Source organism: Pseudomonas sp. EA_65y_Pfl1_P113 (assembly GCF_963970525.1).
GTDB lineage: Bacteria > Pseudomonadota > Gammaproteobacteria > Pseudomonadales > Pseudomonadaceae > Aquipseudomonas > Aquipseudomonas tritici.
Genome location: NZ_CAXAQM010000034.1, coordinates 1 through 53536, shown reverse-complemented (window position 1 = coordinate 53536; position 53536 = coordinate 1). Strand labels below are relative to the sequence as shown.

General features: G+C 60.3%; 50 protein-coding genes and 1 pseudogene. 13 read left to right on the top strand and 38 right to left on the bottom strand.

Annotation, left to right across the window (positions count from 1 at the left end):
* Window positions 1–138: 138 nt before the first annotated feature.
* On the bottom strand, window positions 139–651 hold the full coding sequence (locus AACY52_RS23405) for a dihydrofolate reductase (protein WP_339415234.1): 513 nt from the start codon (window positions 649–651) through the stop codon (window positions 139–141).
* A 69-nt stretch (window positions 652–720) separates the two neighbouring features.
* Here AACY52_RS23405 and AACY52_RS23400 point away from each other — a divergent pair, with 69 nt between their 5' ends.
* Window positions 721–2100, top strand: a complete 1380-nt coding sequence (locus AACY52_RS23400) for a DUF2868 domain-containing protein (protein WP_339415233.1) — start codon at window positions 721–723, stop codon at window positions 2098–2100.
* Window positions 2093–3460 (top strand): DUF3482 domain-containing protein, encoded by a 1368-nt coding sequence (locus AACY52_RS23395; RefSeq protein ID WP_339415232.1) that lies wholly within the window; start codon window positions 2093–2095, stop codon window positions 3458–3460. The genes AACY52_RS23400 and AACY52_RS23395 overlap by 8 nt, the downstream gene beginning before the upstream one ends.
* On the opposite strand, the gene AACY52_RS23390 is transcribed toward AACY52_RS23395, so the two are convergent.
* The 7 genes from AACY52_RS23390 to AACY52_RS23360 form a co-directional block, all read right to left on the bottom strand.
* On the bottom strand, window positions 3457–4011 hold the full coding sequence (locus tag AACY52_RS23390; protein WP_339427637.1) for a phosphonate degradation HD-domain oxygenase: 555 nt from the start codon (window positions 4009–4011) through the stop codon (window positions 3457–3459). The genes AACY52_RS23395 and AACY52_RS23390 overlap by 4 nt on opposite strands.
* A complete protein-coding gene (locus AACY52_RS23385; RefSeq protein WP_339427636.1) occupies window positions 4011–5144 on the bottom strand; it encodes a TIGR03364 family FAD-dependent oxidoreductase in 1134 nt (377 codons plus the stop codon). Before AACY52_RS23385 ends, AACY52_RS23390 begins: the two co-directional genes overlap by 1 nt.
* A gap of 73 nt (window positions 5145–5217) precedes the next feature.
* Entirely contained in the window at window positions 5218–6240 is a 1023-nt protein-coding gene (locus AACY52_RS23380) for a putative 2-aminoethylphosphonate ABC transporter substrate-binding protein (protein WP_339415229.1), read from the bottom strand.
* A gap of 22 nt (window positions 6241–6262) precedes the next feature.
* Window positions 6263–7975, bottom strand: a complete 1713-nt coding sequence (locus AACY52_RS23375) for a putative 2-aminoethylphosphonate ABC transporter permease subunit (protein ID WP_339436162.1) — start codon at window positions 7973–7975, stop codon at window positions 6263–6265.
* Between the two features lies 1 nt (window position 7976).
* Window positions 7977–9041, bottom strand: a complete 1065-nt coding sequence (locus tag AACY52_RS23370; RefSeq protein ID WP_339436163.1) for a putative 2-aminoethylphosphonate ABC transporter ATP-binding protein — start codon at window positions 9039–9041, stop codon at window positions 7977–7979.
* Window positions 9042–9280: 239 nt separating this feature from the next.
* Complete coding sequence (locus AACY52_RS23365) at window positions 9281–10144, bottom strand: LysR family transcriptional regulator (RefSeq protein ID WP_339427635.1); 864 nt, start codon at window positions 10142–10144, stop codon at window positions 9281–9283.
* Window positions 10145–10160: 16 nt separating this feature from the next.
* Window positions 10161–12413 (bottom strand): heavy metal translocating P-type ATPase, encoded by a 2253-nt coding sequence (locus AACY52_RS23360; protein WP_339496767.1) that lies wholly within the window; start codon window positions 12411–12413, stop codon window positions 10161–10163.
* Between the two features lie 85 nt (window positions 12414–12498).
* Between AACY52_RS23360 and cadR the strand changes: the two genes are divergently transcribed.
* Window positions 12499–12939 carry a Cd(II)/Pb(II)-responsive transcriptional regulator gene (gene cadR / locus AACY52_RS23355; RefSeq protein WP_339427634.1) on the top strand — a complete coding sequence of 147 codons (441 nt, stop codon included), beginning with the start codon at window positions 12499–12501 and terminating at the stop codon, window positions 12937–12939.
* A 67-nt stretch (window positions 12940–13006) separates the two neighbouring features.
* Here the strand turns inward: cadR and AACY52_RS23350 are convergent, their stop codons facing one another.
* From AACY52_RS23350 to AACY52_RS23340, 3 genes are all read right to left on the bottom strand, one after another.
* Entirely contained in the window at window positions 13007–13840 is an 834-nt protein-coding gene (locus AACY52_RS23350) for a thymidylate synthase (protein ID WP_339427633.1), read from the bottom strand.
* A gap of 51 nt (window positions 13841–13891) precedes the next feature.
* Window positions 13892–14704 (bottom strand): prolipoprotein diacylglyceryl transferase, encoded by an 813-nt coding sequence (gene lgt, locus AACY52_RS23345; RefSeq protein ID WP_339415222.1) that lies wholly within the window; start codon window positions 14702–14704, stop codon window positions 13892–13894.
* Window positions 14705–14769: 65 nt separating this feature from the next.
* Window positions 14770–15552, bottom strand: a complete 783-nt coding sequence (locus AACY52_RS23340) for a sulfite exporter TauE/SafE family protein (protein ID WP_339469621.1) — start codon at window positions 15550–15552, stop codon at window positions 14770–14772.
* Window positions 15553–15673: 121 nt separating this feature from the next.
* Between AACY52_RS23340 and AACY52_RS23335 the strand changes: the two genes are divergently transcribed.
* A complete protein-coding gene (locus tag AACY52_RS23335) occupies window positions 15674–16420 on the top strand; it encodes an NRDE family protein (RefSeq protein WP_339415220.1) in 747 nt (248 codons plus the stop codon).
* 117 nt (window positions 16421–16537) lie between these two features.
* Here AACY52_RS23335 and ptsP read toward each other — a convergent pair whose 3' ends face one another.
* Both ptsP and AACY52_RS23325 read right to left on the bottom strand, forming a co-directional pair.
* Window positions 16538–18817: a phosphoenolpyruvate--protein phosphotransferase gene (gene ptsP / locus AACY52_RS23330; RefSeq protein WP_339415219.1), complete on the bottom strand. Its 2280-nt coding sequence runs from the start codon at window positions 18815–18817 to the stop codon at window positions 16538–16540.
* A gap of 22 nt (window positions 18818–18839) precedes the next feature.
* The gene (locus tag AACY52_RS23325; protein WP_049713461.1) at window positions 18840–19319 is read right to left on the bottom strand and encodes an RNA pyrophosphohydrolase; all 480 of its coding nucleotides are present in this window, start codon (window positions 19317–19319) and stop codon (window positions 18840–18842) included.
* A 143-nt stretch (window positions 19320–19462) separates the two neighbouring features.
* Between AACY52_RS23325 and AACY52_RS23320 the strand changes: the two genes are divergently transcribed.
* Window positions 19463–20119: an HAD family hydrolase gene (locus AACY52_RS23320; protein WP_339560821.1), complete on the top strand. Its 657-nt coding sequence runs from the start codon at window positions 19463–19465 to the stop codon at window positions 20117–20119.
* Between the two features lie 26 nt (window positions 20120–20145).
* Here AACY52_RS23320 and AACY52_RS23315 read toward each other — a convergent pair whose 3' ends face one another.
* From AACY52_RS23315 to ilvA, 3 genes are read right to left on the bottom strand one after another with little or no spacing between them, the layout of a single operon-like run.
* Entirely contained in the window at window positions 20146–20613 is a 468-nt protein-coding gene (locus AACY52_RS23315; protein ID WP_339427632.1) for a DUF2269 domain-containing protein, read from the bottom strand.
* Window positions 20614–21027, bottom strand: coding sequence for a DUF2269 family protein (locus AACY52_RS23310; protein ID WP_339415216.1), 414 nt, complete (start codon window positions 21025–21027; stop codon window positions 20614–20616). It abuts the gene before it with no gap.
* A 40-nt stretch (window positions 21028–21067) separates the two neighbouring features.
* Window positions 21068–22582: a threonine ammonia-lyase, biosynthetic gene (ilvA, locus tag AACY52_RS23305; RefSeq protein WP_339415215.1), complete on the bottom strand. Its 1515-nt coding sequence runs from the start codon at window positions 22580–22582 to the stop codon at window positions 21068–21070.
* Window positions 22583–22718: 136 nt separating this feature from the next.
* Between ilvA and rpiA the strand changes: the two genes are divergently transcribed.
* A complete protein-coding gene (rpiA, locus tag AACY52_RS23300) occupies window positions 22719–23390 on the top strand; it encodes a ribose-5-phosphate isomerase RpiA (RefSeq protein ID WP_339415214.1) in 672 nt (223 codons plus the stop codon).
* 25 nt (window positions 23391–23415) lie between these two features.
* Here rpiA and AACY52_RS23295 read toward each other — a convergent pair whose 3' ends face one another.
* The 4 genes from AACY52_RS23295 to AACY52_RS23280 all read right to left on the bottom strand — a co-directional run bounded on the left by AACY52_RS23295 (window position 23416) and on the right by AACY52_RS23280 (window position 27645).
* A complete protein-coding gene (locus AACY52_RS23295; protein ID WP_339415213.1) occupies window positions 23416–24330 on the bottom strand; it encodes an SdiA-regulated domain-containing protein in 915 nt (304 codons plus the stop codon).
* A 120-nt stretch (window positions 24331–24450) separates the two neighbouring features.
* Window positions 24451–25377 (bottom strand): SdiA-regulated domain-containing protein, encoded by a 927-nt coding sequence (locus AACY52_RS23290; protein ID WP_339415212.1) that lies wholly within the window; start codon window positions 25375–25377, stop codon window positions 24451–24453.
* A 185-nt stretch (window positions 25378–25562) separates the two neighbouring features.
* Window positions 25563–26228, bottom strand: coding sequence for a fumarylacetoacetate hydrolase family protein (locus tag AACY52_RS23285; RefSeq protein ID WP_049711056.1), 666 nt, complete (start codon window positions 26226–26228; stop codon window positions 25563–25565).
* 22 nt (window positions 26229–26250) lie between these two features.
* The gene (locus AACY52_RS23280; protein ID WP_339415211.1) at window positions 26251–27645 is read right to left on the bottom strand and encodes an FAD-binding oxidoreductase; all 1395 of its coding nucleotides are present in this window, start codon (window positions 27643–27645) and stop codon (window positions 26251–26253) included.
* Between the two features lie 205 nt (window positions 27646–27850).
* Between AACY52_RS23280 and serA the strand changes: the two genes are divergently transcribed.
* The gene (gene serA / locus AACY52_RS23275; RefSeq protein WP_339415210.1) at window positions 27851–29080 is read left to right on the top strand and encodes a phosphoglycerate dehydrogenase; all 1230 of its coding nucleotides are present in this window, start codon (window positions 27851–27853) and stop codon (window positions 29078–29080) included.
* 126 nt (window positions 29081–29206) lie between these two features.
* On the opposite strand, the gene AACY52_RS23270 is transcribed toward serA, so the two are convergent.
* Window positions 29207–29647: a DUF4399 domain-containing protein gene (locus AACY52_RS23270; RefSeq protein WP_339560820.1), complete on the bottom strand. Its 441-nt coding sequence runs from the start codon at window positions 29645–29647 to the stop codon at window positions 29207–29209.
* Between the two features lie 134 nt (window positions 29648–29781).
* On the opposite strand from AACY52_RS23270, the gene AACY52_RS23265 reads away from it, so the two are divergent.
* Window positions 29782–30276, top strand: a complete 495-nt coding sequence (locus AACY52_RS23265; RefSeq protein ID WP_339560819.1) for a transporter substrate-binding domain-containing protein — start codon at window positions 29782–29784, stop codon at window positions 30274–30276.
* Between the two features lie 30 nt (window positions 30277–30306).
* Here AACY52_RS23265 and AACY52_RS23260 read toward each other — a convergent pair whose 3' ends face one another.
* Together AACY52_RS23260 and AACY52_RS23255 are read right to left on the bottom strand one after the other, a co-directional pair.
* A complete protein-coding gene (locus AACY52_RS23260; protein ID WP_339427630.1) occupies window positions 30307–30801 on the bottom strand; it encodes a DUF523 domain-containing protein in 495 nt (164 codons plus the stop codon).
* A gap of 2 nt (window positions 30802–30803) precedes the next feature.
* Window positions 30804–31436 (bottom strand): 2OG-Fe(II) oxygenase, encoded by a 633-nt coding sequence (locus tag AACY52_RS23255; RefSeq protein ID WP_339415454.1) that lies wholly within the window; start codon window positions 31434–31436, stop codon window positions 30804–30806.
* A 131-nt stretch (window positions 31437–31567) separates the two neighbouring features.
* Here AACY52_RS23255 and AACY52_RS23250 point away from each other — a divergent pair, with 131 nt between their 5' ends.
* The gene (locus AACY52_RS23250; protein WP_339415206.1) at window positions 31568–32320 is read left to right on the top strand and encodes a hypothetical protein; all 753 of its coding nucleotides are present in this window, start codon (window positions 31568–31570) and stop codon (window positions 32318–32320) included.
* Window positions 32321–32359: 39 nt separating this feature from the next.
* On the opposite strand, the gene AACY52_RS23245 is transcribed toward AACY52_RS23250, so the two are convergent.
* Window positions 32360–33301 carry an alpha/beta hydrolase gene (locus AACY52_RS23245; protein WP_339415205.1) on the bottom strand — a complete coding sequence of 314 codons (942 nt, stop codon included), beginning with the start codon at window positions 33299–33301 and terminating at the stop codon, window positions 32360–32362.
* 99 nt (window positions 33302–33400) lie between these two features.
* On the opposite strand from AACY52_RS23245, the gene AACY52_RS23240 reads away from it, so the two are divergent.
* Window positions 33401–33976 (top strand): DUF6436 domain-containing protein, encoded by a 576-nt coding sequence (locus AACY52_RS23240; protein ID WP_339427629.1) that lies wholly within the window; start codon window positions 33401–33403, stop codon window positions 33974–33976.
* A 31-nt stretch (window positions 33977–34007) separates the two neighbouring features.
* The gene (locus AACY52_RS23235) at window positions 34008–36362 is read left to right on the top strand and encodes a penicillin acylase family protein (RefSeq protein WP_339560818.1); all 2355 of its coding nucleotides are present in this window, start codon (window positions 34008–34010) and stop codon (window positions 36360–36362) included.
* Window positions 36363–36433: 71 nt separating this feature from the next.
* Here AACY52_RS23235 and AACY52_RS23230 read toward each other — a convergent pair whose 3' ends face one another.
* The 7 genes from AACY52_RS23230 to AACY52_RS23200 form a co-directional block, all read right to left on the bottom strand.
* Window positions 36434–37318, bottom strand: a complete 885-nt coding sequence (locus tag AACY52_RS23230; protein WP_339415202.1) for an ABC transporter permease subunit — start codon at window positions 37316–37318, stop codon at window positions 36434–36436.
* Window positions 37315–38235 (bottom strand): ABC transporter permease subunit, encoded by a 921-nt coding sequence (locus AACY52_RS23225; protein ID WP_370467850.1) that lies wholly within the window; start codon window positions 38233–38235, stop codon window positions 37315–37317. The genes AACY52_RS23230 and AACY52_RS23225 overlap by 4 nt, the downstream gene beginning before the upstream one ends.
* Window positions 38232–39374 (bottom strand): polyamine ABC transporter ATP-binding protein, encoded by a 1143-nt coding sequence (locus AACY52_RS23220; protein ID WP_339415201.1) that lies wholly within the window; start codon window positions 39372–39374, stop codon window positions 38232–38234. Before AACY52_RS23220 ends, AACY52_RS23225 begins: the two co-directional genes overlap by 4 nt.
* A gap of 64 nt (window positions 39375–39438) precedes the next feature.
* Window positions 39439–40533: a polyamine ABC transporter substrate-binding protein gene (locus AACY52_RS23215; protein WP_339415200.1), complete on the bottom strand. Its 1095-nt coding sequence runs from the start codon at window positions 40531–40533 to the stop codon at window positions 39439–39441.
* A 180-nt stretch (window positions 40534–40713) separates the two neighbouring features.
* Entirely contained in the window at window positions 40714–41808 is a 1095-nt protein-coding gene (locus tag AACY52_RS23210) for a polyamine ABC transporter substrate-binding protein (RefSeq protein ID WP_339415452.1), read from the bottom strand.
* Window positions 41809–42004: 196 nt separating this feature from the next.
* Window positions 42005–43369: an aspartate aminotransferase family protein gene (locus AACY52_RS23205; protein ID WP_339415199.1), complete on the bottom strand. Its 1365-nt coding sequence runs from the start codon at window positions 43367–43369 to the stop codon at window positions 42005–42007.
* A 58-nt stretch (window positions 43370–43427) separates the two neighbouring features.
* Complete coding sequence (locus AACY52_RS23200; RefSeq protein WP_339415198.1) at window positions 43428–44786, bottom strand: glutamine synthetase family protein; 1359 nt, start codon at window positions 44784–44786, stop codon at window positions 43428–43430.
* 608 nt (window positions 44787–45394) lie between these two features.
* Between AACY52_RS23200 and AACY52_RS23195 the strand changes: the two genes are divergently transcribed.
* Together AACY52_RS23195 and AACY52_RS23190 are read left to right on the top strand one after the other, a co-directional pair.
* Window positions 45395–46771, top strand: coding sequence for a glutamine synthetase family protein (locus AACY52_RS23195; RefSeq protein WP_065874419.1), 1377 nt, complete (start codon window positions 45395–45397; stop codon window positions 46769–46771).
* 247 nt (window positions 46772–47018) lie between these two features.
* Window positions 47019–47660: a TetR/AcrR family transcriptional regulator gene (locus AACY52_RS23190; RefSeq protein ID WP_339415197.1), complete on the top strand. Its 642-nt coding sequence runs from the start codon at window positions 47019–47021 to the stop codon at window positions 47658–47660.
* Window positions 47661–47735: 75 nt separating this feature from the next.
* On the opposite strand, the gene AACY52_RS23185 is transcribed toward AACY52_RS23190, so the two are convergent.
* The 7 genes and pseudogenes from AACY52_RS23185 to AACY52_RS23155 form a co-directional block, all read right to left on the bottom strand.
* Window positions 47736–47951, bottom strand: coding sequence for a molybdopterin-binding protein (locus AACY52_RS23185; protein WP_003213899.1), 216 nt, complete (start codon window positions 47949–47951; stop codon window positions 47736–47738).
* A 111-nt stretch (window positions 47952–48062) separates the two neighbouring features.
* Complete coding sequence (gene ssuB, locus AACY52_RS23180; protein WP_339415196.1) at window positions 48063–48869, bottom strand: aliphatic sulfonates ABC transporter ATP-binding protein; 807 nt, start codon at window positions 48867–48869, stop codon at window positions 48063–48065.
* Entirely contained in the window at window positions 48866–49654 is a 789-nt protein-coding gene (gene ssuC, locus AACY52_RS23175) for an aliphatic sulfonate ABC transporter permease SsuC (protein ID WP_339415195.1), read from the bottom strand. The genes ssuB and ssuC overlap by 4 nt, the downstream gene beginning before the upstream one ends.
* Window positions 49655–49663: 9 nt before the next feature.
* Window positions 49664–50812, bottom strand: a complete 1149-nt coding sequence (gene ssuD, locus AACY52_RS23170) for an FMNH2-dependent alkanesulfonate monooxygenase (protein WP_339415194.1) — start codon at window positions 50810–50812, stop codon at window positions 49664–49666.
* A gap of 24 nt (window positions 50813–50836) precedes the next feature.
* Window positions 50837–51805 carry a sulfonate ABC transporter substrate-binding protein gene (locus AACY52_RS23165; protein WP_339427626.1) on the bottom strand — a complete coding sequence of 323 codons (969 nt, stop codon included), beginning with the start codon at window positions 51803–51805 and terminating at the stop codon, window positions 50837–50839.
* Window positions 51806–51900: 95 nt separating this feature from the next.
* Window positions 51901–52494: an NADPH-dependent FMN reductase gene (gene ssuE / locus AACY52_RS23160; protein ID WP_339415192.1), complete on the bottom strand. Its 594-nt coding sequence runs from the start codon at window positions 52492–52494 to the stop codon at window positions 51901–51903.
* Between the two features lie 232 nt (window positions 52495–52726).
* Window positions 52727–53123: pseudogene (locus AACY52_RS23155) on the bottom strand (redoxin domain-containing protein).
* Window positions 53124–53536: the final 413 nt, after the last annotated feature.

Here is a 53536-nt window from a genome sequence, read left to right as displayed (position 1 = left end):
GCCGTGATCGGCAGATGCGCGCCTTGGAACGCAAGGCACGCAAACTTGGATTGCAGCTGGTTAAAGCGGCTTAAATTTTAAGAGCAAAAACAATGAGTTATTTTTTGTTTGATAAGAGTGGGCTTGCCCGCGAAGCGCTTAGGCTTTTTCCCAGACTTCGAAGTTATACGCCGGCTTATCATCCTCAGCCGCGTTCTCGACATTCGACACCAGCTTCCACTTACCCGCATCAAACGCCGGAAACCAAGCATCCCCTTCCGGGCTCAACGCCACCCGCGTCAGATAAAGACGATCCGCCTGCTCCAGCCCCTGCGCATACAACTGCGCACCGCCGATCAGCATCAGTTCATCCACGCCCTGCGCCAGCGCCCACGCCTCAGCGCGCTCCACCGCAGCCTCCAGTGACGGAAAAACTTCCGCACCTTCAAGCACCAGATCGGTCTGACGGCTAACCACCAGGTTCAAGCGCCCCGGCAACGGTCGGCCCAGGGAGTCCCAGGTCTTGCGCCCCATGATGATCGGCTTGCCCAAGGTGGTGGCCTTGAAATATTTGAAATCCCCCGGCAAATGCCAGGGCATGCTGTTGTCGACGCCGATCACGCGGTTTTCACCGAGGGCTGCGATCAGGCTTAAAGGGAGAGTTTTTTTCATGGCGATGAGAATACCAGAGGCGCAGGCCAGCGGTTATGCTCCACGTTCACTTGCTCAACAGGAAGGCGCGTGACTGCACTGACTCCCCTGCACACACTCTGGCTGACAGAAACCGTGCGCCTGCGCGAAGAACACGCAGGCAACCTGGAAGACCTGGAAGCCAACCGCTTGGCCCGCACGGCAGGTGGCGACTTGCCGACGCGCATCCAACAGCGCGCCCTGCACCTGGCCGAGCGTGATGGCCTGACCGCCGCTCTCACGCGCTGGCTGCAAGGTGCGCGTCTGGCGTTGGTGCTGCTCGCGATCGTCGCCGTGATCAGTGGCGCCGGCCTGGCCTTGGCGGCCATGGGCAACGGCCTGACCCCGGTGAATGTGTTCTGGGCCTTGGGCAGCCTGCTTGGTTTGAACCTCATCCTGTTGCTCAGTTGGGCCCTGGGCCTGCTGTTTGCTGGCGAACACAGCGCCAGCCTTGGGCGCCTGTGGTTGTGGCTCAGCGAAAAGCTCGCGCGTGATGCCAAGGCGGCACAGCTGGCGCCAGCGCTGTTGCTGCTGCTGCAGCGCCAGAAACTCAATCGCTGGGCCGTCGGTGTGCTGGTCAACAGCCTGTGGTTGTTGGCGTTGCTCAGCGCCATGGTGATTCTTCTTACGCTACTTGCCACCCGCCGTTACGGCTTCGTGTGGGAAACCACCATTCTTGGCGCCGACACCTTCGTCGCCGTCACCCAGGCCCTCGGCACCTTGCCGGCTATGCTGGGCTTCAACGTACCGACCGTCGACATGATCCGCGCCAGCGGCGATGCTGCGCTGAATATCGAAAGCGCCCGCCAAGCCTGGGCCGCCTGGCTGGTGGGCGTGCTGCTGGTGTATGGCCTGCTGCCGCGCTTGGTCCTCGCCCTGCTGTGCCTGTGGCGCTGGAAACGCGGGCGTGCCACCCTGCGCCTGGACCTCAACCTGCCCGGCTACAGCCAACTGCGCGAACGCCTGATGCCGAGCAGCGAGCGCCTGGGGGTCAACGATGCCGCGCCGGAACAACTGCACCACGTCACGGGCGGCGTCAGCGAACTGGAAAGCGACGGCGCCCTGCTGGTGGCCATCGAACTGGACGATCAACAGCCGTGGCCACCCAAACTGCCGGTCAGCGTGAAAAACGCCGGCATTCTGGACAGCCGCGAATCGCGTAACAAGCTGCTGGAGCAGCTCACGCGCTTCCCTCCTGCACGCCTGGCCATCGCTTGCGACCCTCGCCGCTCGCCGGACCGTGGCAGCCTCGCGCTGATCGCCGAACTCGCGCGCAGCGCCACCGCCACCCGCGTCTGGCTGCTGCAAGCACCGCCCGGCCAGGCGCTGGACGCCGAGCGCCTGGGCGACTGGCACGCCGCACTGCAACAACTTGAACTGCCCTTCGCCGACTGCGCGCCGCTGAACTGGCTGGAGACCGGTCATGACTAAACCGCTGAAACTCGCTGTGGTCGGCCACACCAACGTCGGCAAGACCTCGCTGCTGCGCACCCTGACCCGTGATGTCGGCTTCGGCGAAGTCTCCCATCGCCCCAGCACCACGCGGCATGTCGAAGGGGCGCGCTTGTCGGTGAATGGCGAAGCCTTGCTGGAGCTGTACGACACGCCCGGCCTGGAAGATGCCATCGCACTGCTCGACTACCTGGAGCGGCTGGATCGCCCCGGTGAACGCCTCGACGGCCCGGCGCGTCTGGCACGGTTTCTCGAAGGCAGCGAAGCCCGCCAGCGTTTCGAACAGGAAGCCAAGGTGCTGCGCCAATTGTTGGCGTCTGACGCGGGCCTGTATGTGATCGACGCCCGCGAGCCGGTCCTGGCCAAGTACCGCGACGAACTGCAAGTGCTAGCCCGTTGCGGAAAACCATTGCTACCGGTACTCAACTTCGTCAGCAGCAGCGACCACCGCGAGCCGGACTGGCGTGACGCCCTGGCGCGCCTCGGCCTGCATGCGCTGGTGCGTTTCGACAGCGTCGCGCCACCGGAAGACGGCGAACGGCGGCTGTATGAAAGCCTCGCGCTGCTAATGGAAAGTGCGCGGCCGCAACTGGAGCGGTTGATTCTTGATCAACAGGCGCAACGCCAGGCACGCCAGCAAAGCGCCGCGCGATTGATCGCCGAGCTGCTGATCGACTGTGCGGCGTGCCGACGCAGCGTGGTGACTGAAGATGAGCCGCAAGCCATCGGTGATCTGCGCAAAGCCGTGCGTCAACGTGAGCAAAAATGCGTGGAAGCGTTGCTCAGGCTGTTCGGCTTCCGCCCCCAGGACGCCGCCGCCAGCGACTTGCCGCTGCTGGATGGGCGCTGGGGCGATGACCTGTTCAACCCGGAAACCCTCAAGCAGCTCGGCGTGCGCGTCGGCGGCGGGATCGCCGCAGGCGCGGCGGCGGGTGCAGGCGTGGATTTACTGGTCGGTGGGTTAACACTAGGCGCCGCCGCACTGGCCGGTGCAATTGCTGGTGGTGCACTGCAAACCGCACGCAGCTATGGCAGCCGCCTGCTGGGCAAGATCAAGGGCCAGCGTGAGCTGACCGTCGACGACGCCGTGCTGCGCCTGCTCGCCCTGCGCCAACGCCAATTGCTCAAGGCCCTGAACCTGCGTGGCCATGCGGCGATGCACAGCATCAAGGTCGACACGCCCCAGGACAAAACCTGGCGCGAGGGAAAACTGCCGGACGCGTTGCATAAGGCCCGCGCGCACCCGCAATGGTCGTCCCTCAACCCTCATGCCAGGTTGAGCCAGGCCGAGCGCCAGGAACAGGTCGAAGCCCTGGCCCAGCGCCTCGACGAGACCTAAGCCGCCAGCACCTTGCGCGCCTTGGCCCTGAGCACGTCAAGGTCGAGTATCGGCACGTGCATTTCCTTTGCCTGTTCGTCCCAATAGCGCATGCGCAGACTCACCGCACAGAGCGGGTCTTGCTCGAAAACGCAGGCTTGTTCCGCATTCATGACACCGCCCTGATAGTCCAGCGTTCGGCGGCTGGCTTCGCTCAAACTGGCGTAATAGTCCGGCTGGCTGAAGGTCAGGTAACGCTTGGCCTGCACGTGATACTCCACCAACTTGGCCATACGCTCGCTGAACCCTGCACGGCGCAGATAATCCGCCCCCAAACGCTCATGGCTGACCACGCCATAACCGCCCATGTTTTCACCGCCCAGGCCACAGATATGCCCGATATCGTGGAAAAATGCCGCCAGTACCACTTCGTCATCAAAGCCTTCGGACATGGCCAGTTGCGCGGACTGGGACATATGTTCGATCTGCGACACCGGCTCGCCGATGTAATCCGCCATGCCGCGTGTCTCGTACAGGCCGAACACTTCGGCAATCGCCTGCTCCGGGCTCATCACGCTGCGCCCCACACTGCAGTGATATTTCGCTCAGCCATCGCTGGCCCCACGCTCATGCCGACGCCGGTATGCATCAACGCCGCGCTGACGCCCCGCGCCGCGCGCAGGAACGAGAACGGCGCCGGGCCTCGCGAGCCGTACACACCCTGCCACCGTTCTACCACCTGGATCTTGCAACCCAGGGTCTGTTCGGCCAGTTCGATCATCCAGTCATCGACCTGCTCGGCATTGAACGGCGATGCATCGCTGCCGTAGTCATGGGAGTCGCCGATGATCAGCTCGCCATGGGGCGTCGGGCTGATCAGCAGGTGAATACCGTGTTCATGCAGGTGCGGTGCCTCACGCAGGATCTGCGCCTGCACCGGCGCGGCTTCCGGCAGATCGGCGAATGCGCCGTAGTGCACGCAACTCAGGCCGCTGAGCAACGCGTGTTGCAGGTTCAGATTCACGGCTGGCCGCGCGCGCAGCATTTGCAAGCGGCAGGTACTCGGGTTGAGTTGGGCCATCGCTTCGGCCAGCAAGGTTTGGTAGTCGTGGCCGGAGCACACGATGATCTGCTCACCGCGAAAGCTCCCCGCCGTGCTGTTCAACTGGCCCGGTTCGACGTCGCGAACCAGGGTGGAGAAGTAAAACTCCACGTTCAGTTCCTGCGCCAGGTAATTGATCAGCGCCGGGATCGCTTCACGGGAATACAGTTGCTGATCGTCCTTGCCATGCAGCGCGGCGCGGTGATGGCGGAACTGGCCGCCGTATAAATCGTTGATTGCCGCGCCTTGCAGCAGTTCGACGTTGTAGCCGTATTCTTGGGCGCGTCCGGCGCAGAAGGCTTCCAGCAGATGCTCTTCGGCTTGGGTGCGGGCGAACAGGTATGAACCGTTGCGCTTGAGCTGCAGCCCGGCGACTTGGGCCCAATGGGCCCAGATGTCGCGGCTCTCCCGCGCCAGGTCGAGCATCGGTCCAGGTGGTTGACCGGTGACCAGGGCCTGGCCGAAGTTGCGGACCGAGGCGCCGAGCGGCGTGGCGCTGCGTTCGAAGACCTTGACCTTGAGGCCGCGCCTGGCGGCCGCATAAGCGTGGGACAGACCGAGGATGCCGGCGCCGATGATCAGCAGGTCGCGGTGGTGTGTCATTGAATGATGTCCTGAATTCGAGACCGCTATCGCAGGCAAGCCTGCGATGAGGCCATCAGCCCAAACCGAGCATTTACTGACCCGCCACCTTCTCCGACTTGCCGTCATAGCGCTTACGCCATTCGGCCAGGATGCTGTCGCGATTTTTCGAGGCCCAGGCAAAGTCGTTCTTGATCAGGCGCTGCTCGTAATCGGCCGGCAACTCAGTCTGCGGCTTGGCAATACCCGGCTGGGCAAGGACCGCAAAGTTGTTCTTGTACAAGTCCATGGCAGCGGGGCTGGCCGAGAAGTCGGCGAGCTTTTTCGCCGCGTCGGCGTGAGCAGAGCCCTTGAGCACGGCAGTGGCTTCAATGTCCCAGCCCAGGCCCTCCTTGGGGAGGATGATGTCCAGCGGCGCACCCTGGCGCTTCAGTTGTACGGCCGGGTATTCGAAGGAAATCCCGATCGGGAACTCACCCGACGCCGCCAGCTTGCACGGCTTGGAACCGGAGTGAACGTACTGGCCGATGTTCTGGTGCAGGTCGTCCATGTACTGCCAGCCCTGTTTCTCGCCGAAGGTCTGCAACCAGGCGCTCACGTCCAGAAAACCAGTGCCGGACGAGGCCGGGTTGGGCATGACGATCTTGCCCTTGTATTCAGGCTTGGTCAGGTCCTGCCAGCTCACCGGCTTGGTCAGGCCCTGCTTCTCGGCCTCGACGGTGTTGAAGCAGAGGGTCGCGGCCCACACATCCATGCCGACCCAGGCCGGAGGGTTGGCGGCGTCGCGGTAGTTTTTGCCGATCTTGTCCAGGTCCTTGGGCGCGTAGTTATCCAGCATGCCTTGCTGATCGAGGATCGCCAGGCTCGACGCGGCCAGGCCCCAGACCACATCGGCTTGCGGGCGGTCTTTCTCGGCCAACAGCTTGGCGGTGATGATCCCGGTGGAATCACGCACCCACTTGATTTCAATGTCCGGGTTGGCCTGCTCGAAGGCTTTTTTGTAGGTCTTCAACTGCTCGGCTTCGAGGGCCGTGTACACCGTCAGCTCGGTCTTGGCGAAGGCATTCAGACTGAATGCGCTCAGTACGGCAGCGACCAGCGCCAGGGGCTTGAACATGGAGCACCTCCTTCAGGGATGTTTATTGGCCGGGCGCGGTCTGGCGCCAGGCTTGGGAGCGGCGCAACGCGCCACGTGAGGCCCACGCCAGCAGCAGCGAGACGCCGGCCGAAGTGAACAGGATCAAGGTCGACATGGCCGCCGCACCGCCCACATTGCCGGCGTCGTCCATGTTCAAAACGGCAACGGCGGCAAGGATGGTGTCGGGGCTGTAGAGAAAGATCGCGGCGGACACGGTGGTCATCGCCGACACAAACAGATAGCGCACGATGTCCAGCAGCGCCGGCAGGCAGATCGGCACCGTGACTTTCAAGTAATGGCGGTACAGCGGCGCCTTGAGCGACAACGCGGCGGCTTCGAACTCGGCGTCGAGCTGGCGCAACGCCGTGGTCGCGGTCATTTGCGCGGTGGTCAAATAGTGAGCAATGGTGCACACCACCAGCAGGGTCATGGTCCCGTAGAACACATGCAGCGGGTTGCCGTTAAGGTTGAAAAAGAACACGTAGCCCAAGCCCAACACCAGCCCAGGCACCGCCATCGGCACAAAGCTGAGCATGCGCAGCGCCAGGTTCAGGCTCTTCTGGCCCTTGGTCTTTTCCATCAAATACGCGCCAGTGAAGATCAGCACGCTGCCGATCAACGCGGTGCACAGCGCCATGGTCAGGCTGTTGCGATAGGCCAGCCAGCCGCCGCCGGCGGTGTCTTCGAACTGGTAGTGGCTGAGCGACAGCGACAGGTTGTACGGCCAGAATTTCACCAACGAGGAATACACCGCCATGCCGAATACCAGCAGCAAAACGGCGCAGATCAGCAGCACGATGGCCAGGTAGCAGCCCTCTCTTACGCGCGATGGCACCGGTTGGAAGACGTGGGCACGACCGCTCATGGAATCGCCGTGACGACGGCGCAGCCAGGCATCCACGCCAAAGCTGAACAACGCCGGCAGCAGCAGCACCATGCCGATCAACGCGCCGCGACCGAACTGTTGCTGGCCGACCACGGCCTTGTAGGCTTCCAACGCCAGCACCTGATAATCGCCGCCGACCACCACAGGCACGCCGAAATCGGTGATGGTCAAGGTGAACACCAAACAGAACGCGGCAAACACAGCCTGGCGTGTGGCCGGCCAGGTGATGCTGCGGAACGCCCGGGCCGGGCTCGCGCCCATGCTCGAGGCAGCATCAAACAGCCGCGCATCTGCCAGGGACAGCGCCGACAGCAAAATCATCAAGGCATGTGGGAAGGTGTAGATCACCTCGCCCAGCACAATGCCCCAGAAGCCATAGATATTGTCCGAAAGCAGCCCGCGCAACAGGCCCTGGTTACCGAACAGATACACCAGCGCAATGCCCGGCAACATCGACGGCGCCATCAGCGGCAGCAGTGACATGCCGCGCCAGATCGCCTTGCCGGGAATCAACGTACGCTGCAATGCGTAGGCAAACAGGTAGGCCAGCGGTACGACGATGGCCGCAACGCTGAGGGAGACTTTCAGGCTATTGCCCAGCAGCCAGTGGAAGTTGTCACTGGTGAGCAGTTCCCGCGCCGCCGCCAGCCCACCGCCCTGCCCGGCTTCGCCGCTGAAACCGCGCCAGAAGATCGCCAGCAATGGCAGCAGTACAGCAACACCCAGCAGGCACAGCCAAAGCAACTTGCCACCGACCACAAAAACACGATCACCCAGCTCGGCGCGGGAGACCTGACGCGGCTCAGGCAATGTCATGACAGCAGCCATCTCAGGCAAACACCTGCAGGCTGCGCGGCGGCAAGGCGACCCAGATGTCCTGGGCACCCAGGCGTGGCATCGCTTCCGGAGCCACTTCGGCCAGTAACGGATGGCCGGGCAATTGCTCCAGTTCGAAGCTCATACGGCAGCGGTTGCCGAGAAAGGTGATTTCGCGGACCTTGGCCGGGAACAGGTTTTCTTCGTGCACTGGCGGGTTGACGCTGATCGCTTCCGGGCGGCAGAACAAACGGCCGGACTTGGCGATGCCAGCATCGTCGGCCAAGCGCATGTTCATCCCGCCGACTTGGGCATGGCTGGCACTGTTGCGACTGAACGGCAGCCAGTTGCCCTGGCCGACAAACTCCGCCACGAACGGGGTGGCCGGGCGGTCATAGATCTCCTGGGGCGTGGCGTATTGCTCGACCTTGCCGTTGTTCATCACAGCGATGCGGTCGGCCATCAGCATGGCTTCGTCCTGGTTGTGGGTGACCATCAGCGTGGTGATGCCCAGGCGGCGTTGCAGCTGGCGCAGCTCGGTGCACAGATGTTCGCGCACGCGGGCGTCGAGGGCCGACATCGGTTCATCCAGCAGCAGCAATGAGGGCGACGGCGCCAATGCCCGGGCGAGCGCAACGCGTTGCTGCTGGCCGCCGGAGAGTTGGCCCGGGTATTTCTTTTCGCTGCCGACCAGGCCGACCAGTTCGAGCATCTGCCCGACGCGCTTGCGCACTTCATCGCGGCCGCTGCCGGCGAGGCCGTAGCCGATATTCGCGTCGACAGTCAGGTTGGGAAACAGCGCGTAGGACTGGAACAGAATGCCGTAGTCCCGCGCCTGGGGTGGCAGCAGGGAAACATCGCGGCTGCCCAGGTAAAGTTCGCCGCTGTCCTGACGCTCCAGGCCAGCGATGCAACGCAACAAGGTGGTCTTGCCGCAGCCGGACGGGCCCAGCAGGCACACCAGCTCGCCAGCGGCGACGTCCAGCGAAACGTTATCCAGCGCGGTAAAAGCGCCAAAGCGTTTCTGGACACCGCGCACCTTCATTGGCGCGCCGGGTTGGGTCAGGGCTGTGTTCATGGAGGCACCTCATCAAACTGATGAAGCCCATGCTAGGCAGGCAATGCGTCGCTGGTGTGGCAGGAAGGCAAAAGGCAGTGATAGTGGTATTCGTGGATTTGGGTAGGTCTGATGGAGATGGGCTGCCTGGGCTGACCTCATCGCGGGCAAGCCCGGCTCCCACAGTTTTGATCTGTGAACACATTCGACTGTGGGAGCTGGCTTGCCTGCGATGGCGATTCAAAGGCCACCAAACTACCTTAAATCGGAGACATTTCCTGCGCCAACCCCAGAAACGCCGCTGGCAACCGCGCGCTTTTTCGCTCCTTGAGGCAGTACAAATACTCCGGAATCTGCGGCGCATTCTCGATGGTCAACACCCGTAACTGCGGATCATGCGGCACTTCCTGGCGGGCAATGATGCTGATGCCAATATTGCGCAGCACCGCCTCGCGAATCGACTCCCGGCTGCCGATTTCCAACAGCGGGCCGTAACTCACGCTTGCGCCCTGTAGCATTTCTTCGGTCAGGCGCCGCGTGGTGGAGCCGACTTCACGCATCAACAAGGTATGCCCGGCCAACGCAGTGAGCGGTACATGATCGAGCTTGGCCAGTGGATGATTGCGATGCACCGCCAGCACCAAAGGGTCGGTGCCCAGCACGCGGCGAATCAAGCGCGGGTCTTCCAGCAACTGCGACGACGCAGCGACATCAACGCGGTAATCGTCCAGCGCTTCGAGCACCTGCTGGGAGTTGCCGATTTCTACCGACACTTCCACCTGCGGCAGGCGTTCGCGAAAGGCCTTGACCAAGTCGAGGATGTAATACGGCGCCGTCGCGGCGATCCTCAGCGCACCCTGGACCTGGCCACTGTTGCGCAGGAAAAACTCGATGTCCGCTTCCTGCTGCAACAGCACCTTGACCATCGGCAGCAGGCGCGCGCCTTCGTCGCTGACGGTGAGGCGGCGACCACCTCGGTAGAACAGCTCAACGCCGTATTGGCTTTCCAGGTTGCGGATCTGGGTGGTGACGGTGGGTTGGCTCAGGCCGAGTTTTTTCGCCGCCTGGGTAATACTGCCCAGGCGCGCGACCATGAAAAAAGCCTTCAACTCGGCACTCAGCACACCACCCTCACCTCAATTATTTGCGCAACAGGCGCAGGCCATTGAATACCACCAGCAGGCTCACGCCCATGTCGGCAAACACCGCCATCCACATGGTGGCCATGCCCAGGAAGGTGACCGCGAGAAAGATCGCCTTGATCACCAGCGCCAGGGCGATGTTCTGCTTGAGGATACTCGACGTTTGCCGCGACAGACGAACGAATGCCGGAATCTTGCGCAAATCATCGTCCATCAGCGCCACATCGGCGGTCTCGATGGCCGTGTCGGTGCCGGCTGCAGCCATGGCAAAACCGATCTCGGCACGGGCCAGGGCTGGCGCATCGTTGATACCGTCGCCGACCATGCCCACGCGGAAACCTTGGCCATACAGGGCTTCAATGGCTTGCAGCTTATCCGTAGGCAACAGGTCGCCCTGGGCCTGGTCGATGCCGACCTGGGCAGCGATCGCCTGGGCGGTGTGGGTGTTGTCGCCGGTGAGCATCAGGGTTTTAATGCCCAGGTCATGCAACTGCTGGATCGCTTCACGGCTGCTGTCCTTGACCGTGTCGGCCACGGCGAACAGCGCCAACGGGCCGGACTTGTCGAGCAGCAGCACCACGGACTTGCCCTGTTTTTCCAGGGCGAAGAGCTTGTCTTCCAACGCTGGTGAGCACAGGCCCAGGTCTTCCACCAGGCGATGGTTGCCCAAGTGGTAGGTTTCGCCGTTGATATCGCCACGCACGCCGCGCCCGGCCAGGGCTTCGAAGTTATCCACAACGTGCATCGGCAGATCTTTATCCACAGCCGCGTTGGCAATCGCCAGCGACACCGGGTGATCGGAACGCCCGGCCAAACTGGCGGCCAGGGCCGGTGCGCTGTCTTCGATGTTGGGGAAGAGCGCCAGGTAATCGGTTTGCACCGGCTTGCCGTGGGTGATGGTGCCGGTCTTGTCGAGGGCCAGGTAGTCGAGCTTGTAACCCCCCTCCAGGTACACGCCGCCCTTGATCAGGATGCCTTTGCGCGCCGCCGCCGCCAAGCCACTGACGATGGTCACCGGAGTGGAAATCACCAAGGCACATGGGCACGCAACCACCAGCAGGACCAGGGCGCGGTAGATCCAGTCGAACCACACGCCGGCCATGAACAGCGGCGGAATCACCGCTACGCCCAGCGCGAACAGGAACACGGCCGGGGTGTAGATCTTCGAGAAACGGTCGACAAAACGCTGGGTCGGCGCCCGTGCGCCTTGCGCCTGTTCCACCGCGTGGATGATGCGCGCCAGGGTAGAGTTGTTAGCCGCTGCGGTGACTTTGTACGTCAGGGAACCGGCCTGGTTGATGGTGCCGGCGAAGACTTTGTCGCCCACGGTCTTTTCAATCGGCAGGCTTTCACCCGTGATCGGTGCCTGATCGATGGTGGATTGGCCAGCGGTGACCTCACCGTCCAGTCCGATGCGCTCGCCGGGCTTTACCCGCACGATTGCACCCAGATCAATGCTTTTGACCTCTTGTTCAGCCCATGCCCCATCAGCTTGCTGCACCGTCGCCTGCTCGGGCGTCATCTGCATCAAGCCACTGATGGCATTGCGCGCACGATCCAGGGATTTGGCTTCGATCAACTCGGCCACGGTGAACAGGAACATCACCATCGCCGCTTCCGGCCATTGGCCGATCAGGATCGCGCCGGTCACGGCGATGCTCATCAGGGCATTGATGTTCAGGTTGAGGTTTTTCAGGGCAATCCAGCCCTTCTTATAGGTGGTGAAGCCGCCGCTGAGAATCGAGATCAGCGCCACCACCGCGATCACCCACGTGGGTGCGGCATCGGTGAAGTGCAGCACTTCGGCGCCCAACGCGCCCACACCGGACAACGCCAGCGGCCACCAGGGTTTCTTGGCGGGCGGCGCGGCGGCCGGAGTGCCTTCCTCGATGGGATCAGCCTGCATGCCGATGGATTTGATCGCGTCGATGATCGGCGCAGTGCTTGGTAGGTCGTGGGTGACGCCAAGGATGCGATTGATGAGGTTGAATTCCAGCTGCTGCACACCGGCAAGCTTGCCCAGCTTGTTCTGGATCAGCGTCTGCTCGGTGGGGCAGTCCATGGCTTCGATGCGAAAAGTGCTCAGGCGCGAGCCGGCGGTGGGTGCTTCGCTCAGTTGCACCCGCGCAGGTGCGGGTGTGCCGGAGCAGCACGAGCTGCCGTGGCCATGGTCATGCACTGGCGTGAGTTTTTTCGGGCCATGGTCGTGGTCGTGGTCATGTTTATGCGGGGTGTGGATGGAATCGCTCATTCTGTCGCGTCCGTAAAGGTGCCTGTTGCCAAGTAAAGACCCTGTAGCCACTATAGGGTCAAGCACCCATTTGGAGATTGCCGCAATGAAGATCGGCGAACTGGCCAAACTGACCGACTGCCCGGTGGAAACCATCCGTTATTACGAGAAGGAACGCCTGTTGCCGCCCCCGGCACGCACCGAGGCCAACTACCGTGTGTACACACAGGCACACACCGAGCGGCTGATCTTTATCCGCAATTGCCGCAGCCTCGACATGACCCTGGAAGAAATCCGCAGCCTGCTTGGGCTACGCGACAGCCCCCAGGACCAGTGCGAAAACGTGAACGCGTTGATCGATGAGCATATCCACCACGTGAAAGCGCGGATTGATGGGTTGTTGGCGTTGCAGGAACAGTTGCTGGACCTGCGCCAACGCTGTGGCGGCGGGGATCAGTGCGGGATTTTGCAGCGGCTGGAGGTCAGCGGGAGTGTACTGGCCAGCGAGGCGGAGCCTTCGCATGTGGGCAGAAGCCACGGCCACTGACTGATAATGGGGTGAAACCCAATCCAAATGTGGGAGCGGGCTCCCACAGTGACACCGGGGGTAGTCTTCAGATCGCGACGTCAGCCTTGATGCTCGGGTCGGCGTCGTACCCCACGATCTCGAAGTCTTCGAACTTATAGTCGTAGATCGACGCAGGCTTACGCTTGATCACCAGTTCCGGCAGTTTCTTCGGCGTGCGCGCCAGCTGGGTCTTGATCTGCTCCATATGGTTGCTGTACGCGTGAGTGTCGCCGGTGGTGACGATGATCTCGTGGGGGATCAGGTCGCATTGCTGGGCCAGCATATGGGTCAGCAATGCCAGCGCGGCGGTGTTGTACGGCAGGCCGAGGAATACGTCGGAACTGCGGATATACAACTGCATCGACAGGTGACCGTGGTGCACGAATGCCTGGTACAGCAGGTGGCACGGCGGCAGGGCTTGTTTGCCGTTTCGCGCGTTTTCCTGCGGACTCTTGGTCTCGTCCGGCAGGTACTCAACGTTCCAGCCGTGGAACAGGATGCGGCGGCTGTTCGGGTTGGTCTTGAGCGTGTGGACCATGTAGTCGATCTGGTTGATCGTGCCGCCGTCCTTGGTCGGCCAGGCGGTCCACTGCTCGCCGTACACCGGCCCCAGGTCACCTTCTTCGGTGGCCCATTCGTCCCAGATCTTTACGCCGTTTTCGTTGAGCCACTTGATGTTAGTGTTGCCACTCAACATCCAGATCAGCTCGTTGGCGATGCTTTTGAAGTGAAGCTTCTTGGTGGTCAGCAGCGGGAAGCCGTCGGCCAAGTTATGCCGATACTGACGGGCGAACACGGCTTTGGTGCCGGTGCCGGTGCGATCGCCCTTGGTCAATCCATTGCTCACGACGTCGTTCAGTAGTTCGAGATATTGCTTCATTCTGGTACCCGTATCGTTGAAGCCGAGGCTTGGAAACCTCGGCATTCGAATTTAAAGCGCGGTGTTCTTCAAAGGCTGCGGGCGATTGTACGCCCACCACAGCAAGCCCAGGCCGCCGAGAATCATCGGCAGGCTGAGGATTTGACCCATGGTCACCCAACCGAATGCCAGGTAGCCCAATTGCGCATCCGGCACGCGCACGAACTCGACGACGAATCGGAAGATCCCGTAGAACAACGCGAACATGCCGGACACGGCCATGGTCGGGCGCGGCTTGCGCGAGAAAAGGTAAAGGATAAGGAACAGTGCCACGCCTTCCAACGCGAACTGGTAGAGCTGCGACGGGTGGCGCGGCAATTGCGCCGGGTCACTGAACGGCGGGAACACCATCGCCCATGGGAGGTCGGTCGGTTTGCCCCAGAGTTCGGCATTGATGAAGTTACCGATACGCCCAGCGCCCAGGCCGATCGGCACCATCGGTGCGATGAAGTCCATCAGTTGGAAGAACGACTTGCCATTGCGACGGCCGAACCACCAGGCAGCAATCATCACGCCGATAAACCCACCATGGAACGCCATGCCGCCCTTCCACACTTCGAAAATCAGCGTCGGGTTGGCGATGTACGCGGGGAGGTCGTAGAACAGCACATACCCAAGGCGCCCGCCAACGATAACGCCCATCGACAACCAGAAGATCAGGTCGGAGAGCTTCTCCTTGGTCCAGGTCGGATCGAAACGGTTCAGGCGTCGGGAAGCCAGAAACCAGGCACCGCCGATGCCGATCAGGTACATCAACCCGTACCAGTGGATTTTCAGCGGACCGATAGCCAAGGCCACCGGGTCGATCTGCGGGTAAGGCAGCATTGCGACTCCTCGTTAAATCATTCGTTATAGCGCCCGGACCATGCCCGGACGCGATTAAGCCTGCATTACAACAAAAAGTTTAAGCCGACACAGAACAGCAGCCCGGCGAACAACCGCTTGAGCAAACGCGGCGATAATCGGTGCGCCAGGCGTGCGCCGAAACGGGCGAACACCATACTGGTCAGGGCAATGCCCAACAGTGCCGGCAAATACACGAACCCTAGACTATGAGCGGGCAACAGCGGGTCATGCCAGCCAAGAATCATGAAACTTGATGCACTGGCCAGCGCAATCGGCAGGCCACAAGCCGATGAAGTGGCCACGGCCTGCTGCATCGGCACGCTGCGCCAGGTCAGGAACGGTACGGTCAGCGAGCCGCCGCCAATCCCGAAAATCGCCGAAGCCCAGCCGATAAATGTGCCGGCGATGGTCAGGCCAACCTTGCCCGGCACCGTCCGGCTGGCATTGGGCTTGACCTCCAGGGCCAGTTGCACGGCCACCAACAAGGCAAACACGCCGATGATCTTTTGCAGGTGGGGGCCGGAAATCGCCTCGGCGGTCAGTGCACCAAAGCCTGCGCCGATCAGGATACCCACGGTCATCCACACAAAGATCGGCCAACGCACCGCGCCACGCCGATGGTGCTCACGCACGGCATTCACCGAGGTAAAGATGATCGTTGCCAGGGAAGTGCCCACGGCCAAGTGGGTCAGCACCTGCGGGTCAAAGCCCTGCAAGGTGAAGCTGAACACCAGCACCGGCACGATGATAATCCCGCCACCCACGCCAAACAGCCCGGCGAGCACGCCCGCACAGGCGCCGAGCAGCAAATACAGCAGAAATTCCATGGGAGCCCCCAGACCAAGTCCGGCATGTTAACGGATGGAAGGCATGCAACCCAACTGGATACGATGGTACGCCTGCGTTGCTGCCGGTAGAGTGGCAAAAAACACAAAAGGGAATCGCCTGATGTGCCTGATTGTTTTCGCCTGGCGGCCGGGCCACGCCCAACCGCTGATCGTCGCGGCCAACCGTGATGAGTTCTACGCTCGCCCCAGCCTGCCGCTGGCCCAATGGTCGGACGTGCCCGAAGTCTTCGCCGGCCGCGATCAGGAAGCGGGCGGTACCTGGCTGGGGGTGAATGCCGACGGCCGCTTTGCCGCCTTGACCAATATCCGCGACCCGCACCAGCCGCCGGCACGTAAGTCACGCGGGGAGTTGGTTGCGCTATTTCTCAGTGGTTCGCTGCCGATTGAAGAGTATCTGGCCGATGTTAACGGCCGATCGATTGAATATGCCGGGTTTAACCTGCTGGTGGGTACGCGAGATGAGTTGTGGCATTACAACGCCAATCATACCGAGCCGACACGTTTGGAGGCCGGGGTGTATGGGTTGTCCAATGCCGGGCTGGACACGCCGTGGCCCAAGCTGATCAAGGCCAGGGCGGCGTTGAGCGAGATGCTGGAGGACCCGCAGCCTGAGGCGTTGTTGGAGATGTTGAGTGATCCGCAGACGGCGCCGTTTGCGGATTTGCCGGATACCGGGGTGGGCTTGGCGACTGAGAGTTTGTTGTCGAGCCTGTTTATTGCCAGCCCGAGTTATGGGACGCGGGCGAGTACGGCGTTGATCGTGAATGCGGATGGGACGCGGCGGATGGTGGAGCGTAGCTTTGGGCCGCATGGTGGGCGACTTGGCGAGGTCGACCTGAGTTTCTAGACGCCACAAAACCAGTGTGTGCGGGCTTGCTCGCGAAAGCGGTGTATCAGTCACATATTCGACGACTGACACGCTGCATTCGCGAGCAAGCCCGCTCCCACATTTGATCGGTGTTGCTTAGAGGGTCTTCGCGGAGCCCGGGTTGATCATCCGCGTCAGCCCCAAGTTCTTCAGCGCCAGTTGCAGCGAGCTGTGGATAACTTGCGGGTTGTCGATGGTCATCAGCTCCGCCAGCAAATCCTTGGCCATGCTCAATTCAACCTGGCGTAGCATCCACTTGACCTTCGGCAAGTTGGTGGCGTTCATCGACAGGCTGTCAAAGCCCATCGCCATCAACAACACCGCCGCTGCGGGGTCGCCGGCCATTTCACCGCAGATGCTCACCGGCTTGCCTTCGGCATGGGCGTCGCGCACTACGTGTTGCAGGGCTTGCAGCACCGCCGGGTGCAGGTAGTCGTAGAGGTCGGCCACCCGTGGGTTGTTGCGGTCCACGGCCAGCAGGTATTGGGTCAGGTCATTGGAGCCCACCGAGAGGAAATCTACCTGCCGCGCCAGCTCTTTAGCCTGGTACACCGCTGCCGGGATTTCGATCATCACGCCAATCGGCGGCATCGGCACGTCGGCGCCTTCATCGCGCACTTCGCCCCACGCACGGTGAATCAGGTGCAGCGCCTCTTCCAGCTCATGGGTGCCGGAGATCATCGGCAGCAGGATGCGCAGGTTGTTCAGGCCTTCGCTGGCCTTGAGCATGGCGCGGGTCTGTACGAGGAAAATTTCAGGGTGGTCGAGGGTGACGCGAATACCGCGCCAGCCCAGGAAGGGGTTGTCTTCCTTGATCGGGAAATACGACAGTGACTTGTCGCCGCCGATGTCCAGGCTGCGCATGGTCACCGGCAACGGGTGGAAGGCCTGCAGTTGCTCGCGATAAATCGCCAGCTGCTCCTTCTCACTCGGAAAACGCTGATTGATCATGAACGGCACTTCGGTGCGGTACAGCCCCACGCCTTCGGCGCCGCGCTGTTGCGCACGGGCTACATCCGCCAGCAAGCCAGTGTTGACCAGCAGCGGCACACGATGGCCATCGGTGGTCACGCACGGCAGTTCGCGCAATGAGTCGAGGCCCAGCGCCAGTTGTTTCTCTTCTTCAACCACTTCGGCGTATTGCTTGCGCAGCACTTCGCTGGGGTTGGTAAACACTTCACCGCGATGCCCATCGACGATCATGTCGATGCCATCCACTTTGGAATACGGCAGGTCCACCAGGCCCATCACCGTCGGGATGCCCATGGCGCGGGCCAGGATCGCGACGTGGGAGTTACCCGAACCGAGTACCGAGACCAGCCCCACCAGCTTGCCTTCCGGCACTTCGCCGAGCATGGTGGCGGTCAGTTCTTCACTGATCAGAATCGTGTTGTCGGGGTAGACCAGGTTGGTGGTGCGGTCTTCCTGCAGGTAGGCCAGCAGACGGCGACCGAGGTCACGCACATCAGAGGCGCGCTCGCGCAGGTAGGCGTCGTCCATCAATTCGAAACGGTTGACGTGATCGGTGACCACTTGGCGCAGTGCACCCTGGGCCCACTGGCCGGTCTTGATCACCGTCTTGACTTCGTTACCCAGGGACGCGTCGTCGAGCATCATCTGGTACACGTCAAACAGCGCGCGTTCTTCGGGGCGCAACTGAGTCGCCAGCTTGGTCGACAGGTTGCGCATGTCGGCGCGCACGCCTTCCAGGGCGGTCTTGAACAGTTTGATTTCGGCGTCGATGTCTTTGACGGTCTTGTCCGGCACCACATCCAGGTCCGCCGGCGGCAACATCACCACCGCCGTACCGACCGCCGCGCCCGGCGAGCCCGGCACGCCGACGAACTTGGCTTCCTGAATGCCCTTGCCTTCGCGACCCAGGCCGCGAATCGAGCCCGTCGCTTCGGCGTGGGCGATAACCCCGGCCAGTTGCGCGCTCATCGTCACCAGGAAGGCTTCTTCACCTTCGTCGAACTGACGGCGCTCTTTTTGCTGGATGACCAACACGCCGACAACGCGGCGGTGGTGAATGATCGGTGCGCCGAGGAACGAGGCGTAACGCTCTTCACCGGTTTCGGCAAAGTAGCGGTAACGCGGGTGATTGGCTGCATGTTCGAGGTTCAGGGGTTCTTCACGCGTCCCCACCAGGCCCACCAGACCTTCATTGGGCGCCATGCTGACCTTGCCGATGGAGCGCTTGTTCAGGCCCTCGGTGGCCATCAGCACAAAACGGTTGGTCTCGGGGTCCAGCAGGTAAACCGAGCAGACCTGGCTGCCCATGGCTTCCTTGACGCGCAACACAATAATCCCCAACGCCGCCTTGAGATCCTTGGCGGAGTTAACTTCCTGGACGATCTTGCGCAGCGTATTGAGCATGGCTCGGGGTCGAACTCCGTCGTCAGTCGCGCGCTAATAGGCGCGGGGCAAGCTCTTTGAGAGCGCGACGATAAACTTCGCGCTTGAATGTCACCACCTGGCCCAACGGGTACCAATAGCTGACCCAGCGCCAGCCATCGAACTCCGGTTTACCGGTCAAATCCATCCGCACCCGCTGCTCGTCGGAGATCAGGCGCAGGAGAAACCATTTCTGCTTCTGGCCGATGCACAGCGGTTGGCTGTGGGTACGCACCAGGCGTTGCGGCAAACGATAGCGCAACCAGCCGCGGGTACACGCCAGAATCTGTACATCTTCACGCTCAAGGCCGACTTCTTCATTCAACTCACGGTACAAGGCGTCTTCAGGGGTTTCGTCGGGGTTGATTCCGCCTTGAGGAAACTGCCAGGCATCTTGGTTGATTCGGCGAGCCCATAGCACCTGTCCGGCATCATTCGTAAGAATAATCCCGACATTAGGACGGAAACCATCGGGGTCGATCACGGCAACAACCTCGCAAACGCATGTCGCCGCATTGTTCCACAAAGGTTGTTCCAGCGGCAACGAGGCTTCTTACCTTATGTGCACTCTTGTGAAAAGACCGTATTCTGGACGCCTTTTTACAGACTTTTCAGCGAGTAACTGCAATGCGCCTGGCTTTATTCGACTTGGACAACACCCTTCTTGGCGGTGACAGCGATCACGCCTGGGGCGATTACCTCTGTGAACGCGGGATTCTCGACCCCATCGCCTACAAGGCGCGCAACGACGAGTTCTACCAGGATTACCTGGCCGGCAAGCTGGACAATGCCGCCTACCTGAACTTCAGCCTGGAAATTCTCGGCCGTACCGAGATGGCCCAACTGGACGAGTGGCACAATGACTTCATGCGCGACTGCATCGAGCCGCTGATGCTGCCGCTGGCCGCTGAACTGCTGGCCAAGCACCGCGCCGCCGGTGACACGCTGGTGATCATCACCGCCACCAACCGTTTCGTCACCGCGCCAATTGCCGCACGCCTGGGCGTGGAAACCCTGATCGCCACAGAGTGCGAGATGGAAAACGGCCGCTACACCGGGCGCAGCACCGACGTGCCGTGCTTTCGCGAGGGTAAGGTGACACGTTTGAATCGCTGGCTGGCAGAGACCGGGTTCAGCCTGGAAAACAGTTACTTCTACAGCGACTCGATGAATGATTTGCCGCTGCTGGAGCAAGTGACTCATCCGGTGGCAGTGGATCCGGACCCGCATTTGCGGGCTGAGGCTGAACAGCGTGGCTGGCCGGTGATTACCCTGCGCAGCTGATCTGTATGAGCGGGCTTGCCCGCTCACTACATCGGCTTGGCGACCATCAGATAGAAAATCACCATGAAGGCCAGGAACGCCGGCCACCCCAGGCCAAACCACCCGCGCATATAGGTCGCGGCCTTGATCGGCATTGCCGTGCCCTCCCGCAACGCCTGCTCTGCCATCTTGTGTACGCGAATCTGCAACCACACCACCGGCAACCAGCAGATCCCCGCCAGCACATACAAACCGAACGTCCACTGCAACCAACTCTGCTGCAGCGACCAGCCCGCCAGATGCATCAAGCCAATCCCGCTCAACGGTTGGAACAGCGCCGCGGTCGCGGTAAACGCCCAATCGGCGAACACCAGGTGCTTGAAGGTCACGGCAATCACTTCAACGTTGCCGGTACGCCAGGCACGCAATGCGTAGTAAGCCGAGCCCGCGCCCAGCCCGAACAGAACGGTCGACGAGAGGATATGCAGGGTTTTCAGCAGCAGGTAGGCACTCATTCAGACAGGCTTGGCACCCATCAAACCGGCAATTGCTACGAACCCCACCAGGCTGATTACCGCCAGCACCAACGTGAAGTTCAAGCTGCCGCCCTCGCCCTTACGCAGGCGATTAAGCCGCGCCACCAGCCAGAACCACGCCAGCGCCGCCACGGTGTAGAGGATGCTGGAACCGAGAATCCAGGTCTGACCTAGCGGCCAGCCGGTCAGGTGCACCAGCCACCAACCGGTAAACGGCATGCTGACGACGCAGATGCCCATCAATAACCAGACCACCACCCAAGGGCGTTGCAGGGTCACCGCCGGGCCGGCGCTGCGTTTGCGCCAGGCCAGCAGCGCCAAGCCCAGGCCGCTGAGCAGCAGCAATACGGTGGCCGCGATGTGGATAACTTTCAGGGTGGTCAGGGTTTCCATGTGTCGTCTTCCTTAAGGCCGCCCCAATCAGCGTAGTCGCTCATCCGAGGAACAGTGTGTAGGCCGGGTTATCGCTTTCATCCCAGTACGGGTAGCCGATGGCTTCCAGGGCTGCCGGTACCAGGTGGCGCTCGTCCGCCGGCACTTGCAGGCCGGCGACCACACGGCCATCTGCTGCGCCGTGGTTGCGATAGTGGAACATCGAGATGTTCCAACGCCCGCCCAATTTGTTAAGAAAGTTGAACAAGGCGCCCGGACGCTCCGGGAATTCGAAGCGAAACACCACTTCATTGCTGACGTGGGCCGCATGGCCGCCGACCATGTGCCGGATGTGCAACTTGGCCAGCTCGTTCTCGGTCAGGTCCAGCACCGGAAAACCCTGGCTGATGAGGCTGGCGATCAGCGCGCTGCGCGGGTCGGTTTCCGGGTGGGTCTGCACGCCGACAAAAATGTGTGCCTCACTGCCGGAGTGGAAGCGATAGTTGAATTCGGTGATCTGGCGCTTGCCCACAGCCTCGCAGAACGCCTTGAAGCTGCCGGGCTTTTCGGGGATGGTCACGGCGATGATCGCCTCGCGACCTTCACCCAGCTCGGCACGCTCGGCCACATGGCGCAGGCGGTCGAAGTTGACGTTGGCGCCGGAATCGATGGCCACCAGAGTCTGCCCGGTAACGCCCCGGGTCTCGACGTATTTCTTGATGCCTGCCACACCCAAGGCGCCCGCGGGTTCGGTGATGGAGCGGGTGTCGTCGTAGATATCCTTGATCGCCGCACAGATTTCATCGGTGCTCACGGTGATCACTTCATCGACATAGTCCTTGCAAATGTCGAAGGTGTGCTGACCGATCTGCGCCACCGCCACGCCATCGGCAAAGAGGCCCACGGTCGGCAGCACCACGCGTTCGCCAGCCGCCATCGCGGCTTGCAGGCAATTGGAGTCGTCCGGCTCGACACCGATGATCTTGATCTCCGGGCGCAGGTATTTCACATAGGCCGCAATACCCGCGATCAGCCCGCCGCCGCCCACCGGTACAAAAATCGCGTCCAGGGGCCCCGGATGCTGGCGCAGGATTTCCATCGCCACGGTGCCCTGCCCGGCAATGGTGTGCGGATCATCGTAGGGGTGAATGTAGACGTAGCCTTTTTCGTCGACCAGTTTCAGCGAGTAGGCCAGAGCTTCCGGGAAGGAATCGCCATGCAGCACCACTTTGCCGCCACGCGAGCGCACGCCTTCGACCTTGATCTCCGGAGTGGTCTTGGGCATGACAATAGTGGCTTTCACCCCCAGCACCTTGGCCGCCAGGGCCAGGCCCTGGGCATGGTTACCCGCCGACGCCGTGACCACACCGCGCGCACGTTCCTCGCTGGTCAGTTGGGTCAGCTTGTTGTAGGCGCCGCGAATCTTGAACGAGAACACCGGCTGCAAGTCTTCACGCTTGAGCCAGACCTTGTTGCCCAGCCGCTCGGAAAGCTGGCGGGCGGTCTGTAACGGAGTTTCTACGGCGATGTCGTAAACGCGCGAGGTGAGGATCTTTTTGACGTACTGTTCAAGCATCGGCGGAAATCACTGGGCGGGATGGGCAGGGCCAAGGAGTCTAACCCAGCGTTTGGCCGGGCGACCACACGAATCCAGAGGTTTTGTTGGGTTATACTCGCGCCCCTCTTTACTCCCCGCCCGTTCCGGAGCCCGCATGACCCAGGATCAACTCAAACAGGCAGTGGCCCAGGCCGCCGTCGATTTAATCCTTCCTAAACTCGACGACAAGAGCATCGTCGGTGTCGGCACCGGCTCCACCGCCAACTGCTTTATCGATGCACTGGCTCAGCACAAGGGCGCATTCGACGGCGCCGTGGCAAGCTCCGAAGCCACCGCCGCGCGCCTCAAGGGCCATGGGATTGCGGTGTATGAGCTCAACACCGTGAGCGACCTGGAGTTCTACGTTGACGGCGCCGATGAAAGCGACGAACACCTGAACCTGATCAAGGGCGGCGGCGCAGCCCTGACCCGCGAGAAGATCGTCGCGGCCGTGGCCAAGACCTTTATCTGCATCGCGGACGCCAGCAAGCTGGTGCCGGTACTCGGCGCGTTCCCGTTGCCGGTGGAAGTCATCCCGATGGCGCGCAGCCACGTGGCCCGCGAGTTGGTGAAACTGGGCGGCGACCCGGTGTACCGCGAAGGCGTGTTGACTGACAACGGGAATATTATCCTCGACGTGTTCAACATGCAGATCACCAATCCGGTGGCGCTTGAGACGCAGATCAATGCGATCGTTGGTGTGGTCACCAATGGTTTGTTCGCGGCGCGTCCGGCGGATGTGTTGCTGCTGGGCACCTCGGAAGGTGTGAAAACCCTGAAGGCCTGACGCGTTTAAATGTGGGGGCAGTGGTTCAGAGACTTGGTTTCTTGAACACATAGAACAGGTTCGGCTCGCTGGTCAGGTACAAGTTACCGTCATCGTCCATCGCGATCCCTTCCGCCTGAGGCACGCGCTTCTTCAGGCCATGGCGCCCGTTCAGCAGAGAAAGACTGCTCAACGGGCGACCGTCGATATCCAGTTCCAGCACCAGAAACGACTCATCCGACAGCGCCAAGAGATGGCCGCTGCGCTCGTCGTATTGCAGGCTCGACAGGTCGCGCACAAACAGCCCGGCGTCACGCTTGGGGTTGTTGATCACGTGTACCGAGTAGGTTTTTTCCGCTTTGAAATGAGGAAACCCGTGGACCTCGTAGATCAGCATCGGGTCGCGCTCCTTGGCGACGAACAGGCGTTTGCCCACCGAGTCGTACGCCAGGCCTTCAAACCCTTTATTGCCGCCAACGTGCAGGCCCAGCGTCATTTGCTCCGCATCGGCGGCATCGAGGAATTGGGTATCGTCATCCACATGTACCTTGATCAAGCGCTGCTGGCGCTCATCGCTGATGACATAAGTGTTGTCGCTGATAAATTCCACCGCCTCGGCATCGCCAAATCCCACCAAGGGAATACGCCGCAGGATCTTGCCCTCCAGGGAAAGCTCGATCAGTTCGGCGTTTTTATTGGTGACGGTAAACAGGCTTTTGCGCACTGGGTCGTAGGTGAGGGCCGAGACGTCGTCGTTGAGCCCCTCGATCACCTGGGCCTCCAGGGCTACCCGGTAGTCCGCCAGGCCGATGGAGCGCTCATTCGCCGGCTGGCGCCACACTTGCCAGTTGAACCAGGCGCGCTCGAACAGGCGAAAATGCTGCGCAACGACCCCGGCGCTGACCAGGGCGATCAGCGCAAGAATAAAGAACATAGGTTTGGGGCGGGCTAGTCGTCGCATCGGAGGGGCTCAAGCTCAAAAGTGGCGAATGAATATCAGGCCTGCCTGAATTTAAACTTAAACGCCCCCCAGTGTCTGGCGAATGCCGCTGATAGAGAAATATCCGACGTAATCGGTACGCTATTTCTGCTTTTCGAAGCGATAGAACAGGTTTGGCTCACTGACCATGTAGAGCGTGCCGTCGTCGTCCATGGTCACGCCCTCTGCACGGGGAATGGTGTTTTTAAGGCCGTTGAAACCGCCGAGCAAGGTCATGAAGCTGACTTGCTCGCCCTTCTCGCCCAGCTCCAGCAGCAGGTGGGAATCAGCCGACAGCACCAGTAAATGGCCGGTCCGCGGGTCGACGGCAAGGCCCGAGAGGTTACGCATATCCAGCTCGGTGCTGGCGAGCTTTTGCTTGCTGCCGACCAGGGCTTGGCTGCCGTCGCTTTTCCAGGTAAACAGTGCCGGCGGGCGTTCCTCACCGAACACCAGTTGCTGGTTAAGGTTGTCCCAAGCCACGCCTTCAAACGCTTTGTTTTGATCCTTGGAGGGGCCCAGGTCGTAACTCGGGAAGTCAGCCTTGTTCAATTGCTGAGTGGTGGCGACGACCTTGACGAGAGTCACCGTGTGCTGGCGCTCATCGACCACCGCCATCAAGCCGTTTTCCATCACGGTGATACCTTCCGGGTTATCCCAGCCATTGAGCGGCATCTTGCGCAGCACATCGCCTTGCAGGCTCAACTCGACGAGGAACGGGTTTTTGCCCATCACAGAAAACAGGGTTTTGGTCTGTGGGTTGTAGGAGACGTCCGAAGCTTCATCCTTCTCCATCCCCGGCAAACGCTTGCCATCGATGACGGCATGATAGTCCGGCAGCCACACGCTCTCTTGGCGCTCGGCGGGGGTTTCGAAGCGTTCGAGTATCCACAGTACGCCGCGATCATCCCAGTGCAGGGCCCAGGCAACGCCATACACAATCACGCCCGTCAGCAATAGCCAAGAATACCAGCGCAGGGCAAAGCGGGAACGCAGCTTGGGGGTGACGGTAGGCAGGGGCACGGCCATTGGGTGCTTTTTCCGGAAAGTCAGCGTTAGGTGGTAGCACAGGATCGAGGTGCCCGTGTGCAAGTGGCTGAGGATTATCCGGATGGCGTGTGAAAAAAATGCAAAGACCTGAAAACTCCAGGCACACACAAAACGCTGTGGGAGCCGGGCTTACCCGGCTCCCACATGTGGACTGTATTCAGTTTTTAGCGAACGCTGCTTTCGAAGCGATTCACACCCGACAGTTCCAGCACCAGCTCATCACCCACATTCAGCGGGCCCACGCCGGCCGGGGTGCCGGTGAGGATCACATCACCCGCTTGCAGCGAGAAGCAGCCGGCCATGTGCTGGATCATCGGAATGATCGGGTTGAGCATTTGCGCGCTGTTGCCATCCTGGCGCACTTCGCCATTGATGGTCAGGCGGATGCCGATATCGGTCACGTCCGGGAACGTACTGCCCACCACGAACGGTGCGATGACTGCCGCGCCGTCGAAAGACTTGGCGATTTCCCACGGCAAGCCCTTGGCTTTCAGCTCGGCCTGCTTATCGCGCAGGGTCAGGTCCAGGGCCGGGGCGAAGCCGGAGATGGCGTCCAGCACTTCTTCTCGGCTGGGCTTGTTCGACAAAGGCTTGCCGATCAATACCGCGATTTCCGCTTCGTAATGCACCGAACCGCGCTCGGTTGGAATGCTGAAACCACCTTCCAACGGCACCACGCAACTGCCCGGCTTGATGAACAGCAACGGCTCGGTAGGGACCGGGTTGTCCAGTTCCTTGGCATGTTCGGCGTAGTTACGCCCGATACACACCACTTTACCGACCGGAAAGTGGATGTTGGTGCCGTCGACATACTTGTGCTGGTAGCTCATGAAACGACTCCTTCAGGGGCGGTTAAACAGCGAATATCTTGCCGGGGTTCATGATCCCGCTCGGGTCGAACACCGCTTTCACTGCTTTCATGTATTCGATTTCAACCGGCGAGCGGCTGTAGGTCAGGTAATCGCGCTTGGTCATGCCCACACCGTGTTCAGCGGAGATTGAGCCGTTGTACTTCTCGACGGTTTCAAACACCCACTTGTTCACGGTGGCGCACTTGGCGAAGAACTCATCCTTGCTCAGGTTTTCCGGCTTGAGGATGTTCAGGTGCAGGTTGCCGTCGCCGATGTGGCCGAACCAGACAATTTCGAAATCCGGGTAGTGTTCGCCGACGATCGCGTCGATTTCCTTCAAGAAGGCGGGTACTTTGGAGACGGTGACCGAGATGTCGTTCTTGTAAGGCGTCCAGTGGGAAATGGTCTCGGAGATGTACTCGCGCAGTTTCCACAGGTTGTGCAACTGGGTTTCGCTCTGGCTCATCACGCCGTCCAGCACCCAACCCTGCTCGACGCAGTGCTCGAAGGTCTCCAGCGCGTGGTTGGCGACTTCTTCGGTGGTGGCTTCGAATTCCAGCAGCGCGTAGAACGGGCATTCGGTTTCGAACGGTGCCGGCACGTCGCCACGGCCCATGACCTTGGCCAAGGCTTTGTCGGAGAAAAATTCGAAGGCGGTCAGGTCCAGCTTGCTCTGGAACGCGTGCAATACCGGCATGATCGAGTCGAAATCGGTGGTACCCAGCACCATGGCCGTCAGGTTTTTCGGCGCACGGTCCAGGCGCATGGTGGCTTCAACCACAAACCCCAGGGTGCCTTCAGCGCCGATAAACAGCTGGCGCATGTCGTAGCCGGTGGCGTTCTTGATCAGGTCTTTGTTCAGTTCCAGCACATCGCCCTTGCCAGTGACGACCTTCATGCCGGCCACCCAGTTGCGGGTCATGCCATAGCGAATCACCTTGATCCCGCCGGCATTGGTGCCGATATTGCCGCCAATCTGGCTGGAACCGGACGAAGCGAAGTCCACCGGGTAGTACAGGCCGTTTTCTTCGGCGACGTTCTGCAATTGCTTGGTAACCACGCCCGGCTGGCACACGGCAGTGCGGTCAGTGAGGTTCACGTCGAGGATCTGGTTCATATAGTCGAACGACACAACCACTTCGCCGTTGGCCGCCACAGCGGCTGCCGACAAGCCAGTACGCCCACCGGACGGCACCAGCGCCACCTTGTGCGCATTGGCCCAACGCACGATGGCCTGGACCTGCTCAATGGTCTTGGGAAAGACGATGGCGGTCGGCGCGGGTGCAAAATGCTTGGTCCAATCCTTGCCGTAAGCCTCCAGGGAGTCTGCATCGGTCAGCACTTTGCCGGGCTCAACCAGGGTCTTCAGCTCATCAATCAGGGCAGGATGGGTCATCGACAGAACTCTCGAACAATTCATGGTCATCCTGAGAACGCTTCACGTCGCAGGAATAGGTGTTTAGCGGGGCGCGTATGCTAGCATACCGCCCCCGCAGGACAGAGCCCAAGGGCGTTTCTGCGGTGACGGCTTTCCTGCCGTCCGGGTCAGCTTACTCGATCCGATTCCCTGCCATTTTTCTCCGGGATACAGGTTTACGCAGATGAGCAAGACTTCTCTCGATAAGAGCAAGATCAAGTTCCTTCTTCTGGAAGGCGTCCACCCATCGGCTGTCGACGTTCTGAAAGCTGCCGGGTACACCAGCATTGAGTACATCACCAGCTCTCTGCCGCAAGCCCAGTTAAAGGAAAAGATCGCCGACGCGCACTTTATCGGCATTCGCTCCCGCACTCAGCTGACCGAAGAGATCTTCGAACACGCCAAAAAGCTCGTGGCTGTCGGTTGTTTCTGCATCGGCACCAACCAGGTCGACCTCAACGCAGCGCGCGAGCGCGGCATCGCGGTGTTCAACGCGCCGTACTCCAACACCCGTTCCGTCGCGGAGCTGGTGCTGGCCGAGGCCATCCTGCTGCTGCGCGGCATTCCTGAGAAGAACGCTTCCTGCCACCGTGGCGGCTGGATCAAGAGCGCAGCCAACTCCTTCGAAATCCGCGGCAAGAAGCTGGGTATCGTCGGTTACGGCTCGATCGGCACTCAGCTGTCGGTACTGGCGGAAGGCTTGGGCATGCAGGTGTTCTTTTACGACACCCTGACCAAGCTGCCATTGGGCAACGCCACGCAAGTGTCGAGCCTGACCGAACTGCTGGGCATGTCCGACATCGTGACCCTGCACGTTCCGGAAACCACTGAAACCCAGTGGATGATCGGCGAGAAGGAAATCCGTGCCATCAAGAAAGGCGGCATCCTGATCAACGCGGCGCGTGGCACCGTGGTCGAGCTGGACGCCCTGGCCGACGCGATCAAGGACAAGCACCTGATCGGCGCCGCCATCGACGTGTTCCCGGTGGAGCCGCGCTCCAACGACGACATCTTCGAAAGCCCGCTGCGTGGCCTGGACAACGTGATCCTGACCCCGCACATCGGTGGTTCCACCGCTGAAGCCCAAGCCAACATCGGCCTGGAAGTGTCTGAAAAGCTGGTCAAGTACAGCGACAACGGTACGTCCGTTTCCTCGGTCAACTTCCCGGAAGTGGCGCTGCCGGCTCACCCTGGCAAGCACCGTCTGCTGCACATCCACCAGAACATCCCTGGCGTGATGATGGAGATCAACAAGGTCTTTGCGGAAAACGGCATCAACATCTCCGGTCAGTTCCTGCAGACCAACGAGAAGGTCGGCTACGTGGTCATCGACGTCGACGCCGAGTACTCGGACCTGGCGCAAGAGAAGCTGCAGCACATCAACGGGACCATTCGTAGCCGCGTGCTTTTCTAGAGCGGTGGTTAGGGTCCGCTGCAAGCAACAAGTTTCAAGCGGCAAGCCAAGAGCTTTTACTTGCAGCTTTTAACTTGCCGCTTGCAGCAATAAAAAAACGGGAGCCCCGCAAGAGGCTCCCTTTTTTTATTTCACATTAACCGTGATGACTTTCGAGGCTACAGTCGGGTTGAACTGCATGTGCAGCTTATCGCCGGCCACCAGTTGCAAGGTGTGCTTGCCTGGGGTGAGGGTCAGTTCGGTTTCGGTCTGGGCCTTGCCGTAGTGGATCACGGTGTCGGTGGCCGGGATGGGCATGCTGGCGTCAGGCAGTTCTTTTTGGTCGACTAGCAGGTGGTGGTGGCCAGTGCCTGGCGTCTGGTCGGTGGCAGGCGCGAGTTTCAAACCTTCCATGCCGAATTTGACGGTGAAGGTTTTATCGACAGTGGCGCCGTCTTTTGGCGACACGATGAATACTTTGGCGCCTTCAGGCGGCGCACTGCGCGGAATACCGTCTGCGGCGGTAGCCAACATAGACGCACCCAGCATCAAGGAGGCCAGGGCGGCACGGGACAAAAGGGCTTTCATTCGCTTCTCCAGTTTTTCTATGAAATCTGTAGGTTTATGACAACTTCGCGACAAATTGCTGTCCAAGACACTCAACACCTTAGCAAAGCGATGCTGAACGGCGCCTCGCACATCTGAAATTTCTAGGAGTGACCATGCGCTTTTCGCCTGGCCTGTTACTGCTGCTTCCCCTTCTGAGCCCCTTGGCTCACGCCGAACTGGTCGATGATGTGTTCGACCGTGGCGAACTGCGCATCGCCCTTGAAGCCAACAACCCGCCGTTCAACTTCAAGGAAGACGACAAACTCACCGGCTTCGAAGTGGAACTGGGTGAGCAACTGGCCAAAGAGATGGACGTGCGCTCGTCATTTATCACCACCAATGATGCTGACCTGTTGCCCGGTGTGGAAAGCGGCAAGTACGACGTGGCAATCAACCATATCGCTATGACTGCCGAGCTGCAGGATCGGTTCGATTTCAGTGAGCCTTACAACGAGAAGCCTGAGCTGGTCATCCCGTTTCAGAAAGGTAACCCGGCGTTCAAGGCGAGTCTGGATAAGGCGTTGGGGCGGGTGAAGGCCGATGGCAGATTGAAGGCGTTGGCCCAGAAGTGGCTTGAAAGCGAGACCCCGGTAGCCAAGGCACAGTGATTTTCGGATTTGACTCAGTCAATGTGGGAGTTACACAGGTTTCGATAACTGCGCCAGCGCTACTAGCGCCTCAGGCAACTCCAACTCACTGAACACCTGCACGCCATGCTGTTTGAGCAGCGCCGCCGTCACGCCTTCGCCGCTCACCTTCACGCCGCTGAAGGTGCCGTCGTATGTCAGCAAGTTTCCACAAGACGGGCTGTTCGCCTTGAGCACGGCGATGCGGATGTTGTGGCGCTGCACCAGCGCCAAGGCCTGGCTGGCACCATCGAGAAAGGCAGCGCTGAAGTCTTCGCCCTCGGCAGTCAGCACCTGGGCGCGGCCTTCCCACACCTCTACACCCTGCCCGCCCGAGATTTCGGCGGGTGGACGCGGCGTTGGCAATCCACCGGACACTTCCGGGCAGATCGCAACCACTCGCCCTTCGGCTTGCCACGCGGCCAGTTGGTCGAACGGCCCGCTGGCCGCGCCGTCGTAGCGCACCTTGTGCCCAAGCAGACAACGGCTGATCAGAATCTTTTCCATGCTCAAAACGGCTCGTTGCCACGCCGGCGAAACCAGCCGGTGAGGGACAGGCGTTCGCGCGTAGCGGGCATGACTTCGTGGGGCACCTCGCCCGACAGGAACACCACCAGGCTACCACCGGTGGGCACCACATCGTATTCGACGCCGTCCTTGAGGTACATGCGCAACTGGCCACCATGCTCGGGCAGCCAGGCGTCGTTCAAGTAGATCACGGCCGAGACCATGCGCCTATCGTCGTCACGGAACCGGTCCAGGTGCTTGAGGTAAAACGCGCCCGGCGGGTACATCGCGAAGTGGCTTTCGAAGTCTTCGAGACCGAGAAACAGGCCACGGTTCATTGCCAGGCGCAGGCTGTCCATCAATTCCATATAGGTGTCGCAGACTGCTGCATCGCCCTCTTCCAGCCACTGGATATGGTCACCGCGAATACCTTCGCGAATCTCCTGGGCCGGTCCGCGCCCGACCGCCGCCGGGGCCAATTCACCTTCGGCCGCACGTTTACGGCACTCAGCCGCCAGTTCCAGGGTCAAAGCCTGGAGCAGGAAGCCGTCTTGTCGGGACCAGCCTTTTTCGGCCAGGTCGTCGACAATGCGTTGCAACAGCGGGTGATCGAGGGGTATTTGCATGGCGCGCATAGTATCCATACGCCTGTGAATCCGACAGAGCCGCCGAGCGCCTGAATACACTTTAGTCAGGTGACCGATAGGACTTCTCGACAAATCCTACGCCCGACACGGACAATAGTGGCCGACCGACAGGAGTCCATATGCGTCGTTTGTTTTTTTCCTTGCTGATGTTCTGCGTTTTGCCCGCCTGGGCAGACGGCCATGACCAGTTGTACAAGGTCGCCGGCTGGGCCGAACAACGTGCGCATTTCAATGACGCCCTCAGTGCGGCCCAGCAACGCTACCGCAACAGCCTGCCGCCAGCGGTGTACCAGGCGCTGGTGGACAACAGCAATAAACGCTTTGCCGCCCAGGCCATGGACCAGCGTGCCGAGGTGCAATTGCGCAAGAACCTGGCGGACCCGAAGCCTGCCCTGGCGTTTTTTAAATCGTCCTTGGGCCGCAAGATTGTCGCCGCCGAGTTGCTGGCGACGCGCCGCGACCAACTGGCGAAAAACGCTCAGGGCCTGCCAAAAATCCAAGCCGACGCCACCCGCAGCCTGATCATTGGCCACCTGGCCCAGGCCTTGCCAGCCCGTGAGGCCGGTGCGGAAGTCAGCCTGGCGATTGCCGGCGTGGCGGCCGACAGCCTGAGCCAGATGATCCCCGGGCTGTTGGGCGGCGGCCAGGCGCTGGGCATGTTGAATGGCCAGCGTGAGCGGTTGATGCAGCAGATCGACAAGGATCTGAACAACACGCTGCTGTACGTTTATCGGGATTTGTCTGACCCGGAGTTGGAAGAATTCGCTACGTTTGCGGAGTCGTCGGAGGGTAAGGCGTATTACCAGGCGGCATTGGCTGCGATTCGCGCAGGGCTGGCAGTCGGCCAAAGCACCTCAAGTCTGACCCAGTAAAATGGGAGCTGGCTTGCCAGCTCCCATATTTGCATCGTGTTACTTCAGGTTATCCGTCAGGTATTTGAAGTACGCCTCACGAATCTCCGGAATCTCATTCGCCAGATGATGCCTGCCCCGCGCCAGCATCAACACCTCAGGCCTGTCGAACTTGCCGCGCAGCACCTGCAAGTTGTGCTGCCAGTCCACGGTCATATCTTCCTCGCCCTGCACAATCACCGGGCGCCGCGAACTGCGCGGTGCGGCCTCGATGCGTTTAATCCAGCGCGCCAATGCACCTACCCAGGCGGTAGGCAGTTGCCGCGGCTGTAGCGGGTCAGCCTCGAGGAACGGCTTGAACTCGGGATCGTGGGTGTTCTCGCTGAAGCGCCGCGCAATGCCTTTGACGAAAGGCCTCAGCAGGTAATAGCTGACCTGCGACCACCCCCAGGCACGCGGCCGCACCAGCGGCGACAGCAGGAAGGTCTTGCCCTGGGCCGGGCTATCGGCGCCATGGTTGAGCAGGTGATCCACCACCACCGCCCCGCCGGTGCTTTGCCCGAACAGGTGCCAGGGCTGCGGCAGTTGTAGCGCCTGGGCCTCGGCGAACAGTGCCTGCACCACCTGCTGGTACACCGCAAAATCATCGATACTGGCGCGCTCGCCACTGGATAACCCATGGCCCGGCAAATCACAGGCGATCACCACAAACCCCTGGTCCAGCGCCCAGTCCACCACGTGGCGATACAACCCCATATGGTCGTAAAAGCCGTGGAACATGAACATCGTCGCCACAGGCTTAGGCGGCCACCACACCTGCGCGACCACCTGAAACCCCTCTACCTCGAAACGCCCCAGGCGGCTGACCGCCGGCACTTTGCGCGCGGCCAGATCCAGCCCGTAGAAACGCTGGTAGACCCGCGCCTCGGCTGAAAGCGGTTGCGCATCCCCCAGGGGCCGCAAGCTTTCGCGCAGATGATCGGGGTCAAAGGTGACAGGCATAAAGGGTTCCAGACTTACGGCAGAGATGAATATCGAGCTGCGATATTCATCTGTCAGGACAAGCATGGCAAGCTACGCGACCTCTGAGGATACATCTGAATGCGACAGCCCTACCGCACCGCCCTGTTCGCCAGCCTTATCCTGGTTATCTGCACCGGCGTGCTGTGGGCCGCATATGACTGGTTCCAGGGCCGCTACCTGCGCGCCTTCAGCGAATACACGGCGGTGTTTTCCGGCGACCCATTGAAGCTGCCGGCCGAGCTCGCCGGCCCAGGCCCGATTCGCCTGGTGCACTTCTGGGACCCGGCCTGCCCGTGCAATGTCGGCAACCAACAACACCTGGGCGAACTGATCGAGCACTACGCACCCCAAGGGGTCGAGTTCTATGCGCTGCAAAAACCTGGGAGCCACGGCCAACTGCCCGACAACCTGCGCACAATGAAAACCCTCACCGCCCTGCCCGGCGCCGACCAAGTGCCAGCCAGCCCGGCGGTGGGCATTTGGGATCGCAGCGGCAAGCTCGCGTATTTCGGGCCCTACAGCGAAGGCCTGACGTGCAATTCCGGCAACAGTTTTATTGAGCCGATCTTGAAGGCCCTTGGAGCGGGGCGCGAGGTGAATGCCACGCACACCCTGGCGGTGGGCTGCTATTGTTCCTGGCTAAAAGGCTCGTAACTCGCCACCCCTCTCTTGGTAAGGAATGTTCATGAAGCGCGTCTTGCGGACTCTCGCGGTTCTTGTAGTGCTGGTGGCGCTCGGCGCCGGCTGGTACGTGTACAGCAAGCAGCCGACCCGCCAGGGCACGGTTGAGCTGGCCAACCTGCAAGGCTCGGTCACCGTGCGCTACGACGACCGCGGCGTGCCACATATTCGTGCCGAGAACGAAACCGACCTGTATCGCGCCCTGGGCTACGTCCACGCCCAGGACCGCTTGTTCCAGATGGAGATCATGCGGCGCCTGGCCCGTGGCGAGCTGGCCGAGGTGCTTGGGCCCAAGCTGCTGGAAACCGATAAGCTGTTCCGCAGCCTGCGCATTCGTGACCGCGCCGCCACTTATGTGGCGCAGTTGGATCATGAGTCGGCGCACTGGAAGGCCCTGCAAGCCTACCTGGACGGGATCAACCAATATCAGGACAGCCACGCCCGCCCGATGGAGTTCGACGTGCTGGGCATTCCCAAGCGGCCGTTCACCGCCGAGGACAGCATCAGCGTCGCCGGGTATATGGCCTACAGCTTTGCTGCCGCATTTCGTACCGAGCCTCTGCTGACTTACGTACGCGACCAACTGGGCAGCGACTACCTGAAAGTCTTCGACCTCGACTGGCAACCTCAGGGCGCCCTGAACCTCGCCGCCAGCGATTGGCAAACCCTCGGCGCCATCGCCGCCCTGAGCGAACAGGCCTTGGCCGACAATGGCTTGCCGCAGTTCGAAGGCAGCAACGCCTGGGCTATCAGCGGCAACCGCACCCAGAGCGGCAAACCGTTGCTGGCGGGTGACCCACATATTCGCTTCTCGGTGCCATCGGTGTGGTACGAGGCGCAGCTGTCGGCGCCGGGTTTTGAGTTGTATGGCTATCACAACGCACTGGTGCCGGTGGCGTTCCTGGGGCACAACCTGGATTTCGGTTGGAGCCTGACCATGTTCCAGAACGATGACCTCGACCTCATCGCCGAGAAGGTCAACCCGGAAAATGCCAATCAGGTCTGGTACCACGACCAGTGGGTCGACATGACCAGCACCGAGCAACAGATCGCGGTGAAAGGCCAAGCGGCCGTCACGCTGACCCTGCGCCAATCACCCCACGGCCCGATCATCAATGACGTGCTCGGCGAGAGTGCCGGCAAGACGCCGATTGCCATGTGGTGGGCGTTCCTCGACACCCAGAACCCGATCCTCGAAGGTTTCTACCAGCTCAACCGCGCCGACACCCTGGCCAAGGCGCGCGCGGCGGCGTCGAAGGTGTCTGCGCCGGGGCTGAATATTGTGTGGGCGAATGCCAAGGGTGATATCGGCTGGTGGGCGGCGGCGCAATTGCCAATTCGTCCAGCCGGTACCAATGCCGGCTTTATCCTTGACGGCGGCAGCGCCCAGGCCGACAAGCTGGGCTTCTACCCCTTCAGCGCCAACCCCCAGGAAGAAAACCCGGCGCGTGGCTACGTGGTGTCGGCCAACGCGCAACCTGTCTCGCCCACCGGCATGGAGATTCCCGGTTATTACAACCTGGCCGACCGTGGGCAGCAGTTGAACGCGCAGTTGAGCGATAAGAGCGTGAAGTGGGATGTCGACAACAGCCAGGCCTTGCAACTGGGCACCACCACCGCTTTCGGCCCACGCCTGCTGGCGCCGCTGTTGCCGGTGCTGAGTGAGGTGGTCAAAGACCCGGCGCAGTTGAAACTGGTGGAGCAACTGGCCACCTGGAAAGGTGATTACCCGCTGGACTCAACCAGCGCCACGCTGTTCAACCAGTTCCTGTTCAACCTGGCCGACGCCGCTTTCCACCCGAAACTCGGCGATGGCATGTTCAAGACCCTGCTCAGCACCCGCGTGATCGACGCCGCACTGCCACGCCTGGCCGCCGCGCCGGATTCGCCGTGGTGGGACGGCAAGCGCGCCGACACCGTCAAGCTCGCCTGGGACAACAGCCTCGCGCACCTCAAGGCCACTTTCGGCGATGACCCAAGCCAATGGCAGTGGGGCAAGGCCCATACCCTGACCCACGGCCACCCGCTGGGCTCGCAGAAGCCATTGGACCTGATCGTGAATGTCGGCCCGTTCTCGGCGCCGGGTACCCACGAAGTGCCCAACAACCAGTCGGCCCCTATCGGCCCGGCACCGTGGCCAGTGACCTACGGGCCTTCCACCCGCCGCCTGATCGATTTCGCCGATGCGGCTCACGCACTGACCATCAACCCGGTCGGGCAAAGCGGGGTACTGTTCGACAAGCACTATGGCGACCAGGCAGAAGCCTACATCGAAGGCGGCTATGAGCAGGCGCATTTCAGCGATGAGGAAGTGACGGCGAATACGCGCGGCATTCTTAAATTACTGCCTGCGAGATAGCGGCCTGTAAACGCGATCAATGTGGGAGCTGGCCGCAGGCCAGCTCACACATTTTTACCGCGCTCCGTCAGTTAGACCGGTGCAGGCGCCCGGCGCTTGTCCGGCTGTTTCCAGCCATCCGCCGCCGCTTCTTCAATCGCTTGCTGGATAGCCTTCTTGCGGTGTTCTTCGGCACGGCGGCTGAAGAACCACACCAGGAAGGTCACCAACGACACCGCCAACAGAATCAAGCTCGCCACGGCGTTAATCTCGGGCTTAACCCCAAGGCGCACCGCCGAGAACACTTCCATCGGCAAGGTGGTCGAACCCGGCCCCGACACAAAGCTGGCCAGTACCAAGTCATCCAGCGACAGCGCGAACGACATCATGCCGCCCGCTGCCAGCGACGGTGCAATCATCGGGATGGTGATCAGGAAGAACACCTTCCACGGCCGCGCCCCCAAATCCATCGCCGCTTCTTCGATCGACAGGTCCAACTCACGCAAGCGCGCTGACACCACCACCGCCACATAGGCTGCGCAGAACGTGGTGTGTGCGATCCAGATGGTGACAACGCCACGCTCTTGCGGCCAACCGATCATCTGCGCCATCGCCACGAACAGCAGCAACAGCGACAGACCAGTGATCACTTCCGGCATCACCAACGGCGCGGTCACCAGGCCGCCGAACAGCGTGCGGCCCTTGAATTGGCTGATGCGCGTCAGCACAAACGCTGCCAACGTGCCCAGCGCCACCGCAGCCAGCGCCGTGTAGCAGGCGATTTCCAGGGAACGCGCCACCGACCCCATCAACTGCGTGTTGTCGAGCAGGCCCACGTACCACTTGATCGACCAACCGCCCCACACCGTCACCAGCTTGGATTCGTTGAACGAGTAGATCACCAAGATCAGCATCGGCAGGTAGATAAACAACAACCCCACTACCAGCATGAAACTCGAGAAACTGAAGCGCTTCATATCTTGCCCTCCAACTCTTTGGCTTGGCTGCGGTTGAACAGGATGATCGGCACAATCAGGATCGCCAGCATCACCACCGCCAGGGCAGACGCCACCGGCCAGTCACGGTTGTTGAAGAACTCTTGCCACAACACTTTACCGATCATCAGGGTTTCCGGGCCGCCTAGCAGTTCCGGGATCACGAACTCGCCCACCACCGGGATGAATACGAGCATGCAGCCGGCGATGATGCCATTCTTGGACAGCGGCACGGTGATTTTCCAGAAGCTATTGAAGGTGCTCGAACCCAAGTCCGATGCGGCTTCCAGCAGGCTCTGGTCATGTTTCACCAGGTTGGCATACAGCGGCAGGATCATGAACGGCAGGTACGAATAGACCACGCCGATGTACACCGCGATGTTGGTGTTAAGGATCTGCAGCGGTTCGTTTATAACCCCCATCGACATCAGGAAGCCATTGAGCAAACCGTTGTTGCTGAGAATGCCCATCCACGCATACACGCGAATCAGGATCGCAGTCCAGGTCGGCATCATGATCAGCAGCACCAGCACGGTCTGCATCTCTTTGCGCGCGGAAGCAATGGCATAAGCCATCGGATAGCCGATCAGCAGGCACAACAGCGTGCTGAAAAACGCCATCTTGAGCGAGCCCAGGTACGCGGCGATATACAGCTCATCGCCCGCCAGCAAACTGTAGTTCGCCAGGTTCAGCACCAGTTCCAGCTTCTGCTCAACGTAGGTGTAGATCTCGGTGTACGGCGGGATCGCAACCTCGGCTTCGGCAAAGCTGATTTTCAATACGATGAAAAACGGCAGTGCGAAAAACAGGAACAGCCAGAGGAAAGGAATCCCGATGACCACCTGCTTGCCACTGGGGATTATGCGATCCAAGCGCCGCTTGAACTTCTTCATATTCATGAGCGAAGTACCACGCCGCTGTCGTCTTCCCACCAGACGTAGACCTGGTCACCCCAGGTCGGACGCTGCCCACGGCGCTCGGCGTTGGCGACGAAGGACTGCACCAGCTTGCCGCTCGGCAGCTCCACGTAGAACACCGAGTGGCCGCCCAGGTAAGCAATGTCGTGCACCTTGCCGCTGGACCAGTTGTGCTCGCAGGTCGGCATTTCGGTGGTGACCAGCAGTTTTTCCGGGCGGATGGCGTAGGTCACCGACTTGTCTTCAACAGCGGTGGCGATGCCGTAGCCCACGTAGATGTCGCGGTCCAGGTCCGGGCACTTGAGCACCGCGTGGCCTTCGGCGTCATCCACCACTTGGGTGTCGAAGATGTTGACGTTGCCGATGAACTCGCACACCAGGCGGCTGGTGGGCGTTTCGTAGATGTCGATCGGGCTGCCAATCTGGGCAATCCAGCCCAGGTGCATGATCGCGATGCGCTCAGCCATGGTCATGGCCTCTTCCTGGTCGTGAGTCACCATCACGCAGGTCACGCCCACGCGCTCGATGATCTCCACCAACTCCAGCTGCATCTGCGAACGCAGCTTTTTGTCGAGGGCGCCCATCGGCTCATCGAGCAGCAGCAGTTTCGGGCGCTTGGCCAGGGACCGCGCCAGGGCCACACGCTGACGCTGGCCACCAGACAACTGGTGCGGCTTGCGCTTGGCGTACTGGCTCATCTGCACCAGCTTGAGCATCTCGGCCACGCGGGCGTCGACTTCAGCCTTGGGAATCTTGTCCTGTTGCAGGCCGAACGCAATGTTCTGCGCCACCGTCATGTGTGGGAACAAGGCGTAGGACTGGAACATCATATTGATCGGCCGCTCGTAGGGCGGCATGTCGGTGATGTCCACATCGTCGAGGTAGATGCGCCCTTCAGTCGGGCGCTCGAAACCTGCGAGCATGCGCAGCAAGGTGGACTTGCCCGAACCCGAACCGCCGAGCAAGGCGAAGATTTCGCCTTTCTTGATTTCCAGGGACACATCGTCCACGGCAATCGTCTCGTCGAACTTCTTCGTGACCCGGTCGATTTTGACCAGCACCTTTTTCGGTGTCTGGTCGCCCTCGAGGGCTTTCTTATAGGCGCCGGAGGCAACTGCCATTTACGAAACTCCCAACAAAATTTGCAGCTCACCCGATGTGGGTGAACCTTGGATAGTCTGAGCCTTACTTGCCCGTCTTGACCCTGGTCCAGCTACGGGTCATCAAACGTTGCACTTTCGGGGGTAGCTCGAAATTGACAAATGTCCGATCGAGAACCGCCTGCGGTGGGTAAACCGCTTCGTCGGTGCGTATCGATTGCTCCATCAGCTTGTCCGCCCCAGGGTTAGGGTTGGCGTAACCGACGTGATCACTGACCTGAGCGATCACCTCAGGCTGCAGCAAATAGTTGATGAAGGCGTGGGCTTCCTTGACGTTGGCGGCATCCTTGGGGATCGCCATTACGTCAAACCACAGGTTGCCGCCTTCTTTCGGAATCGTGTAGGCGATGTTCACGCCCTTGCCCGCCTCGGCCGCGCGGGCCTTGGCCTGGAACACATCACCGGAAAAACCTGCGGCCACGCAGATGTTGCCGTTGGCCAGGTCGGAGATGTATTTAGACGAATGGAAGTAGGTCACGTAAGGACGCACTTTCAGCAGTTTTTCCTCGGCTTTCTTGTAGTCGGCCGGGTTTGTGCTGTTGGGGTCCAGGCCCATGTAGTTGAGCACCGCGGGCAGCATTTCATCCGCCGAGTCCATGAACGACACACCGCACGTGGCCAGCTTCTTCATGTTCTCCGGCTCGAACAGCACGGCCCAGGAATCGATCTTGTCGACACCCAGCACTTCCTTCACTTTATCGACGTTGTAACCGATGCCGTTGGTGCCCCACAGGTACGGCACGGCGTACTGATTGCCCGGGTCGTTTTTTTCCAGACGTTTGAGCAGCACTGGGTCAAGGTTGGCGTAGTTCGTCAGCAATGACTTGTCGAGCTTCTGGAACGCCCCGGCCTTGATCTGCTTGCCGAGGAAGTGGTTGGACGGCACCACCACGTCGTAGCCGGTACGCCCGGCCAGCAGCTTGCCTTCCAGGGTTTCATTGGAATCGAACACGTCGTACACGGGCTTGATGCCGCTGGCCTTTTCAAAGTTGGCCAGGGTGTCGTCGCCGATGTAGTCCGACCAGTTATAAATATTCACAGTCGGGGCGGCCTGCACGCTGACAGCCAGCGTGATACCTGCACCCACCAGCAAGGCTTTGCGAAATAAAGAAATTGGCAAGTGGAGGTCCTCTTGAATAGTTGGGCCTTAAAGTTGTTGCCCGGCAACAAAACCGGCGCGCAACTTACCTTCGATAAACCGATCCGGCAAAACTTTCTGTCATTTAATTTGCAGGAGGCGGTTTGGGTGGAAGCGGACTTGCTCGCCCCCACACAAACTCGCGCCTACAGGTTTACCGCCTTATCTACCGGACTTGATCTTGGTCCAGCTGCGTGTCATTTCACGCTGGGTTGCCGCCGGCAAGTCCGCAATGGCATAGAGCTTGGCCTGCACCTCTGCTGACGGGTAAATGCCTGGATCGCTTGTGATGTCCTTGTCGACCAGTGCGGTCGCCTTCTCGTTACCGTTCGGGAAACGTACGCTGTTGGTGATCGAAGCCATCACTTGCGGCTTCAGCAGGTAGTTCATGAACGTGTAGGCCGAGTCGACGTTTTCGGCATCTTTAGGGATGGCGATCATGTCGAAGAAGCTGCCGGCACCTTCTTTAGGAATGTCGTAGGCCACTTTCACCTTGCCACCGGCTTCAGCCGCGCGGGACTTGGCCTGCTGGATGTCACCCGAGTAACCCACGGCGACGCAGATGTTGCCGTTGGCCAGGTCCGAGATGTACTTGGACGAGTGGAAATAGCCGATCGAAGGACGGATCTTCAGGAATAGCGCCTCGGCTTGCTTGAGGTCGTCTTTCTTCTGGCTGTCAGTCGGCAGGCCCAAGTAGTGCAGCGCGATCGGCAACATTTCGGTTGGCGAATCAAGGAAGCTCACGCCGCAGCTTTTCAGCTTGGCGATGTTCTCAGGCTTGAACAGCACGTCCCACGACTCGATCTTGTCCACGCCCAGCGCGGCCTTGACCTTCTCCGGGTTGTAGCCGATGCCGATCGAGCCCCACATGTACGGGAAGGCGTGCTTGTTGCCCGGGTCGCTGACCGACACGGCCTTGAGCAGGGATTTGTTCAGGTTGTCGTAGTTGGACAGCTTGGACTTGTCCAGCTCCTGATACACACCGGCCTTGATCTGCTTGGCGAGGAAGTTGTTCGACGGTACGACGATGTCGTAGCCGGACTTGCCTGCCAGCAACTTGGCTTCCAGGGTTTCGTTGCTGTCAAAAACGTCGTACACCACTTTGATGCCCGACTCTTTTTCAAAGTTGGCGATGGTGTCCGGTGCAATGTAGTCGGACCAGTTGTAGACGTGCAGCACTTTATCGTCTGCCTGGGCAGCGCCCGCAATTGCGCCCATCAGGGACAAGGCGAGGAGGGTCTTGCCAGCGTTCTTCAAACCTAATGCCTTCATTTGGTGATGCTCCAATTTTTCTTTTTTAGGCCACGTTCTTACAAGGTCCTGCGGCCCGTCTAACAGGGCAACAAAACAGGGCGACAGTCTGGCAAGTTCTGAGGCCGGCTTTCAACCAAAGCCTCATTTATAACGGCTCGATGCGCAACGCTCGAAAGCCGCCGCGCACTGAGCCTAGCACTTAGCCCTGCAATGCCGCCAAAGTCAGGTCCAGGCAGTGGCGAGCCTTGGTCACCAGCTCGTCAATTTCGGCCTTACTGATCACCAGCGGTGGCGAAATGATCATGGTGTCGCCCACGGCGCGCATGATCAGGCCATTCTCGAAGCAGAACGTGCGGCAGATCATGCCTGCGCCCTTGCCTTCGTAACGTTTGCGCGTGACCTTGTCCTGCACCAGCTCAATCGCACCGAGCATGCCCACGCCGCGCACTTCACCCACCAGTGGATGATCAGCCAGCTCCCTCAGACGTTTCTGCAAATACGGTGCCGTTTCGTCATGAACGCGACTGACGATTTTCTCATCGCGCATGATGCGGATGTTTTCCAGCGCCACCGCAGCGGCGACCGGGTGACCGGAGTAAGTGAAGCCGTGGTTGAAATCACCGCCTTCGTTGAGTACTTCCACCACGTCATCGCGCACGATCAGGCCACCCATGGGGATGTAACCCGAGGTCAGGCCCTTGGCGATGGTCATCATGTGCGGCTTGAGGTCGTAGAAATCGCTGCCGAACCACTCGCCGGTACGGCCGAAACCGCAGATCACTTCGTCGGCCACAAACAGAATGTCGTACTTGGCGAGGATTTCCTTGATGCGCGGCCAGTAGCTGGCGGGCGGTACGATCACGCCACCGGCACCCTGGATCGGCTCGGCAATAAAGGCACCGACGTTGTCCACGCCCAGTTCAAGGATCTTCTCTTCCAACTGATTGGCCGCCCACACACCGAATTCTTCCGGGCTCATGTCGCCGCCTTCGCCAAACCAGTACGGCTGGGCGATGTGGGTGATGCCCGGGATCGGCAAGTCGCCCTGTTCATGCATATACGTCATGCCGCCCAGGCTGGCGCCGGCTACGGTAGAGCCGTGGTAGCCATTCTTGCGGCTGATGATGGTTTTCTTGTTTGGCTGGCCTTTGATCGCCCAGTAATGGCGGACCATGCGCAACATGGTGTCGTTGCCTTCGGAACCGGAACCGGTAAAGAACACATGGTTCATGCCGGCAGGCGCGATGTCGGAAATGGCCTTGGCCAGCTCCAACACCGGTGGGTGAGCGGTCTGGAAGAACAGGTTGTAGTACGGCAGTTCTTTCATCTGCTTGGCGGCGGCGTCAGCCAGTTCATCGCGACCGTAACCGATCGCCACGCACCACAGGCCGGCCATGCCGTCGAGGATCTTGTTGCCTTCGCTGTCCCACAGGTAAACACCGTGGGCTTTGGTGATGATCCGTGGGCCTTTCTCTTTCAATTGCTTGAAGTCGCTGAACGGCGCCAGGTGGTGATCGCTGCTCAAAGCTTGCCATTCACGGGTTTGCGGGTTGTTGCTGGACATACCAATCTCCTAGACTTTTCAGGTGAGGGCGCGCCTTTTCCAGGGCGCGCCCGGCGCATCAGACGGCAAAGAGCAGGAATTCCCGCTCCCACGAACTGATCACGCGCTTGAAGTTTTCATGCTCGGCCCGCTTGACCGCGACGTAGCCTGTGATGAATTTCTGACCCAGGTATTTCTCGATGGTCTTGCTGTTTTCCATGCGCTCAAGGGCGTCCTCGATGGTCAACGGCAGGCGCAGGTTGCGTCGTTCGTAACCACGCCCCACCACAGGCGCGCTCGGCTCATGGCCTTCGACCATGCCGATGTAGCCACACAGCAGGCTGGCGGCAATCGCCAGGTAAGGGTTGGCGTCGGCGCCCGGCAGGCGGTTTTCCACACGACGGCTCTGCGGGCCGGCATCCGGTACGCGCAGGCCGACCGTGCGGTTTTCTTCGCCCCACTCCACGTTCACCGGCGCCGACGTATCGGGCAGGAAGCGACGGAACGAGTTCACGTTGGGGGCAAACAGCGGCAGTAATTCAGGAATGAATTTCTGCAGACCGCCAATGTGGTTGAGGAACAGCTGGCTCATGCTCCCGTCTTCATTGGAGAAGACGTTCTTGCCGGTGGCGATGTCGATGATGCTCTGGTGCAAGTGCATCGCACTGCCAGGCTCGCCGGTCATCGGCTTGGCCATAAAGGTGGCGGCCACGTTGTGCTTGAGTGCGGCCTCACGCATGGTGCGCTTGAACACCAGGATCTGGTCGGCCAGAGACAGGGCATCGCCGTGACGGAAGTTGATTTCCATCTGCGCCGTGCCGTCTTCATGAATCAGCGTGTCGAGGTCCAGTTCCTGCAGCTCGCACCAGTCGTAGACGTCTTCGAACAAAGGGTCGAATTCGTTGGCGGCTTCTATAGAGAAGGATTGCCGACCGGTCTCCGGGCGACCGGAACGGCCAATCGGCGGTTGCAGCGGGAAGTCCGGGTCCTCGCAACGTTTGGTCAGGTAAAACTCCATCTCCGGTGCCACGATGGGCTGCCAACCTTTGTCGGAGTAAAGCTTGAGGACTTTCTTGAGCACGTTGCGCGGCGACAGCTCGATCGGGTTGCCTTGCTTGTCGTAGGTGTCGTGGATCACCTGGGCGGTGGGCTCGATGGCCCAGGGCACCAGAAATACCGCGTTCTGATCGGGGCGGCAGATCATGTCGATGTCGGCCGGGTCGAGCAATTCGTAATAGATGTCGTCTTCGACATAGTCGCCAGTCACGGTCTGCAACAGAACGCTCTCGGGCAGGCGCATGCCTTTTTCAGCGATGAACTTGTTGGTTGGCGAGATCTTGCCACGGGTGATACCCGTAAGGTCGCCAATCATGCATTCGACTTCTGTGATCTTGTGGTCTTTCAACCAATCGGTGAGCTGGTCGAGGTTGTTACTCATAAATGCCTCTGGGCTGGGTTTCCTGGCATCCGTTAAAGGCCAGGCGTTGTTTGACGCAGCATCCGCGTCGTTTTTTCATTCAGGGTAGGAGCTTACCTGCCATTTGCTGCAGCGTTGCATTCCTCAGGCCAAACTCGTGCAGAATCATGAGCAGCACCCTGCACGGGAGCCGCTCAGAAGCAGGCAAGAGGAAAGCGAGTGGGCAAAGACAAGGTCAGCCGAGGCGTCAAGAATATTGACCGGGCTACGGGTGTTTACACAGGAAGAATTGAATGATGACAAAGCCTGTCTGAAGCAGGCAGAGACGCCAAGTGGAGGCAGGCGAAACATGAAGCACCCCGGTATTATTGCTGTTATGGGTTTGAATCGAGCTTAGCCTTGTTCATTTTTTTACACAACTCCCCCGTAAAAAATACAACACGGCCCGCTCAAGCCTGCGAGTCCCAAGCCTTTCAAACCCAAAAAGCCGCCCCAAAAAGCCTCAAAAAAGCCCTCAGGGCGCTTTTTTAGGGCAAAAAATGCCTCGCTTGACTTCGGCATGCCGTTCGGGTTGACTGAAATCAGAAAAGATCAATGATTGATATTTTTAACAACAAAGGTGTTGCATCATGTCGGTACCCCCGCGTGCCGTTCAGCTTAATGAAGCGAACGCGTTCCTTAAGGATCATCCTGAGGTTCTGTACGTAGACCTTCTAATTGCGGATATGAATGGTGTGGTGCGCGGCAAGCGCATCGAACGCACCAGCCTCCACAAGGTTTACGAGAAGGGCATTAACCTGCCTGCCTCTTTATTTGCTCTGGATATCAATGGCTCTACGGTGGAAAGCACCGGCCTGGGCCTGGACATCGGTGATGCTGACCGAATCTGTTATCCAATCCCCGACACCCTGTGCAATGAGCCGTGGCAAAAGCGCCCTACCGCGCAACTGCTGATGACCATGCACGAACTGGAAGGTGAGCCGTTCTTCGCCGATCCGCGCGAAGTGCTCCGGCAAGTTGTCAGCAAATTTGACGACCTCGGTCTGACCATCTGCGCTGCCTTCGAGCTTGAGTTCTACCTGATCGACCAGGAAAACGTGAACGGCCGCCCACAACCGCCCCGCTCGCCGATCTCCGGTAAACGCCCGCATTCGACACAGGTCTACCTGATCGACGACCTCGACGAATACGTCGACTGCCTCCAGGACATCCTGGAAGGTGCCAAAGAGCAAGGCATCCCGGCCGACGCCATCGTCAAGGAAAGTGCCCCGGCGCAGTTCGAAGTGAACCTGCACCACGTCGCCGACCCGATCAAAGCGTGTGACTACGCCGTATTGCTCAAGCGCCTGATCAAGAACATCGCCTACGACCATGAGATGGACACCACCTTCATGGCCAAGCCTTACCCAGGCCAGGCAGGCAACGGTTTGCACGTACATATTTCGATCCTGGATAAAGACGGCAAGAACATCTTTGCCAGCGAGGATCCCGAGCAGAACGCCGCATTGCGTCACGCGATCGGCGGTGTGCTGGAGACCCTACCCGCTCAAATGGCGTTCCTATGCCCTAACGTCAACTCCTACCGACGTTTCGGCGCACAGTTCTACGTGCCGAACTCGCCGTGCTGGGGCCTGGATAACCGCACCGTGGCGATCCGCGTACCGACCGGCGCAGCCGATTCCGTGCGGATCGAACACCGCGTGGCTGGCGCCGATGCCAACCCTTACCTGCTGATGGCTTCGGTTTTGGCAGGCGTGCACCACGGCCTGACCAACAAGATCGAGCCGAATGCACCAGTGGAAGGCAACAGCTACGAGCAGAACGAGCAAAGCCTGCCAAACAACCTGCGTGATGCTCTGCGCGAGTTGGATGACAGCGAGGTGATGGCCAAGTACATCGATCCTAAATACATCGATATCTTCGTCGCCTGTAAGGAAAGTGAGCTGGAGGAGTTCGAACACTCCATCTCCGACCTTGAGTACAACTGGTACCTGCATACCGTTTAAACGGTTACTGCAATAAAAAACGCCGCAGGCCTTAGGGGTTTGCGGCGTTTTTTTATGGGTTTATTCCGGGAGACCGAGTTGGCCTCTTCGCGAGCAAGTCGAATCGTCGCACCGCCGCTCCCACATTTGACCGAGTTCCAGGTTTGGAATGCAATCAACTGTGTGTGCGGGCTTGCTCGCGAAGGCGGCCAGGCAGACAACACCGGTTCCTGCTCATACAATGCCTGCTGCTTTGTAGGAGACTTCCATGACCACCCGCCCCGCCGCCCCTCGCAAACCCCGCGCCCGTAGCCAGGCCCGGATAGATGCGATCCTCGACGCCGCCCGCACCTTGCTGGCCGCTGAAGGCGTGGCCGGTTTGTCGATCTACAGCGTGGCAGAACGCGCGCAGATTCCCCCTTCGTCGGTCTATCACTTCTTCGCCAGCGTGCCGGCATTGCTGGAAGCGTTGACCGCTGACGTGCACGCCGCTTTTCGGGCAGCCATCCAGGCGCCCATTGAGCACGATTCACTCAAGCACTGGCGCGACCTGTCCTGCATCGTCGAACAGCGCATGCTCACCATCTATGATCATGACGCCGCCGCGCGACAGTTGATCCTGGCGCAGCACGGGCTCACCGAAGTGACCCAGGCCGACCGTCAGCATGATCTGGAATTGGGCGACCTGATGCTTGCCGTGTTCAACCGTCACTTTGAAGTACCGACGTTGCCCAGCGATGTTGATGTGTTTGCGTTGGCGTTGGAACTGAGCGACCGCGTGTATGCGCGCTCGGTGCATCAGCATGGGCTGATCACGCCGCGCATGGCGGAGGAAGGGATGCGGGTGTTTGATGCGTATGTGGGGCTTTATTTGCCGGCGTATTTGCCTAAGCGGCTGGCTGCGCACTGAGTCTTGTGTTGACTGGACCGGCCTCTTCGCGAGCAAGCCCGCGAAGGCGATCTCAGAAGCAACAAAGGTCTTCAATCACAATTTGGCAATCGACACCTCGGTGGACTTAACAAAGGCAATCACTTCGCTGCCAATCACCAGCTCCAGCTCTTTGACCGAGCGAGTAGTAATCACCGAAGTGACGATGCCGGACGCCGTCTGCACATCGATTTCCGACAGCACGTCGCCTTCGACGATTTCCTTGATCGTGCCTTTGAACTGGTTACGCACGTTGATGGCTTTAATAGTCATACGATTTCTCCTGGGGTGGAATTTAGCTGCAAGTTGCCAGCCACAAGCTGCAAGCAAAAGCACCGTGCTTTCCCTTGCAGCTTCAAGCTTGCAGCTTGCCGCTGCTTCTTTCTATTGAGCCCAACGCAATTGCGTAGGCAGCGGTGAAACAGGTTCAGGTTCCGGCGGCGTGCCGGGTAACGACAACACACGGTTGAGCACTTCGGCTTCCAGCGCCGCCAGGCGATGCGAGCCGCGGGCCCGTGGGCGTGGCAGGTCGACGATCAGATCGAGGCCGATTTCGCCGTCTTCGATCAGAATCACCCGGTCGGCAATGGCCACGGCTTCGTTGACGTCGTGGGTTACCAGCAACACGGTAAAGCCGTGCTTGTGCCAGAGGTTTTCGATCAGTTGCTGCATCTCGATACGAGTCAGGGCATCCAACGCGCCCAAGGGCTCGTCAAGCAACAGCAGGCGCGGTTGATGGATCAAGGCGCGCGCCAGGGCCACGCGTTGCTTCTGCCCACCGGACAGCGCCGCCGGCCACTCATTGGCACGTTCGGCCAGGCCGACTGCTTCCAGGGCGTCTAACGCTTTGTGGCGCCAGTTGCCTTTAAGACCCAAGCCGACGTTGTCGATGATCTTTTTCCATGGCAGCAGGCGTGCTTCCTGGAACATTAACCGCGTGTCTTCAATCGCTTCGCTCAGCGGCGCAGAGCCGGCCAGCAGTTCGCCGCCGCTGGCTTTGTCCAGGCCAGCCAGCAAGCGCAATAGAGTACTTTTGCCGCAACCGCTGCGACCGACTACCGCTACGAACTGGCCGGCAGGAATGTGCAGGTCGATTTCCTTGAGCACTTCGCGCGCACCAAAAGCCTTTCGCAGTTTGCGCACCGCCAGGGGAATCCCCTTCAGCAGGCGCGGGGGTTGTTGAGCGGTCATGCCGCACCTCCTTTATTCACTTGATACGCCGGGTGCCAGCGCAGCCACACACGCTCCAGGCCACGCGCGGCCAGGTCGGCGAGCTTGCCGAGGATCGCGTACATCACAATCGCGAGTACCACCACGTCGGTTTGCAGGAATTCACGGGCGTTCATCGCCAGGTAACCGATACCGGAACTGGCCGAGATGGTTTCCGCCACGATCAGCGTCAGCCACATGAAGCCCAGGGCAAACCGCACCCCCACCAGGATCGACGGCAGCGCGCCAGGCAGGATCACCTGACGGAACAGGCTGAACCCGGACAAGCCGTAGCTGCGCGACATTTCCACCAGCGCCGGGTCGACATTGCGGATGCCGTGATACGTGTTGAGGTAGATCGGGAACAGCGTGCCAAGGGCAACCAGGAAAATCTTCGCCGTCTCGTCGATGCCGAACCAGAGGATTACCAACGGGATCAGCGCCAGGTGCGGCACGTTGCGGATCATCTGCACCGAGCTGTCCAGCAGGCGTTCGCCCCACTTCGACAGGCCGGTGATAAAGCCCAGGGCCAGACCGATGCTGGCGCCGATCACAAAACCCAGGCCCGCACGCCAGCCGCTGATGGCCAGGTGTGTCCAGATTTCGCCGCTGGCCACCAGGTGGACGCCGGCTGCAATCACTGCGCTGGGGGCCGGCAGGATGCGCGTCGACAACCCGCCCGCCGACACCGACCACTGCCACACCGCCAGCAAGAGAATCGGCAGTACCCAGGGCGCCAGACGATGGCTTAGTTTTTCACAGTTCATGGCGCTGCCTCAGCTCTGTGACGCAGCGTTGGGAAGGATGTCGTTGGCGACCATCTCGCCGAACGGGCTGACGTACCCAGCGCTTTTCGGCAGCTCGGGACGCTCGATATCCAGGTGTGGGAACAGCAGCTCGGCGACGCGATACGACTCTTCCAGGTGTGGGTAACCAGAGAAGATAAACGTGTCGATGCCGAGTGCTGCGTATTCCTTCACACGTTCCGCAACCGTTGGGCCATCGCCCACCAGTGCCGTACCCGCGCCGCCGCGGACCAGGCCGACGCCGGCCCACAGATTGGGGCTGACTTCGAGGTGGTCGCGGTTGCCGCCATGCAAGGCAGCCATGCGTTGCTGGCCGACGGAATCGAAACGCGCCAAGGAGGCCTGGGCACGAGCAATGGTGTCGTCGTCCAGATGAGCGATCAGTTTGTCGGCGGCTTTCCACGCCTCATCGTTGGTTTCACGCACGATCACATGCAAGCGAATACCAAAGCGCACAGTGCGCCCGAGCTTCGCGGCCTTGGCCCGTACCTGTTCGATCTTTTCAGCGACGGCAGCCGGTGGCTCGCCCCAAGTCAGCACCATTTCCACTTGTTCGGCAGCCAGGTCCTGGGCGGCTTCGGAGGAACCGCCGAAGTACAGCGGCGGGCGTGGTTGCTGGATCGGCGGGTAAAGCAGCCTGGCGCCTTTGACGCTGATGTGCTCGCCGTCGTAATCCACGGTTTCGCCTTCCAGCACGCGGCGCCAGATGCGGGTGAATTCCACCGAGGCCTGGTAGCGTTCTTCATGGCTGAGGAACAGACCGTCGCCGGCCAATTCCTCCGGGTCACCACCGGTGACAAGATTGAACAACGCACGGCCGCCAGACAGGCGGTCCAGGGTCGCGGCCTGACGCGCGGCCACCGTCGGGGAAATGATCCCGGGGCGCAACGCGACAAGGAATTTCAGACGCTGGGTCACCGGAATCAGCGAGGCAGCCACCAGCCACGAGTCTTCGCAGGAGCGACCGGTAGGGATCAGCACCCCACCGAACCCCAGGCGGTCAGCAGCCTGGGCCACTTGCTGCAGGTAACCGTGGTCGACGGCGCGAGCGCCTTCGGCGGTGCCAAGGTAATGGCCGTCACCGTGGGTAGGCAGGAACCAGAAAATAGTGAGGCTCATGGAGTTGTCTCCTGAAAAATCGGATTACGGCGCTTTGGCAACGGCGGCGGGTGGCGTCCAGATCACGTCCTTGATGCTCAAGGGCGTGGGAATCAATTTGAGTTGGTAGAAGGTGTCGGCGATTTTCTGCTGGGCAGCGACCACTTGCGGGGTCAGGAACAGCGCACCGTAGCCTTGGCGTTTCATCGAGGTCAGGGTGATGTCAGCCGGCAGGCCGAGCAGCGGAGCGACTTGTTCAGTCACTTCCTGCGGGTTGGCCTTGGACCATTCGCCCACGGCGCGCACTTCTTCGATCAAAGCCTTGATCACTTCCGGATTTTTTTCAGCGTACGGCTTGGTCGCCAGATAGAACTGATGGTTGTCGGCGATGCCGGTACCGTCACGCAGGGTGCGCGCTTGCAGTTGTTTCTCGGCGGCGGCCTGGTACGGGTCCCAGATCACCCACGCATCCAGGCTGCCACGCTCAAAGGCGGCACGTGCATCGGCGGGCGGCAGGAACACGGTCTGCACGTCGGTGTATTTCAGGCCGGCGTCTTCCAGCGCACGTACCAGCAGGTAGTGCACGTTGGAGCCTTTGTTGAGCACGATTTTCTTGCCCTTGAGCTCGGCCACGGATTTGATCGGCGAGTCTTTCGGCACCAGGATCGCTTCGCTGGTCGGCGCGGGTGGCTCGTAGGCCACGTATAGCAAGTCGGCACCGGCCGCCTGGGCGAACACCGGTGGGGTTTCGCCGGTCACGCCGAAGTCGATGGAGCCGACGTTCAGGCCCTCGAGCAATTGCGGCCCACCGGGAAACTCGGTCCATTGCACGTTCACGCCTTGGGCGGCCAGGCGTTTTTCCAGGGTGCCCTTGGCTTTGAGCAGCACCAACGTGCCGTACTTCTGGTAACCGATACGCAAGGTCTCGGCGGCTTGAGCTTGAACAATGGCGCCGAAGGACACAGCCGCAGCAAACAGTGCGACCAGACCACGACGCAAGATGACAGTGCGCATGGCGCTCTCTCCAAATGTGCGAATAGGGTTTTGGCTGCACCTGCTTGGCCGTTGGCGGCTGAGTAAGGTGAGTGTGACTTGATGTCGGGTACCGCTTAAATGCTCCAGCGAGCACTCAGCAAACGTTCATTCAATACATGCGGGTCCAGCGGTTTCGGGCGACGGGCCATGGCGCTGTAAAGCTGCTCCAGGGCTTCGTGTAAACGGTGTTCTACCACCGGCACCAACTGCGCCTGGACGCTGCCTTCGGCATAAGCGATCTGGCTGTCCTCGGCAAAAATGCCGTGGAGCAATTCCTGGGCTTTCAGCGCCGACAACACCGGCTTCAAGGCGTAGTCCACCGCCAGCATGTGGGCGATGCTGCCGCCAGTCGCCATCGGCAATACGATCTTGTGGGCCAGGGCGCGTTCGGGCAGCAGGTCGAGCACGGTTTTCAGCGCGCCGGAAAACGAAGCCTTGTAGACCGGCGTGGCAATCACCAGGCCATCCGCATTCGCCACCTGTTGCAGCAGGTCGATGACCTTGGGGCTGTCGAAGCGAGCGTGCAGCAAGTCTTCAGCCGGGAAGTCCCGTATCTGGTAACTCACCACTTCCACGCCTTTGTCTTGCAACCACTGACGGGTTTTATCCAGCAACACCCCGGAGCGGGAACGCTGGCTGGGACTGCCTCCAAGTGTTACGACCAACATGCAGGATTTCCTTGAGCAGGTGTCAGCGGTTCGCTGTGTGGCGATGGCGCCAAGATGGAACAGACCTTATCAGCAGATTTATATATCTTTAAATCTTATTTTTTCATTTGTTTATTCTTTAAATGCATATAAAGATTGTAAATCTCCGGGCGAAAAAAAAGCCGTGAAAACGGCCTGGAAACCCCTGCTATGTGAGACTTGAAATGCAGCCCGCTCCCACATTGGGCCTGCGTTAACGATTCGGCTGAGGGGCAAGCCGCAGATACGGCTTCACCGCGCGATACCCCTTCGCAAAGCGCTTCTTGATCTCTTCCTCGTCCTTTAGCGACGGCACGATCACCACCTCATCACCGTCCTGCCAGTTGGCCGGGGCGGCGACCTTGTGGTTGTCGGTCAGCTGCAGCGAGTCCACCGGGTCGACCGACAGGGCAATCGCCTTGAGCCGCGCTGGGCAAATTCGTCCTTGAGCTTGGCGGTGAAGCCCAGCTCGGTGGTGCACACCGGGGTGAAGTCCGCGGGGTGGGAAAACAACACGCCCCAGCTGTCGCCCAGCCATTCGTGGAAACGAATCGTGCCGGCGCTGGAGTCCTGTTCGAAGTCGGGGGCGAGTCGCCCAGTCTTAGGCTCATGGTGTGGCTCCTAGCGAGTGCTATGGAGCCCACCGTGCATGGGTTACGGATTACTTTAAAAGAATAAATACCGATCTATATAGATCATAAAAGAATATTAAAAATCTGTTCATTGGACGTCGTGACGAGCGAGGAGCAACATCGATTTCAAGGTTCGAGAAGGCCTTGAGACGTTGTACTAAAGAGGGAATTCAGGAAGGGCTTACGGGGGTGAGCCCGACTTGAGAAAAAGCAAAAAACCTCGCGCGAGCGCGTAATGCTGTTCACTTAAGCATTTGAGCTCACATCGAAGTTCCTAGAAAATCCGATGCCAGATATCTGGCATCGGATTTTTTATGTCTGTTCAGCAGCACCTGCTCGACCTCGGCGACCTTTTCAACTTTTCTGACCTGAGTACCTTCACTCAAAATATC

Bases quoted from the DNA above. Each gene is read 5' to 3' on its own strand.
- AACY52_RS23205 (WP_339415199.1), bottom strand. From the start codon at position 43,369: ATGTCCAGCAACAACCCGCAAACCCGTGAATGGCAAGCTTTGAGCAGC.
- AACY52_RS23375 (WP_339436162.1), bottom strand. From the start codon at position 7,975: ATGGCTGCTGTCATGACATTGCCTGAGCCGCGTCAGGTCTCCCGCGCC.
- AACY52_RS23260 (WP_339427630.1), bottom strand. From the start codon at position 30,801: ATGGAAAAGATTCTGATCAGCCGTTGTCTGCTTGGGCACAAGGTGCGC.
- AACY52_RS23285 (WP_049711056.1), bottom strand. From the start codon at position 26,228: ATGAGCTACCAGCACAAGTATGTCGACGGCACCAACATCCACTTTCCG.
- AACY52_RS23190 (WP_339415197.1), top strand. From the start codon at position 47,019: ATGACCACCCGCCCCGCCGCCCCTCGCAAACCCCGCGCCCGTAGCCAG.
- AACY52_RS23280 (WP_339415211.1), bottom strand. From the start codon at position 27,645: ATGACCCATCCTGCCCTGATTGATGAGCTGAAGACCCTGGTTGAGCCC.
- AACY52_RS23335 (WP_339415220.1), top strand. From the start codon at position 15,674: ATGTGCCTGATTGTTTTCGCCTGGCGGCCGGGCCACGCCCAACCGCTG.
- AACY52_RS23380 (WP_339415229.1), bottom strand. From the start codon at position 6,240: ATGTTCAAGCCCCTGGCGCTGGTCGCTGCCGTACTGAGCGCATTCAGT.
- AACY52_RS23385 (WP_339427636.1), bottom strand. From the start codon at position 5,144: ATGACACACCACCGCGACCTGCTGATCATCGGCGCCGGCATCCTCGGT.
- AACY52_RS23265 (WP_339560819.1), top strand. From the start codon at position 29,782: ATGCGCTTTTCGCCTGGCCTGTTACTGCTGCTTCCCCTTCTGAGCCCC.
- AACY52_RS23250 (WP_339415206.1), top strand. From the start codon at position 31,568: ATGCGTCGTTTGTTTTTTTCCTTGCTGATGTTCTGCGTTTTGCCCGCC.
- AACY52_RS23290 (WP_339415212.1), bottom strand. From the start codon at position 25,377: ATGGCCGTGCCCCTGCCTACCGTCACCCCCAAGCTGCGTTCCCGCTTT.
- AACY52_RS23200 (WP_339415198.1), bottom strand. From the start codon at position 44,786: ATGAGTAACAACCTCGACCAGCTCACCGATTGGTTGAAAGACCACAAG.
- AACY52_RS23340 (WP_339469621.1), bottom strand. From the start codon at position 15,552: ATGGAATTTCTGCTGTATTTGCTGCTCGGCGCCTGTGCGGGCGTGCTC.
- AACY52_RS23185 (WP_003213899.1), bottom strand. From the start codon at position 47,951: ATGACTATTAAAGCCATCAACGTGCGTAACCAGTTCAAAGGCACGATC.
- ssuC (WP_339415195.1), bottom strand. From the start codon at position 49,654: ATGAACTGTGAAAAACTAAGCCATCGTCTGGCGCCCTGGGTACTGCCG.
- rpiA (WP_339415214.1), top strand. From the start codon at position 22,719: ATGACCCAGGATCAACTCAAACAGGCAGTGGCCCAGGCCGCCGTCGAT.
- AACY52_RS23220 (WP_339415201.1), bottom strand. From the start codon at position 39,374: ATGGCAGTTGCCTCCGGCGCCTATAAGAAAGCCCTCGAGGGCGACCAG.
- cadR (WP_339427634.1), top strand. From the start codon at position 12,499: ATGAAGATCGGCGAACTGGCCAAACTGACCGACTGCCCGGTGGAAACC.
- AACY52_RS23295 (WP_339415213.1), bottom strand. From the start codon at position 24,330: ATGCGACGACTAGCCCGCCCCAAACCTATGTTCTTTATTCTTGCGCTG.
- ssuD (WP_339415194.1), bottom strand. From the start codon at position 50,812: ATGAGCCTCACTATTTTCTGGTTCCTGCCTACCCACGGTGACGGCCAT.
- AACY52_RS23225 (WP_370467850.1), bottom strand. From the start codon at position 38,235: ATGAATATGAAGAAGTTCAAGCGGCGCTTGGATCGCATAATCCCCAGT.
- AACY52_RS23395 (WP_339415232.1), top strand. From the start codon at position 2,093: ATGACTAAACCGCTGAAACTCGCTGTGGTCGGCCACACCAACGTCGGC.
- AACY52_RS23270 (WP_339560820.1), bottom strand. From the start codon at position 29,647: ATGAAAGCCCTTTTGTCCCGTGCCGCCCTGGCCTCCTTGATGCTGGGT.
- ptsP (WP_339415219.1), bottom strand. From the start codon at position 18,817: ATGCTCAATACGCTGCGCAAGATCGTCCAGGAAGTTAACTCCGCCAAG.
- AACY52_RS23320 (WP_339560821.1), top strand. From the start codon at position 19,463: ATGCGCCTGGCTTTATTCGACTTGGACAACACCCTTCTTGGCGGTGAC.
- AACY52_RS23360 (WP_339496767.1), bottom strand. From the start codon at position 12,413: ATGAGCGATTCCATCCACACCCCGCATAAACATGACCACGACCACGAC.
- AACY52_RS23230 (WP_339415202.1), bottom strand. From the start codon at position 37,318: ATGAAGCGCTTCAGTTTCTCGAGTTTCATGCTGGTAGTGGGGTTGTTG.
- ssuB (WP_339415196.1), bottom strand. From the start codon at position 48,869: ATGACCGCTCAACAACCCCCGCGCCTGCTGAAGGGGATTCCCCTGGCG.
- AACY52_RS23310 (WP_339415216.1), bottom strand. From the start codon at position 21,027: ATGGAAACCCTGACCACCCTGAAAGTTATCCACATCGCGGCCACCGTA.
- AACY52_RS23235 (WP_339560818.1), top strand. From the start codon at position 34,008: ATGAAGCGCGTCTTGCGGACTCTCGCGGTTCTTGTAGTGCTGGTGGCG.
- AACY52_RS23240 (WP_339427629.1), top strand. From the start codon at position 33,401: ATGCGACAGCCCTACCGCACCGCCCTGTTCGCCAGCCTTATCCTGGTT.
- AACY52_RS23165 (WP_339427626.1), bottom strand. From the start codon at position 51,805: ATGCGCACTGTCATCTTGCGTCGTGGTCTGGTCGCACTGTTTGCTGCG.
- AACY52_RS23245 (WP_339415205.1), bottom strand. From the start codon at position 33,301: ATGCCTGTCACCTTTGACCCCGATCATCTGCGCGAAAGCTTGCGGCCC.
- lgt (WP_339415222.1), bottom strand. From the start codon at position 14,704: ATGCTGCCTTACCCGCAGATCGACCCGGTGGCCTTGGCTATCGGTCCG.
- ssuE (WP_339415192.1), bottom strand. From the start codon at position 52,494: ATGTTGGTCGTAACACTTGGAGGCAGTCCCAGCCAGCGTTCCCGCTCC.
- serA (WP_339415210.1), top strand. From the start codon at position 27,851: ATGAGCAAGACTTCTCTCGATAAGAGCAAGATCAAGTTCCTTCTTCTG.
- AACY52_RS23370 (WP_339436163.1), bottom strand. From the start codon at position 9,041: ATGAACACAGCCCTGACCCAACCCGGCGCGCCAATGAAGGTGCGCGGT.
- AACY52_RS23405 (WP_339415234.1), bottom strand. From the start codon at position 651: ATGAAAAAAACTCTCCCTTTAAGCCTGATCGCAGCCCTCGGTGAAAAC.
- AACY52_RS23390 (WP_339427637.1), bottom strand. From the start codon at position 4,011: ATGAGCCCGGAGCAGGCGATTGCCGAAGTGTTCGGCCTGTACGAGACA.
- ilvA (WP_339415215.1), bottom strand. From the start codon at position 22,582: ATGCTTGAACAGTACGTCAAAAAGATCCTCACCTCGCGCGTTTACGAC.
- AACY52_RS23255 (WP_339415454.1), bottom strand. From the start codon at position 31,436: ATGCGCGCCATGCAAATACCCCTCGATCACCCGCTGTTGCAACGCATT.
- AACY52_RS23350 (WP_339427633.1), bottom strand. From the start codon at position 13,840: ATGAAGCAATATCTCGAACTACTGAACGACGTCGTGAGCAATGGATTG.
- AACY52_RS23195 (WP_065874419.1), top strand. From the start codon at position 45,395: ATGTCGGTACCCCCGCGTGCCGTTCAGCTTAATGAAGCGAACGCGTTC.
- AACY52_RS23315 (WP_339427632.1), bottom strand. From the start codon at position 20,613: ATGAGTGCCTACCTGCTGCTGAAAACCCTGCATATCCTCTCGTCGACC.